Here is a 54,743-nt window from a genome sequence, read left to right as displayed (position 1 = left end):
ACATCGTCGCGGTCGCGGCGGGACGGACCCACGACCTCGCCGTCCGCGCCGACGGCAGCGTCGTCGCCGAGGGGAGCGACAGGGACGGAGAGAGCGACGTCCCCGCCGGGCTGACCGGTGTCGTCGCGGTCGCCGCCGGGTACGGGCACAGCGTGGCGCTCCGCGAGGACGGCACCGTCGCCGCCTGGGGCGACGACGGTGCCGGCCAGTCCACGGTTCCCGCAGGACTGAAGGGGGTCACCTCGATCGACGCCGGCTACGGCTTCACCCTCGCCACCGGGACCCGTCCCGTCCTCACGGCTGCCGCGCCTCCCACGGCGACGGTCGGCACTCCGTTCTCCTTCGCCTTCGGAGGGGATGCGCGCCTCGCGGACCACACCCTCGCCAGCGGGACGCTCCCGCCCGGACTGACCCTGACTCCCGAGGGGTTCGTGACGGGCACGCCCGCAGAACCCGGAACCTCCGACTTCACCGTCACCGCGACCAACTCCTTCGGAACGACCACCACCGCCTCCCGGCGGATCACCGTCGAGGCCGCCCCGCCTGCACCCGTCGCGCCGACGATCAGCGGAACCGTCGCAGCCGGCGTCGTCGGCTCGGCCTACGACTTCACCTACGCGGTCGCGGGAACTCCGGCGCCCGTCGTGACCGTGTCGTCGGGCGCCCTGCCGCCGGGTCTCACCCTCGATCCGACGGGGCGCCTCACCGGCACTCCGACCAGGACCGGCGCCTACGTCTTCACCGTGCAGGCCGCCAGCACCGCCGGAACCGCGACCGCGCAGAGCACTCTCACCGTGTCCCCTGCGTCCGCGACCGCGAAGGCCGACCTTCGCGTCGACGTCTCCGCTCCGACCACCGCGGTGAAGGGGAGGACGTTCACGTACACGCTCATCACGAGTAACGCCGGACCCTCCGCGTCGACGTCCGTCTACTCGAAGGTGATCCTCCCGCCGGGGGTGCGGTTCGTCTCCGCGACGGGGAAGCACACCCGCATCGGCAGCGTCGTGGTCTTCCAGCGCTCCAGCCTCGGCAACGGGCGGACATCCACCGAGAAGATCACCGTCACGGCCGTGAGCGCAGGCACGGGCACAGCGCTCGCAACCACCTTCTCCGTGAGGACTCCGGATCCGTCGATCCGCAGCAACGCCGACACCGCTGCCACCACCGTCCGCTGAGGAGGGTCGGGCGGGCGACGAGACCCTCCCGCCCGTCCTCGGGCATCACGCCGGGCGCAGCCAGTCCGTGATCGCGCCGACGACCTGGTCGAGGTGGGACTCGAGCAGGAAGTGCCCGCCGTCGACGAGCTCGATGCGCGCGTGAGGGGCGTCGCGGAGGAACGCCTGGGCGCCGGCGGGGGCGAAGATCTCGTCGTTCCGGCCCCAGACGGCGAGGACGGGCACTCCGGACTCACGGATCCACGCCTGCACGGCGGGGTACAGGGCGCGGTTGGTGGCGTAGTCGCGGAAGAGGGCCAGCTGCACGTCGTCCTGGCCGGGGCGGGCGAGGAGCGCGAGGTCGTGCTCCCAGGCATCCGGGTCGACGGTGCTGGAGTCGGGGACACCGTGGGTGTACTGCCACTCGACGGCCTCCCGGCCGAGAGCCGGCCGGAGGGCGTCGCGCGTCTCGTCGGTCCGCTCGGCGGCGTCGGCCCAGATCGGGTCCCAGAAGCCGGGCACGAAGCCCTCCTCGTAGGCGTTGCCGTTCTGCGAGATCACGGCGACGACCGCGGACGGATCGGCGAGGGCGAGGCGCCAGCCGACGGGGGCGCCGTAGTCCTGCACGTAGATCGTGTACCGGGTCACCCCGATGGTCTCGAGGAAGCGGCCGGTCACCGCGGTCAGGGCGGCGAACGTGTAGTCGAAGTCGTCGACGGAGGGCGCGGACGAGCGTCCGAAGCCGATGTGGTCGGGGGCGATGACGCGGTAGTGGCCGGCGAGGGCGGGGAGGAGGTGGCGGAACATGTGCGAGCTGCTCGGGTACCCGTGCAGCAGCAGGAGGACGGGCGCGTCGACGGGCCCGGCCTCCCGCCAGAAGACGTCGAGTCCGTCGACGGACACGGTGCGGTGATGGACGACGACCATGGCTAACCCCTAAAATTAGATTTACTGGTTAGCCGGACGCTAGCATGGATCGAACGGGCCGCACGGCGCGGGAGGACGGGGAGCGATGGATCGGGACGAGGAGCTGCTCCTGGCGGTGCTGAACAGCGCGCCGGTGGTGGACGGACGGCCGACGGACGACCTCGGCGACACGTCCGGTCGCGGGCTCGCCCGGCGGTGGGGCGGAGCCGGCACCGAGGACGAGCTCGAGCGGCTGCGCCGCGCCCGCGACGCGCTCCAGGCCGTCGTGCGCTCGGGCGCGCCCGCGGCCGTCGCGGAGCTCGCGGACCTGGTCGCGCACGCCGTGCGCACTCCGCGCGTCACCGGTGAGGGCGTCGTGTGGGAGCTGAGCGCTCCCGAGCCGGATCGACTCGCGGTGGAGTCGGTCCTCGCCTGGTCCGCTGTGAACGCCCGGTTCCCCGGGCGGCTCCGCGCCTGCGCGAACGACGAGTGCAACCTCTTCCTCCTCGACCGCAGCCGCCCCGGCACCGCCAAGTGGTGCTCGATGGCGACGTGCGGCAACCGGATGAAGGCCCGCGCGCACGCGAGCCGGTCGCGGGACTGAGGGCGACCGGGCGGCGGGGATCCCGCTTCAGCCTCCCGCGCGGCGTCCGGCGACGACAGCCGGCGTGCCACCGACCCCCTGAGTACGCTCGGGCCATGCAGCGCACGGCGGGCGGAGTCGTCATCGAGGTCGTCCACGCGAGGACCGGTGACGCGACCCGGACGCCCGGCGGCCCGATCCAGCTGTGGACGATCACCCTGTCCGGAGCAGGCATCGATCACACCGCGACGGTCGGCGTCGTCGGCACGTCGACGGAGCCGGACGACGACGTGTTCGCCACCGTTCTCGACGTGGCTGTAGTGGAGTACGTCCCCGCGTCAGAGGACCCGCGCGAGACTCCTGCGTTCCGCGCGTGGAAGCGGGACCACGCGGCCGGACTGCAGCAGCTCGTGGCGGCGCTTCGAGCGACGGGCAGCTGACTCCTGCCGGCCCCTCCGCCGCCGCCCCGCACTCCGCTCACGGCAGCAGGATCACCTTGCCGTCGAGCGTCCGGGACTCGGCGAGCTCCATCGCCTCGACGATCCCGGTGAGCGGGAAGCGGGCGGCGATGTTCGCCGTGAGGGAGCCGTCGGCGAGGAGTCCGAGCACGCGGCCGAGGTCCTCCTCGAGTCGCGCCCGGAAGCGCGCGGGCCGCAGCGAGTGGCCGGCCCAGAGGTCGTAGAAGACTGCGCGCCGGCCGTTGGGGGCGAGCTGGTAGGCCTGGATCCGCGCGAGCTGGCGGAGGAACGGGGGCCAGATGCTGCCGGTGCTCGCACTGACGATCGCGTACGCGACGAGGGTGCCGCCGGGCGCGAGCAGCGACCACGCCAGCCGGGTCGTCGCTCCGCCGACGTTGTCGAAGACGGCCTGCACTCCGCCGGGAGCGAGCTCGCGCACGCGAGCGGCGAGGTCGGGATCGGCGTAGTCGACGGGCTCCACTCCGGCCGCTCGGAGGGCCTCGTGGTGGCGGGGCGAGGCGGCGCCGATCACGCGGATCCCCTCGAGGCGGGCGAGGCGGTGCACGAGGCCGCCGACTCCGCCGTTCGCGCCGAACAGGAGGATCGTGTCGCCGCGGGAGACCCGGGCCGAGCGGTGCAGCATCTGCCACGCCGTCACTCCGTTGACCACGACGGCCTCGGCGTCCTCCGACGCGACCGCGTCGGGGACGAGAACGCAGTCGCGGGCGGCGACACGGGCGTGCCCGGTCCAGCCGCCGGTCTTGGTGAGCGCGGCGACGCGGCGGCCCTCGAGCGACGCGTCGCCGCCGGGGCCGACCGCGAGGACCCGGCCGACGAGGTCGTAGCCGGGCGTGAAGGGGAACGGCGGCTGGGCGAAGTAGCGGCCGCGGCGCATCGACTGCTCGGCGAACGAGATGCCGGTGGCCTCGACGGCGACGAGCAGCTCGCCGGCCGCGGGCGGCTCGACCGGCGCCTGCTCGAGGAGCAGTCCGGACGGCTCGACGATCCCGGGGAGGACGACGCGGGTGGTGGTGCGGGGAAGGGTGGTGGACATGAGGGGCTCCTGGAGGTTGTGGTGAGTGACTGGACAGTCACAATCGCGGACACGAAAGGGGAGGGTGGTGAAGAGGAGGAGAAGGAGGAGGGGAAGGAGAAGAGGGCAGACGAGAGGACCGCGGGCTCAGTCGCGGTGCCGGATGCCGTCGGAGACGATGCGGGCCCACTCGGAGTCGACGCCGCCGAGGTCGGTCTGCACGATCAGGTGGCAGAGCTGCCCGTAGGCGACGAAGCGCTGCACGGCCGGGCCGTCGGCTCCGGAGACGACGGTGACCGTTCGGACGACCGCGGAGATCCCGCGGCGCACTGCCTCGCGGATCTCGGGGACCTCGCACGCGCTCTGCGCCTGTGACTGCAGCATGATCAGGTCACGGTCGGCGATCAGGTCGATGTAGGCGACGGTCATCGCCTCGAGCCGGTCGGCCGGGTCCGAGGAGGGCGAGGCCTCCCCCGCCGCCGCGAGCGTGGACGCCACCTGCTCGTAGCAGCGGTCGACCGCGGCGACGAAGACGCCGAGCTTGCCCAGGAACAGGCGGAAGACGTAGGCGGGCGAGACGCCGGCCTCGGCCGCGACCTCGGTGATCGGAGTCGCGGCGTAGCCGGTGCGCGCGAACACGTGGAGCGCCGCCGCGGTGATCCGCTCGCGCTGCGCCTCGGCGGTGGAGCGGGAGGAGGGGGAAGGCATGTGACTGATCGAACACTTACTTCGCTCGCCTGTCAAGAGCGGCTGCCGGACGAGTCGACACGCGGGCCGGATCAGGAGCCCCGACGACTCCGTCAGCAGTACCGACGCAGGCCTGCCGGCCAGGAGGGGCGCGCGCCGCTCCGGAGCTCGAGCGCGCCTCCTCCGCCCTGCCGAAAATGGTTCGGCTACCGTCCGTGGCGGGCCGAGATCCTCGGTCCGCCACCCGAGGAGGGATCGCCCATGCACGATTCGACCGAGGCTGCCGTCGTCAAGAGGGTCCTGGAGGACGAGATCCTCGAGAACTACGCCTCCGTGGTGGACGTGGTCCGGACCTGGATCGAGAGCCCCAACAGCGTCTGCATCGTCTACCGGCGCCGTCTCGACGGCGACCATCTGATCGGTCAGCGCTTCAGCTTCCCACCGCACGCCGCGAACGACGATCCCGTCTCGACGGGAGTCGATGCGGCGCTGAACACGGCCGAGCCCCTCGGCGCGCCCCTGGAACGCGCGCGGCTCGCGGACGGGGTCTTCTGGTTCGCGATACCGCCGACCGACGCACTGCCCTCCATCCCCGACGGGCCGTCAGCACCGAGCCGGGACTGAGCGACGGCGGCGAGCTCGACCGGGCACCCCCCCCTACCCCGCACCCCCATACCGCCCCTAGGTTGGGGGGACCCGCATCGCCGACCGCGCACCACTGAGTTCCGATGGAGGAACGCCATGGCCACGACACCCGTGCTCCGCAGGATCGCGATCGCGCTGGTCGCGGTCGTCGCAGTGGGAGTGGCGGGTGCCGCACCGGCGTCCGCCCTCGACAGGCCCGTCTCCGGATACCTGAAGGACAGCGGGCTCACGCCCGAGAAGATCCGCGACTTCCTCGGCGGACCCCTCATCTCGCCCTCGACGCAGGTGGGCTACGGCGGAGCGGTCTCGAGCGTCGACGCGAACGCGAGCCGCGTGGGAATGGAGGTGCTGAAGCGCGGCGGCAACGCAGCTGACGCCGCTGTCGCCACGGCCGCCGCCCTCGGCGTGAGTGAGCCCTACAGCGCCGGCATCGGCGGAGGCGGGTACTTCGTCTACTTCGACAAGGCCTCCGGCGAGGTCAGCACCATCGACGGACGCGAGACAGCGCCGGCCGGGATCACCTCGGACGCGTTCCTCGACCCCGCGACCGGAGCCCCGTACCCGTTCACCCCGGACCTCGTCTCCTCCGGCGTCGCGGTCGGCGTGCCCGGCACGGTGGCGACCTGGGACACCGCGGTCGACCGCTTCGGCACCCTGCCGCTCCCCGTCGTGCTGGCGCCCTCGATCGCGCTCGCGGCGAAGGGCTTCCGGGTGGACGAGACCTTCCGCAACCAGACGCTCGACAACCTCGAGCGGTTCCAGGCGTTCCCCGACACGGCCGAGCTCTTCCTCCCCGGTGGGGACGCGCCGAAGGTGGGCAGCACCTTCCGCAACCTCGACCTCGCGAAGACGCTGACCTCCATCGCCGTCCACGGGCCGGACGCGTTCTACGAGGGCGCGCTGGCCGCCGAGATCGCCGACACGGTCCAGAACCCGCGGATAGCCGAGGGGTCGGACCTCCCCGCCCCGGCCGGCACGATGACCGCCGCCGACCTCGCTGCGTACTCGGTCGCCGAGCAGGCGCCGACCCGCGTCTCCTACCGAGGACTCGACGTCTACGGGATGGCGCCCTCCTCCTCCGGCGGGATCGCGGTCGGCGAGGCCCTCAACATCCTCGAGAACCACGACCTCGCGGCCGAGGACACGGGCAGCGCCCTGCACCTCTACCTCGAGGCGTCCGCCCGCGCCTTCGCCGACCGCGGCGCCTACGTCGGCGACCCGGCCTTCGTCGACGTGCCCACCGAGACGCTCCTCAGCCAGGAGTTCGCGGACTCGCGGGACTGCACGATCGACCCGGCGACCGCCTCCGTCCGCCCGGTCGCGCCCGGCGCTCTCGACGGCTCGGGATGCGCGACCGCCCCCGCCGCGGAGGAGTCGGACACCGAGAACATCTCCACCACCCACCTCTCGGTCGTCGACAAGTGGGGCAACGCCGCCTCCTACACGCTGACCATCGAGCAGACCGGCGGCTCGGCGATGACCGTCCCCGGCCGCGGCTTCCTCCTCAACAACGAGATGACCGACTTCTCCCCCACCTTCGTCGACGGGGACCCGAACCGGATCGAGCCGGGCAAGCGCCCGCGCTCGTCGATGTCGCCGACGATCGTGCTCGACGGCGGGGACGTGCGGTTCGTCGTCGGCTCGCCGGGCGGATCCACGATCATCACGACGGTCCTGCAGACCCTGGTCAATCGCATCGACCTCGGCATGACGCTCCCCGAGGCGGTGGCAGCGCCCCGCGCCTCCCAGCGCAACGGCGCGACGACCTCCGCCGAGCCCGAGTTCATCGAGGCGTACGCCGACGACCTCGCTCCCTTCGGCCAGCAGCTGGTCCCCTCGGGCGACACCTTCACCTCGGCCGCGCAGATCGGCGCGGTGGCCGCCATCGAGGTCGACCCCTCCGGCCGGATGACCGCGGTCGCCGAACCGGTGCGGCGCGGCGGCGGCGTCGGGCTGGTGGTCCGGCCCGAGAAGTGACGCCCCGGAGCCTCCGCGGCGCGCTGAGAGGGACCGCCGGCCGGCCGCTCCTCTCGCCCGGGAGCGGTCCTCCGCGGGAAGGGGGCGTCTGCGACACTGGGGAGATGTCGTCGTCGCGCCCGCTGCGCACCCTCCGGGGTGTCGTCGCGGCGACGGTGGCGACGCTCGTCGCGCTGTTCTCGCACGTGGCCGGCGGCGGCCAGATCCCGGGTCCGCTCGGTGTCGCGATGCCGCTCGTCCTGTCGGTCCTGGTGTGCGTGGCGCTCGCCGGGCGCAGGCTCTCCCTGGTCCGCCTGGCGGTCTCGGTCGGAGTCAGCCAGTTCCTGTTCCACACGCTCTTCACGATCGGGACCTTCACGGGGCCGGTCGATGCGCCGATGGTGCACGCGCACCACGGTGCCGTGATCGACGTCAGCGCGGCGATGACGCACAGCGGGATGACCGGCTCCTCGATGTGGGCGGCGCACCTCGTCGCCGCCGTCGCGACGACCGCGGCGCTCCACCGCGGCGAGTCCCTCCTCGTCAGGGTCGCCGCGACGACGAGCCACCTCGTCACCCGCCTGGTGCGGGTCCTGCCGACTCCGGTGGCCGCTCCTCGACCCGCGCGACGCTCCTCCTTCGAGCTGCGCGACGTGCTCCCCCTCGCCTCGGGCGTCTTCCCCCAGGCGGCGCTGCGGCGCGGCCCCCCTCTGCAGCCCGCCTCCTGATCATCGACGCGAGCCGCGGCGAGGACCTCCCCGGAGGTCCCCGCGGCGTCTGACCGACCCGTCTCCTCCCCCGCAGGGGTCTCCGAGGGACGCCGGCCGGTCGGCGTCTCGGCGACTCCTCCCGGACGGATCGTCCTGGCCCGGCGCTCCTGCGCGCCGGCGGAGGGGTCTGTGGAGCGTCCCCTCGGGACGCCCGTGAAGGGAGCCACGCCTGTGGCACAACCATCGACACCGGTCGACGACGACCTCCTCCCGCCTCAGCGGCCGCTCGCCGCTCCTCTCCGCGGGGCGGAGGCGTCCCTCCTGCTCGCGATACCGGCGGCGGTCGCCGTCGCCCTGCTGGGCCTGTCGTACACCGGGGCGTTCTCGGTGGCGACGCGGCTGATCGACCCCGGCGACCTGGTGACGCGGGGCCTGCCGATCGCGCGGGTCCTGCACGACTCCGCCGCGTCGCTGACCATCGGCCTGCTCACCGCGGCCACCTTCCTGCTGCCCGGGCAGCGCATCGCGCCGGGCGTCGTCTCGTACTCGCAGAACCGCGCCCTGCGCTGGGCGACCTGGTCGGCCGCGGTCTGGGTGGCGTCCGCGATCGCTGTCCTCGTGTTCACGGCGGCGAACACCATCGGGCAGCCGCTGGACGCGCCGGGCTTCCGGACGCAGCTCGTCTTCTACGCCACGCGGATCGAGCTGGGGCAGACGCTCGTGGCCTCGACGGTGTGCGCGACGGCCGTCCTCCTCCTCACCCTGTTCTCGCGGCGGCTGGCCTGGGTGGCGGCGGCGACCGCGATCGCGGTGCTGGCGCTGCTCCCCCTCTCGCTCTCCGGGCACGCCGCCGGCGCCGACGAGCACGCGAACGCGGTGAACAGCCTGGCCGTGCACCTGATCGGAGTGACGGCCTGGGCCGGCGGGCTCGCCGCGGTGATCCTGCTGCGGCGGACCGTCGGCGCCCAGCTCGGCGTGGTCGTCGCGCGCTACTCCGTGCTGGCCGGCTGGGCGTTCGGGGCCGTCGCCTTCTCGGGTCTGGTGAACGCGTCGCTCCGGATCGAGGACCTCGGCGACCTGGGCGCGCCCTACGGGCAGCTGCTGATCGTCAAGGCCGTCGCGCTGCTCGCCCTCGGCGGCGCGGGCCTCGGGCACCGGCTGCGGCTGATCCCGCGGCTGCGCGCCGACCCGGCCGACCGCCGCGCGTTCGTCGCGGTCGCGGTCGGCGAGGTGGTGGTGATGGCGCTGACCATCGGCGTCTCGGTGGCGCTCTCGAACAGCGCGCCGCCGGTCTCGCAGGACCCGATCAGCGGAGACGTGCGGCGCAGTCTGCTCGGCTTCCGCTACCCGCCCGAGGTCACACCCGAGCGGATGCTCGACCAGTGGCACCTCGACGCCGTCTGGCTCGGGATCGCGGTCGTCGGCGCCGCCCTCTACGTGTCGGCGGTCCTGAGGCTGCGACGCCGCGGCGACGCCTGGCCGCTCGGGCGCACCGCCGCCTGGGTGGCCGGCTGCGCGGCCCTCGCCTACACGACCAGCGGTGGCCCGGCCGTGTACGGGCAGGTGCACTTCAGCACCCACATGATCCAGCACATGCTGCTGATGATGGTCGTGCCGCCGCTGCTCGTGCTCGGCGGACCGGTGCTGCTCGCTCTGCGGGTGCTGCCGGTGCGCCGCGACGGCGGGCGCGGGCTGCGCGAGTGGATCCTCGCCGTCGTGCACTCCCGCTACCTCGCCGTGCTGTCGCGGGCGCCCGTCGCCGCCGTGCTCTTCGCCGGCAGCCTGGTCGTCTTCTACTACACCGGCTGGTTCGAGTGGGCGATGTTCAGCCACCAGGGCCACGTCCTGATGACCCTGCACTTCCTCGCCACGGGCTATCTCTTCTTCTGGGTCCTGATCGGCGTCGACCCCGGCCCGAACCGGCCCGGCCACGTGCTGAGGCTGCTGGTGATGCTCGCGACGCTGGCGTTCCACGCCTTCTTCGGCCTGGCGATCATGTCGCAGACCACCGTGCTGGCCGCGTCCTGGTGGACCGCGCTCGGGTACACCGACACGGAGGCGCTGCTCGCCGACCAGGGCGTCGGCGGAGGGATCGCCTGGTCGGCGGGCGAGATCCCGATGGTGCTGATCGCCCTCGTCGTGGTCGCGCAGTGGGTGCGCTCCGAGGAGCGGACCGCGAAGCGGTACGACCGGCGCGCCGACCGCGACGGCGAGGCCGAGCTCACCGCCTACAACGACCACCTGAACCGGCTCGACAGCCGGAGCACTCCCCGTCCGACCACCACGAAGGAGACCGACCGATGACCTCTCGACCCCTGCGACGGCTTCCCGCCGCGCTGGCAGCCCTCGCCCTGGCGGGCGTCCTGATCGGGACGGCCGAACCCGTCCAGGCGCACGACCAGCTGATCAGCAGCACTCCCGGCTCCGGTGAGCACTTCACGAACTCGCCCGCGGAGGTGACGCTGACGTACTCCGAGGACGTCCTCACGATCGGCGCGCTCGTCCTCGTCACCGACATGGACGGCATCGACCACGTCTCCGGCCCGGTCGAGCTGACCGACTCGACGGTCACCGCTCCGCTCGAGGCGGCGCTTCCCGGCGGCTCCTACGACCTCAAGTGGCGGGTGGTCTCCGCCGACGGCCACCCGATCGCGGGAGTCGTCCCCTTCACCGTCGGCGACGGCGCCTCGGCGCAGGCCGCGGCCGCCGCGGAATCCACCCCGACCGTCGAGCCGACCGTCGTCGCAGCCGCCTCCTCGCAGGCCCCGCCGGACGTCCTCCGACCGGTCCTCATCGGTCTGACCGGCGGGGTCCTCGCCGTCGCTGCATTCCTCCTCATCACCCGCCGCCGCGGGCGGCCCTCGACCACCACCGAAGACCGGACGTCGTCGTGACCGCCGACGTCCTCCACCCACCGCACCACCTCACAGGAAGGCGCCACACCATGCGCACTCGACACGTCACCACCCTCTCCGCCCTCTCGGCCGCAGCCCTGCTCGCCCTGACCGGCTGCAGTGCCGGAGCCTCCGGCAGCCCCTCCGCCGAGGTCGCGCCCGCCGCGACCGAGGTGACCATCACCGACGGCTGGGTGAAGGCCGCCGACTCCGGCATGTCCGCCGCGTTCGGTGAGCTGGAGAACTCCGGCACCGAGGACGTCACCGTCGTGTCCGCCACCTCCGCCGCGTCCTCCGAGCTCGAGCTGCACGAGACCGTGGCGAACGAGTCGGGCGAGATGGTGATGCGTGCCAAGGAGAGCGGCTTCACGATCCCCGCCGGCGGCAGCCTCGAGCTCGCCCCCGGTGGGAACCACATCATGCTGATGGACCTCGCCGCGCCGATCGTCGCCGGGGACGAGGTCACCGTCACCCTCACCTTCTCGGACGACTCCACGACGGAGTTCACCGTCCCGGCGCGCGACTACGCCGGCGCGAACGAGAACTACGAGGGCGGCGACATGGACATGGACATGGGCGGAGAGGGCTGATGAGCGAGGACCGCGAGACCGGCCACAGCGCCGACGAGCGCCCGCGCAGCGCCGTCAGCCGGCGACGGCTCCTCCTCGGCGGAGCAGTCGCCGGCATCGGCGCGGCGGGTGCGATCGGAGCGGACCAGCTGCTCGGCCGCGGCGGCGCTGCGCCGGCAGCGGCCGCGGCGCTGAACGGCGACGAGACGATCCCCTTCCACGGTGCGCACCAGGCGGGGATCGCCGCGACACCGCAGGCGCACGCGACCTTCGTCGCCCTCGATCTGCGCGAGAGCACCGACCGGGACGGACTGCGGCGGATGCTGCGCATCCTGTCCGACGACGCCGCGCGCCTCACCCAGGGGCAGCCGGCCCTGGCCGACTCCGAGCCCGAGCTCGGCGTGGTCCCCGCCCGCCTCACCGTGACCTTCGGGTTCGGGCCGAGGCTCGTGTCCCTCGCGGCCGGCGAGGCGGCGAAGCCGGCCTGGCTGGCACCGCTGCCCTCGTTCGGGATCGACCGGCTCGAGGAGCAGTGGAACGACGGGGACCTGCTGCTGCAGTTCCACGCCGACGACGCGTTCACGATCGCGCACGCCCTGCGGATGCTGCTGAAGAACACCCGCACCTTCGCGACCGTCCGCTGGACCCAGACCGGGTTCCGCCGGGCGCACGGCTCCGAGAAGGCCGGCACCACGATGCGGAACCTGTTCGGCCAGGTCGACGGGACCGTCAATCCGCGCCCCGAGGACGTCGACTTCGACGAGCTGGTCTGGGTCCGCGACGGCTGGCTCGTCGGCGGCACCGGGCTGGTGCTGCGCCGGATCCGGATGGACCTCGACAAGTGGGACCGCCTGGACCGCAGCGGCCGCGAGCAGTCCGTCGGGCGGACCCTCGCGAACGGCGCGCCCCTCACCGGGACGGCGGAGGCCGACGAGCCCGACTTCGAGGCGACGACGGCCATCGGCTTCCCGGTGATCCCGGAGTTCTCGCACATGAGGCGCGCCCGCTCGGAGAACACCGCCGAGCGCTTCCACCGCCGCGCCTACAACTACGACGACACCCCGACGGGCGAGGACATCTCGAACTCCGGGCTGATCTTCGCGGCGTACCAGGCCGACGTCACCGCGCAGTTCGTGCCGATCCAGAAGCGCCTGGACGAGCTGGACCTGCTCAACGAGTGGACGACGCCGATCGGCTCCGCCGTCTTCGCGATCCCGCCGGGCTGCGTCGAGGGCGGCTACATCGGCGACACCCTCCTCTGACCCTCACCGGCACCCGCCACAGCACCGAAGGACCAGAAGCATGACCACCACCGCCACGAGACCCCGCGACTCCGCCGACACCCCGCCCCCGCCGCACAGAAGCAGCGCAGGCTGGCTCGGACAGCTGCTGCTCCGCCTGCACTTCTCCGCCGCCCTGTTCGTCGGGCCGTTCATCCTCGTCGCCGCGACCAGCGGAGCGCTCTACGCACTCACCCCGCAGCTCGAGCAGGTCGTCTACGCGCAGGAGCTGCACGCCCCGGAAGCGGACACCTACCTGCCCCTGGCCGACCAGATCGACGCCGCCGACGCGTACACCGGAGGCGGGCAGAGCATCGTCGCCGTCCGCCCCGCCCCGAACCCCGGCGACACCACCCGGGTGATGTACGCGGACCCGTCGCTCGGCGCCAGCGAGACCCGCGCGGTCTTCATCGACCCGGCCACCGCCGACGTCCGCGGCGACCTCACCGCCTACGGCACCAGCGGCGCCCTGCCGTTGCGGACCTGGGTCAGCGACCTGCACCGGACGCTGCACCTCGGGGACGTGGGCCGCTACTACAGCGAGCTCGCCGCCTCCTGGCTGGGGGTCGTCGCCCTCGCCGGCCTGGGCCTCTGGATCATCCGCCTCCGCCGCGCCCGCGTGAAGAGGGACCTGCTGCGCCCCGCGCCGAGGACCACCGGCTACAAGCGCCTGTTCTCCTGGCACGCCTCCACCGGCGTCTGGCTGCTCGTCGGCGCCCTGTTCCTCTCGACCACCGGCATCACCTGGTCGCTCTACGGAGGCGGGAACTTCGAGATCCTCCGCTCCGCTGTCGGCTGGACCACGCCCTCGCTGGGGACGACGCTCGGCGACCGGACCGGCGAGGTGGCCGACGAGCACGCCGGTCACGCCGGGCACGGCGCGGCCACCGGCGACGCCGTCGAGTCGACGGCGGGCTACTCGCCGGCCGCCTACGACTCGGTGCTCTCGGTCGCCCGCGAGGTCAACGTGAACACGGGACTGGTCGAGATCCGTCCGCCCGCGGCGGAGGGCTCGGCCTGGGTCGTGCAGGAGATCCAGCGCAGCTTCCCGACCGAGGTCGACGGCGTCGCGATCGACGGGAGCACGATGCAGGTCGTCGACCGGGTCGACTTCGCCGACTTCGGCCTCGTCGCCAAGCTCTCCCGCTGGGGCATCGACACGCACATGGGCTCGATGTTCGGGCTGCCCAACCAGCTGCTGCTGTTCGTCACCGCGGCCGGCATCGCCACGATGGTCGTGCTCGGATACCTGATGTGGTGGAAGCGCCGCCCCACCCGCGACCCCCGCCGGCTCGTCGGCGCCCCGCCGGCGCGGGGAGCGCTCCGGCGCGCGCCGTGGTGGGGAGTCGCGTCCGTCCTGGTCGTCGCCGCCGCTCTCGGACTGTTCCTCCCGCTCCTGGGTGCGAGCCTCGCGGCCTTCGTGATCATCGACACGCTGCTGGGGCTCCGACCCGAGAACCGCTGAGCGCGCGGGCGTCGGCCCGGTGAGGTCCACCGGGCCGGCGTCACAGCCCCTTCGGGAACAGGACCTGTGCTGCGGGCGTGTCGAGTGGGTCGTCCAGGGGCGACGCAGGAGCGTCGACGCGACGTGCTGAGAGGTGGTTCCAGTCGAGCGCTAGGACACCGGCTACAGGCATGGCGATAGGTCAGGAACGGCGTCGCTCCCTGCGCAGGAGGGAGCGCAGAGTCTCGGCATTCGCGTAGCCGACCCGTAGCGCGATCTCGGCGGAGGTGAAGTCCGTGGTTGCTGAGAGGTGCCGAGCTCGTTCGATGCGAAGCCGTTGGACGAAGCCGAGCGGAGTGAGGTTGAGCGCCGCACGGACTCGTCGTTCGAGGGTGCGCCGGCTGGTGCCGAGCGACTGCGCGACGAAGGCGACGTTGAACGGTTCGTCCAGGCGGGCGCGCACGAAGCGTTCGAACTCGAAGACGATCGGGTCCTCGTGCCGGAGATGTTCGTAGGCGACGAAGGCCGCCTGAGACGGACGCTCGTCGATGATGAGGAGCTTGGCGACATGTTGGGCCAGGTCGGGGCTGATCGATCGCACGAGTGAGAGCGCGAGGTCGATGTGGGCGAACGCGGCGCCGGCGGTGACGAGGTTCCCGTCGACCACGACCATGGTGTCGAGATCGAGGGCGACGGTCGGATAGCGCTTCAGGAACTCCGGCCCCAGGAACCAGCTGGTCGTCGCCCTCCGATGATGCATCCGTCCGGTCTCGGCGACAGCGAACACGCCGGTGCACGCCGCGGCGATCCGGGTGGTCGCCTCGTCGAGGCGCCCGAGCGAGGCGATGACCGAACGAGCATCTCGGCTCTGGAGGACGTCGTTGGTAGCGGCGGCCGTAAGGGTTCCAAGCGCAGGGACGACGACCACGTCGAACTCTCCGGACTCCGACAGCGGGTGGTCCACCGACAGGGTCATCGATGCCGTCGTGGTCACTCGCCGTTTCGGTCCGAGGATGGCGAGTTCGATCGGGTCGATCCGCGGGTCGACATCGCCGCGGGCTCGGTCGGCCACCCGCACGATGTCGATGATCGACGCGATAGCCGAACCGAAGCAGCCGTCGATCGCGATCAGTCCGATACGCATGACGTAAACAATAGCAATACTGCCGTATACGCCACTCCCCACCGGCCCTCGCTCGTCATACGCTGAACTCGTCCCACGAAGAACCCCGACGTCAAGGAGAGTCCCTCATGTCCACACCCGCATCACTTCCGTATGCCTTCGTCGCCAAGATCGTCGCGGCCGATGGACAGCACGACGCGGTCGCCGATCTGCTCGCCGGCGCTGTCGCACTCGCCAACGAAGAAGGAGGAACGATTGTCTGGTTCGCGGTCAGGACCCACGCCGACACCTTCTGGATCTTCGATGCATTCCCCGACGAAGCCGCTCGCGACGCCCACGCCAACGGCGCCATCGTCGCAGCCCTGATGGCCAACCAGCACCTCCTCGGCGCAGCACCCGAGATCCTGGCGGCCGACGTCCTCGCGTCCAAGCTCCCGTAGTCCGCCAACGCACGAGACGATCGCGCCCCGCCGAGCCGTCGCCAGGTCGCGACGCAACGCCACGCTGCGTTGCCGAGCGGTGCGAGGCCTATCGGCACACGGACAGGATGCCGGCCGCGAGCGCTCAGCCGGCGAGGGGTCCGTCGCAGAGGAGAGCGACGTCGGTGTCGGGCAGAGCCGTGAGGCCAGCGCATCGCGCGACCACCAGAACGGTTCGCCGGAGCCGCCTGTGGGAATCGAACGGACGACCTAATCACGTCGGCTTTGCGTCTATCGCTTGATGCGCCCACTGGGCGAACGAGCCGCTGACCTGCGCAAACGCCGAGCGTGGAGGACGCCGCCATCCGGTGGTGACCGACGACGACCGACCAGTACCGACCGTTTCACCGGAGCTTGCGGCGGCGTCGAAGCCGAGCAAGCTCCATTCTTCTAGCTCACCGCGCCCTCCTCCTCGCCGGCCCCGTCGTCGGCGAAGACGTTTCAGGGGTCTTCTCAGATGACGGTGTAGGTCGGCCGGGCGCGTCGGTCCGCAGATAGACGTCGAGGTCTCCCGACGACGGAGGTTCCTACGCCATCCGTCCGAAAGACCTCGACGTGTCCGACGCTACCCCGTCGGCCGGCTTCGGCCGCCCTGACCTGACCGCCTTCGCTCGACTCGACGGCCTCGGTCTGCACACCGGCGCGGACCTGCTCACCGACAAGCAGAGCGACAGGCTACGCGCGCTGTTCGTTGATGACGCTCACGTCGAGGTCGAGGCGACCTGGGGTGTCTACCAGCGCATGATCGCCGCCTATCGCCACGAGGACCGGCAACGTGGCCGCGAGCTCATGGAGAAGCTGATCACCGACCTCAGCGCCGGCGTCCCCAAGGTGCTCACCGAGCTCACCACCCTGGGCCGGACCCTGAAGAAGCGAGCCGCTGACGTGCTCGCCTACTTCGAACGACCCGGCACCAGCAACGGGCCGACCGAGGCGCTCAACGGACGGCTCGAACACCTGCGCGGCTCCGCACTCGGGTTCCGCAACCTGACCAACTACATCGCCCGAAGCCTGCTCGAGACCGGCGGCTTCAGACCCCAACTTCTACACCCCCGATTGGGATGAGCCGCTCAGCTCCGGCGCGGCCGCCCCGTGAAGTGCTTCACCCCGTAGACCAGGAGGAGCAGGATGCCGCTCAGCTGCAGGGCGAGCGAGAAGCCGGAGGCGAACTCACCGGCCGGCCACACCAGCCTCAGCACCAGCGCGACGAACATCGCTGTGACCCCGACGACGAACAGGACTCGATTCCGCATCCATCGAGTCAACCATCCGCACGCGCATCGGGGCCGGCCGGAGGCCTCAGCTCCGCGGCCGCCGCAGTTCGGCGTCGTCGTCTCGCGGCGCTCACCTCCCGGATGCAGGAGCCGGCGTCGAGCTGTCCTCGGAAGTGGACCAGACCGCCTGCGCTCCGGTGTCGCCGATCTGGACGACGTTCGCAGTCGCTCCCACTGCGACGACGATCGCGACGGCGGCGAGGATCAGCGAGGGGACCGAGCGGGCGCTCCGTCCCCTCGTGTCGGCGGAGTTCCTCCCGCGCGTCCGGAACCAGAGCCAGTGCGCCACGCAGAGGACGAACAGTCCGGCAGCCCAGGGCAGCAGGTGATCGCCGAGCTCGGCGTGGCGTTCGAGTGCTGCGGAGGGGTCGACCTGCCGTTCGAGCGCTTCGCCGGCCTGAGTGGCGAGCGGGACTCCGAGAAGGGCGACGAGGGCGGTGATCGGAGTGATCACGCCCAGGCGTCGGCGGGCGGCCGGCCAGACGCTGCCGAGGATGAGCATCAGGGCGGCGAGGGGGAGCAGGACGACGACGACGTGGACGAGGAGGGGGTGGAGGGGGAGGCCGTTGATCTGCCAGTCGGTCATCGTGAGTCACGCTTTCGGTTGAGGAGGCGTTCCGGTGCGCAGCGCATCATGTCAGCGTCCGGCGAGGGTGGTCAGCAGGTCCTGGATGCTCGTCTTCTCTGCGACCGGGTCGGGGCTTCCGGCGCGGACGGAGGAGAGGACGGGGTCGATCTGCTGGTCGACGTAGGTCCACGTCTGGCAGTTCGCGGCGCTCAGTGCGGGCTCCGCGTCGTCCCAGGCGGTCTCGAGGTCGGTGGCGCGGGCTTTCGCGCCGGCCTGGTCGCCGCTGGTGACGAGGGCGAGGGTGTCGGCGGTGATCGTCTGGAAGTTCTGCACGTCGGCGGAGGGGAAGTCGGTCTGAACGGATGCCTTCGCGTCAGCTGCGGACAGCGTTCCCGACGCATCGCAGGCCGGGGCTGCGCCTTCGGGTGCTGGGGTGGTGTGCGGCTGGCTGTTGGTGAAGGCGAGCAGCCCGACGACGGCGACGGCGAGGACCGCGAAGGCGACGAGTGAACGGCGTTCGCGGGCGACGGGCGGGGTGTGGTGCTCGGATGCGCCTTTGTCGACATCGGCCTTGCTGAGGGAGAGGTAGACGACGGTGGCGAGGATCGCGAGCAGGAAGATGATGCTGGTGACGAAGGTGCCGAGCCCGAGGCCCTGCTCGTCGGGGGACAGGCCGAGCCAGTCGCCGATATTTGCGCCGAGGGGGCGGGTGAGGATGTAGGCGATCCAGAACGCGAGGACCGGGTTCGCGCCGTAGCGCCAGAGGCCGGTGACGATCGCGATCAGGGCGAGGGGCAGGAGGATCGAGACGCCGGGGCCCCAGCCGGTGAGCTCGAGAGTCCAGTCGCCGAGGGCGGTGCCGAGCGCGAAGGTGACCAGGACGGTGAGCCAGTAGAACGCCTCCCGCGGGGTGGTGTCGATGCTGTGGATCGAGAGGGTGCGCTCCTTCGAGTACCAGACGCCGAACACGATCACGAGCAGCACGGAGAAGACGAGGGAGCTGGCCCAGAGAGGCACGCCGAGCTGGTCGGTGAGGATGTCGGTGAGCAGGGTGCCGGTGACGCTCATCACGACGACGGTCAGCCAGTACGCGGAGGGGACGTAGCGTCGCAGCCGCATCTGGATGGCGAGCACCACCGCGGTGACCACGATGAAGATCACGGCGGTCGCGATGAGGCCGACGCCGAGGACCATGTTGATCCAGTCGGCGAAGCTCTCACCGACCGTGGTGCAGAGGATCTTGATGATCCAGAACCAGATGGTGACCTCGGGGACCTTGCTGAGCAGCCGCCGGCCCGAGGCGCGGGATGTCGTCGTTGAGATGTCCATGCCCGCAGAGTCTCAGTCGGGACGTGGGCGGCGGCTCGGGATGCGCCGTACTGCGTTGTGTGTGCTCACAACGACCCGAAGCACCGCGGTTCGACCAGGTCAGTACCGAGCCGATGGGCTGAGGTTCTGTGCTTTCACAACAGTTGCAGGAGAATCCTCTGCCGCAGGTGGACGCACGTTCGTAGCGTGGACTCCTCCGGCGCGCTCCGCGTCGAGAGACGAGGACGACACTGATGCCGAACCGGGATCCCCTATCGGACGGTGAGATCGCCTACCGGGCAGCGCGACGCTGGCCGCTGATCTCGGCCGGCCTCGCGGTGCTGCTCACCGTCCTCCTGGCCGCGCTGATCTTCTACCGCGAGCACGACAAGCCGTTCGGATTCGACACCGCCTGGATGAACGAGATCATCGAGCACCGGTCCACGTTCTGGCTCGTGCCGTCGCTGGTGATGAACAGCCTCGGAGGCGGGATCCTCGGCACGATCGTGATCCCTCTCATCGTCTTCGTGGCGCTGCTGATCCGGCGCGGACGCTGGGCGGCGACGTACTTCGCGATCGCCGCGCCGCTCGGCGGGCTGCTGGTGCAGATCCTCAAGAACGCGATCGGTCGTCCCAGGCCGCTGGAGATACTCGTGAACGCCGACTTCGGCTCGTTCCCCTCCGGCCACAGCGCGAACGCCGCCACGACCGCGGTGGTCCTCGCTGTCGTCTTCCCGCTCTGGTGGGTCCGCATCGCCGGCGCCGTGTACACGGTGGCGATGATGCTCAGCCGCACCTACCTCGGGGCGCACTGGATCTCCGACACCGTCGGCGGACTGCTCCTGGGCGCCGGCGTTGCCCTGATCGTCTGGGCGCCGCTCGCGGTCCGGCTGCACACCGAGCGCGTGGCGTCACCGCCGCCCCTCTGGCGCCGGATCGCCCGACGGCGGGCCCTCAGCTGACGCCTCGTCAGGGTCGAGGCTTCGCGACGGCGCCGCGGAGGATCGTCAGGAGGACGACGGCGACGATCGACCCGGACGCGATCAGGCCCGCGAGCACGACGATCTGGAAGACGCCCGCCGCCACAGGCGAGAGTCCGCCGAAGACGGCGCCGATGAACGCGCCGGGCAGGACGACGAGACCTGTCGTCCTGGTCTGGTCGGTCAGCGGCACCAGGCCGGTCCAGGCCGCCTCCCGCGCCAGGCCGATCGTCGCCTGCCGGGGCCGGGCGCCGAGAGCCAGCCAGCCCTCGACCTGCTCCCAGCGGTCGGCGAGCGTGATCGCCAGGGCTCGGCCGGTGACGGTCGCGACGGTCATCGCGCCGCCGAGGAGGATCCCGCCGACCGCGAGGACGTAGCGGCCGGTGAACGGGACGGCTCCGAGCCCGAAGACGATCCCGGCGCTGAGGGCGACTCCGGCCGTCATCGCCGCGGTGACCGCGAGGACCGTGCGCCGGGTGCGGCCGAGGCGGGCGGACGCCGTGAGCACCGCGGTACCGAACATGACGGCCAGGAAGAGCAGGACCCAGCGGAGGTCCGCGATGACTCCCGAGAGGATCACCGCGAGCACTCCGAGCTGAACAGCCCCACGGAGGATCGCCAGCGCCGGTCGCGCGAACGAGACGACTCCGAACGCGCGGAGTGCGGCCACGGAGACTGCCGCGCAGATCGCGACCGCCGCGGCCACGGCCGCCGGGGTCAGCTGGTCGATGGGCGTTCCTGGATGACCCAGGTGTTGCCGTCGAGGTCGGTGAAGAAGACGAACGAGTTCCACTCCCCGCCGCGGCCCTCGAGGCGGACTCCGTCCTCGAAGTGCGTCACCGGGCTGACGTCCACCCCGCGCTCGGCGAGCTCGGCGCGGGCTGAGTCGATGTCGTCGACGACGAGCTGCAGCCCTTCGAGCCGGGTGGTGCCGGTCTTGAGCTGGATGCTGCTGTGCGAGCCGGGCGGGGTGAGCTGCACGATGCGCATCTCGTCGCTGATCCGCACGTCGAGGTCGAGGTGGAACCCGACCTGGTCGGCGTAGAACGCTTTCGCCCGGTCGACGTCCTCGACGCTGACGGGGACGACTTCGAGATTCCACTGCACAGGGTGCCCCTTCGAGGAAGTGATGGACGAGCGTCGGTCGCCGTCCAGTGTGTCCGGCGGGAGGGCGCCGGGCAATCGGGTCAGCTCGCCGCGATCGTTCCGGTGAGCAGGAGCCCGGACACGACGAGGGCCAGGGCGACGCGGTAGCCGACGAAGACGCCGAAGCCGTGGCCGGCGACGTAGCGCAGCAGCCACGCGATCGATGCGTACGCGACAACGAAGGAGACGAGGGTCGCGACGAGGGTCGGAATCCAGCCGACGCTCACGCTGACATCGGACGCGGCGGTCGCCGCTTCGTAGGCACCGGCGGCGGTGAGCGCGGGGATGGAGAGGTAGAACGCGAACTTCGTCGCCGTCACCCGGTCCAGCCCCCGGAACAGCCCACCGCTGATGGTCGCTCCGGACCGGGAGACGCCGGGGATCAGTGCGATGCACTGCACGAGGCCGATGATGACCGCGTCCTTCCGGGTGATCGCGCGACGGTCCTTGGTCTGGGTGCCGACGCGTTCGGCGACGAGCATCACGATGCTCCAGCCGAGAAGGGCGGCGACGACGACCCACAGATTTCGCAGGCCTCCGCTGATGAGGTCCTTGCCGAGGAACCCGATGACCCCGATGGGGATCGATCCGAGGATGACGTACCAGGCGATCCGGTAGTTCGTCCGCGTGCGCTGCGACGGGTGGCGCAGCCCGACGAACCACGCGACGGCGAGCTCGGCGATGTCCTTCCGGAAGTAGAGGAGCACGGCGGCGATCGCGCCGATCTGGATGATCGCGGTGAACGCGGTCACCCCGGCGTCGTCGACACGGAGGCCCATCAGCTTCTCGGCGATGGTGAGGTGCCCGGTGCTGGAGACCGGGAGGAACTCGGTCAGTCCCTCGATGATGCCGAGGATGATCGCCTGGAGGATGTCCATCGGGTCCGTTCCGGTCGGAGGGGAGCCGCGGCGGATCCCGCGAGCGCTTCCGAGAGTAAGGATCGCGACGGCCCTGCTCGGCCGGAAACCGGGTCGCTGTGTGCATCTTCAACGGCCCCGGCGAAGAGCACAGGATGCGGGTCCACCCGCTGCTCGAGCATGACGGGATGACGCACCTTCTCGCCCCGCGCCGATCCTCGCTCCGCGGCGGTGTCCTCGCCGGCCACTACGCCTCCTCCACGGTCCCGGAGGCGACGGCGCTGTTCTGGATCCTCAAGGTGCTGACGACCGGGATGGGCGAGACGGCGTCGGACTTCCTCGCGACCGCGTTCGACCCCGTGATCGTGGTCGGCGCGACCGGATTCGCGTTCCTCGCCGCGCTGGCGCTGCAGTTCGCGGTGCGCCGGTACATCCCGTGGGTGTACTGGTTGGCGGTGCTGATGGTGAGCGTCTTCGGCACGATGGCCGCCGACGTGCTGCACGTGGTCGCCGGGGTCCCGTACCTCGTCTCCACGCTCGGTTTCGCGCTCGCCCTCGCCGTGGTCTTCGCCCTCTGGTGGCGGGTGGAGCGGACGCTGTCGATCCACTCGATCACGACGCCTCGCCGGGCCCTGTTCTACTGGCTGGCCGTCTCGGGGACGTTCGCGCTCGGCACGGCGGCCGGTGATCTGACCGCGTCGACTCTCGGGTTCGGCTACCTGCCCTCCGCCGTCCTGTTCGCGGTGATCATCGCGGTGCCGGCCCTCGCGCACCGGTTCACGGGGAGGAACGCGGTCCTCGCGTTCTGGTCCGCCTACGTCGTCACCCGACCGCTCGGAGCGTCCGTGTGCGACTGGCTCGCGGACCCCGTGAGCACCAGCGGCCTCGGCCTGGGCACCGGCCCGGTCACTCTCGGAGCCCTGGTGGTCTTCCTGCTGCTGGTCGCCGTGATCGCGGTCGGCCGCAGGCCGCGCGGAGCCGTCGCGGCGCCGACTCTCTGATGTCCGCGGTCAGGCGTCGCGTCGGGCGCGGTTCCTCTGCCGCCAGTAGGTCAGAGCGATGCCGGCGAGGCTGATGACGACGATGCCGACGAGGACGATGTCGATGTACTTCCCGACGAAGTCCGCGACGCCGGGGATCTGTCCCAGGAAGAAGCCGAGGAGGATGACGCCGGTGGACCAGACGGCCGCGCCGAGGGCGTTGAAGCCGACGAAGTGGGCGTAGCGCATCTTCCCGACGCCCGCGGCGACCGGGGCGAAGGTTCGCACGACCGGGACGAAGCGGGCGATCGTGACCGCCCAGCCGCCGAACCGGTCGAAGAACGACTGGGTGCGGGCGACGCTCGAGCGGCTGAACAGGCCGCTGTCCTTGCGCTCGAAGATGCGCGGGCCGGTCTCGCGGCCGATGACGAACCCGAGCTGATCGCCCAGGAACGCGGACACGGCGACCATCAGGATCACCAGCGGCACCGGGAGGCCGATCACGCCGGTGGCGACGAAGACGCCGGTGAAGAAGAGCAGGGTGTCGCCGGGGAGGAAGAACCCGATCAGCAGGCCCGTCTCGACGAACGCGATCAGGCAGACCAGGGCGATCGCCCAGGGTCCGGCGCCGTCGAGCAGGGATTGAGGGTCGATCATCGGTTCTCCTTGCGAGGGGTGAGGTCGGGGCGCGTCACGGGGAGGCGGACCTCCACGCCGAGCCCGCGCGGTACGAGGTTGCGGATCGTGAGCTCACCGCCGGCGGACCGGCTGAGCCCGGCGACGATCGCGAGCCCCAGGCCGGCGCCGCCCTCACGGGAGCGGGCGGCGTCCGGGCGGGTGAACCGGTCGGTCGCGACCGCGAGGAACGCGTCGGGGACGCCCGGGCCGTCGTCGTCCACGGAGAGGACGATCTCCTCGGCGCGCTCGACGAGGGTCGCGGTGACGCTGCCGCCGTCGGGCGTCGCGGTCACGGCGTTCGCGAGCAGGTTGTCCAGGATCCGGCCGAAGTCGGTCGGGGAGATCGGGTAGCGGGCGGCGACGGTCGAGGCGGGGGCGACGAAGTCGATGGCGAGGTCCCGGTCGCGGGCGAGCATCCTGGCGCGGTCGACGCTGTCGGCGACCTCCGCGCGCAGAGCCGTCGACGTGCCGTCGCCGACCACCGCGCCGGCGTCGATCCTCGACAGGATCAGCAGCCCGTCGGTCAGGGACTGGAGGCGATCGACCGAGCGGCGCGCGTCGACGACATCGGCGTACAGCGCTGCCGGGTCGTCGCGGACCCGCTCGGCGAGCTCGAGGCGGGTGCGCAGTGCGGCGAGCGGGGTGCGCAGCTCGTGGCTCGCGTCGGCGACGAGCCGCCGCTCCCGGTCCGCCGACTCCCGCAGGTCCTCGATCAGCGCGTTGAGCGTCGCGGCGAGGTCGGAGAGCTCGTCACGGGCCGGCCCGACGGGGAGCAGCTCCGTGGAGCGGCCGTGGCGCAGCCGGTCGGCGATGGCGCGCATCCGCCCCACGGGGCGCAGCGCGAGGCCGACCAGGGCCCATGACGTGGCGGCGAACGCGACGAACAGGATCGCCAGGGCGATCAGCAGTGTGGTGCTGACACCGCCGACGACCGCCTCAGCGGTGTCGCGGCTCTCCTCGATCAGCGCCTGCGAGGCTCCGGAGCGGACGAGCTCGATGGTGGACTCGTCGAGGATGTGATCGAGCTGCTCACGGACGATGATCGCGACGATCCCGAAGAACAGCATCGCGACGAGCAGGCTCGACACCGTGATCCGCACCCGGATCGACAGCGACCGCCACCTCACGGCTTCACCCCGAGGCGGTAGCCCGCGCCCCGCCGGGTGACGATCTCGACCGACGCGCCGCCGGCGCTGAGCTTGCGGCGGAGGTAGCTGATGTACTGCTCCGCGATGTTGTGGTCGACGAACTCCGCCGACCCCCACACCTCCAGCAGGATCTCCTCCCGCGGCATGAACTCCCCCGCACGCACCGCGAGCGCGCGCAGCACCCCGAACTCCTTCGGGCTCAGCGGCAGCATGGAGTCGTCGACGAACGCGGCGTGCGCGTACGGATCCACGCGCAGGTTCCCGAGCACGACCGGTACCCGGTTCGTGAGGTGCTCCCTGCGGATCATCGCCCGGAGGCGAGCGGACAGCTCCTCGAAGTGGAACGGCTTCGCGAGGTAGTCATCGGCGCCTGCATCGAGCCCGAAGACGCGGTCCTGCAGCGCGTCGCGGGCCGTCAGCATGATCACCGGGAGCGTGGCGCCGGTCGCGCGCAGGTGCCTGCAGATCTCGAAGCCGCTCATGCCGGGGAGCATCACGTCGAGGACGGCGGCGGCGTAGTCAGCCTCTCGCGCCGCGTTCAGCGCGTCGACCCCGTTCGAGAACAGGGCGACGTCGTAGCCGTCGCCGGTGAGACCGCGCCTGATGAGCTCGCCCATCTCGACGTCGTCCTCGACGACGATCACTGATTCACGCATCCAGGCCTCCTACGGTCATGCTCGCACCGGTGGCGCGGCGGCACCGGCCCGATCCGCCGAGATATGCGGCTTCTCAGCGGTACGCACGGCATCCGGAGGCAGCGCACGCCGGCCACCTCGACGCACGACCACAGGTCGCGCTCGACAGTGACGCCGATCGGAGCGGTGAAGGCGGGGTCCGGAGGCCGGCGCTCGTCCGCTCTCCTCCGCGGACGCCGCGCTTCCGCCGGAGGCGACCCGCTCGCTGCACCGGTCGAGGATCTCGTCCTGCATCGCACTGTCGCGCGGACGATCGACCCTGCGACGACAGGGGATCGACGAGAGCGGGCCGATCCGCCGGAGAGCTCCGACGCGCAAGGTGGGCCTGGAAGGGCCACGCTTCGGGAGGGCTCCCTCCGCGAGGATCACGGCATGGCCCCCCACACGGATCCCCGCCGATGACTCTGCAGGACCTCGCCGACGAGCTCGCCCAGGCTCTCGACCGCCCGGTGACGATCGAGGACGCCTCGAGCCGGGTGCTGGCCGCGACGCGCGCGCGCGAGGAGGCGCCTCACGACGGCGTGTTCCCCGTCCAGGATCCGCGGGGCCGGCTCGCGACCCTCCTCCTCCCCCGGGAGCGGCCCGCGCCGCTCACTCCGGCCGAGTACTCGCTCATCGACGCGGCCGTCGGAGCGATCCGCCGCCTCCTCGGCCCCTCGACGCGGGCGGGCGGCAGCTCCCGGCGCGCGGACGTCCTCGCGGCGCTCCTGGCGGCCGACGGTGGCACCCGGCGCGCCTCCTTCGCCGAGGCGGTCGAGCGCCGCTGGCTGCGCCGGGACGCCCAGACCGTGGTCCGCGCGGTGCGGCTGACCGGCCCGACCGGCTCCCTGCAGCGGACGGCGCTGGCGCGGCGGATCGACGCGAGCGCCGCCTCCGGCCTGACGTTCCTCGGCGACCAGGAGGGCGTGCTGTTCTTCGTGAGCGTGGAGGCGCCCGAGGCCGCCGCGGAGGCGGACGACGTCCTGCGGGCGGAGGCGCGCGGCCGCGGCACGGCCGTCGACGCGATCGGCTCGGCGCGCTTCGACGTCCGCGACGACGACCTCCTCCCGACCGCCGAGCGGGCCGCCCTCGCGGCGACCATCGTCGGCTCCCTGCCCGACGGCCGCGGCCGGGCCGACATCGCCGAGCTCGGGGCCTGGGTGCTCCTCGCCTCGATCGGGGCGGACAGCTCGCAGCTCGCCATGCTCTCGCCGGCCGCGGCGACGCTGCTCGAGCGGGGCGACGAGGTGCAGCGACGGACGGTCGAGGCCTACCTCGACGTGCGCGGCAGTGTGCGGGAGGCGTGCGGGCTCCTCCACATCCACCGCACCACGCTCTACTACCGCCTCGACAACCTGCCCGAGGCGGTCCGGGAGGCGCTCGACGACGGCCTCGCCCGCAGCACACTGCACCTCTGCCTCAAGCTGATGAAGTTCCGCGACGGGCTCGAGCGGCGGCGGGCCTCGTGACCGTGCCCGGGGACCTCCCGCAGGTCCGCCTCTACGGGCGGCGCGAGAGCCGCGACGCGTGGGAGATCCGCGACCTGCTCTCGCGCAGCGTCGTCTCGTTCTCGTGGACGCCGATCGACACGGACGAGCAGTGCCTCGCCGTCGCCGGGCACCCGCTCGCCACCGCGTCACTCCCCCTCGTGGTGTTCCCGGACGGCAGCCGCGCCTCCGATCCGACGCTCGCCGAGGTCGCGGCCCGGCTCGGCTGGGTCGGCTCGCCGCGGCTCGCGGAGTACGACCTCTCCATCTACGGAGCCGGTCCGGCCGGGCTCTCGGCCGCCGTGTACGCCGCCTCGGAGGGGCTGAAGGTCGTGGTCCTCGAGCGCTCGGCGATCGGCGGGCAGGCCGGCTCGAGCAGCCTGATCGAGAACTACCTCGGCTTCCCGCACGGGATCGCGGGAGCCGATCTGGCCGAGCGCGCGCGGCAGCAGGCCGTCTCGTTCGGCGCCGAGCTGCTGCGGATGCGCGAGGGGATCCGCGGGCGCTTCGCCGACGACCGGATCCACGCGCTGCTCGCCGACGGGACGACCGTCGTTGCCCGCACCAACATCTGCGCCACGGGCATCCAGTGGCGCCGGCTCGGCCTCGAGCGCGAGGACGAGCTGCTCGGCGTCGGCCTCTACTACGGCGCCGGCACGAGCGAGGCGCCGCTCTGCGAGGGCGAGGACGTCGTGGTCGTCGGAGGCGGCAACTCGGCCGGGCAGGCCGTGATGAACCTCTCGGCGCACGCGCGGCACGTGACCATGCTGGTCCGCGGCCCGGATCTGGCCGACAGCCTCTCCTCCTACCTCGCGGAGCGCGTCGTCCGGCAGCCGAACGTGACGATCCTGCTCGACTCGCGCGTCACCCGCCTGCACGGCGCCGACGCCCTCGAGTCGATCGAGGTCGAGAACTCGGCGACCGGCGCGCACGGGGCGCTGGCCACCTCCCACCTCTTCGTCTGCATCGGCGGCGAGCCGGACACCACGTGGGCGGCGGAGACCGCGATCGTCCGCGACTCCGGCGGCTACCTCGTGACGGGACCTGACCTCGTCGGCGACCACGCCGCTCCCGACTGGCCGCTCGAGCGGGCGCCGTTCTACCTCGAGACCAGCGTCCCCGGCTCCTTCGCCGCAGGGGACGTGCGCCGCAGCTCGGTCAAGCGCGTCGCCTCCGCCGTCGGCGAGGGCGCGATGGCCGTCACCTTCGCCCACCGCCACCTGCAGGAGACCTCGTGAGCCGCCGACTGCCGACGGTGCGCCACGGCGTCGGCTTCTGGATCGTCGCCGCGACCTTCCTGCTCGTGATGGCGTACTCGACGGTGCCGACACCCCTCTACCCGCTCTACCAGCAGCTCGACGGCTTCCCGCCGTTCGTGATCACCGTCGTCTTCGCCGCCTACGCGGTCGGAGTGATCGTGAGCCTGTACCTCGCCGGTCACGTCAGCGACTGGCTCGGCCGTCGCCGGGTGCTGCTGATCGCGGTGCTCGTCTCGGCGATCTCGGCCGTGCTCTTCTCGCTGACGACGGAGGTGCCGGGGCTGATCGTCGCCCGCTTCGTCAACGGCGTCAGCATCGGGATGCTCACCGCCACCGCGACCGCCCACCTCGGCGAGCTGCGCGCCCGCGCCCGGCCCGACGAGAACACGATCGTCGCCGCGTCGATCTCGGGCGCGGTGAACCTCGGCGGACTCTCGCTGGGCCCGCTGCTCGGAGGGGTCTTCGCCGAGTTCCTGCCCGATCCGCTCCTCCTGCCGCACCAGGTGTTCCTGGTCGCGCTGCTCGTGGCGGGCCTGGCGCTGCTCCTCGTGCCCGAGACGGTCGACGTGCCGGAGACGGCGCCCCCCTACCGGCCGCAGCGGCTCTCGGTGCCGGCGGACGCGCGCCGGGCGTTCCTGCTCGCGGCGTTCGGAGCGTTCTCGGCCTTCTCCGTCCTCGGCCTCTTCACCTCGCTCGCACCGACGTTCCTGGTGCAGACCTTCCAGGTGCGCGACCACCTGCTGGCCGGAGCGACGTCCTTCGCCGTGTTCGCCTCCGCGGCCCTCGGCCAGCTGCTGCTCGTGAAGGTGGGGACGCGCCTGCAGCTCTCGATCGCGGTGGCGGGCTGCGCGGTCGGGCTGGCGGCGGTCGCGGCCGGAGCGATCGCTCCGCAGCTGGGGGTGTTCCTCGCTGGCGCCGTCGTCTCGGGCTTCGGGGTGGGGCTGCTCTTCAAGGGGTCGATCGGCACAGCGGTCGCGCTCGCGGATCCGGCCCGCCGGGGCGAGACCCTGGCGGTGGTGTTCCTGGTCGCCTACACGGGGCTCGCGGTCCCCGCGCTGGCGGCGGGAGCGGCGCTGAACCTCGTCGCCGCGACGACCGTGCTGACCGTGTTCGCTGCGCTGGTGCTGGCGGCGACCGCGACGGCCGGCGTGCTGCTGCGCGCCCGCAGCGCGGCGGCCGGGCGATGAGCGGCGGAGCGGGGCGGCGCTGCGGGATGCGGGCCGGCGGCCGTCCGGGTGCCGGCCGCGTGCACCCCGGACGGCCGCCCGCCGCATCAGAAGTCCTCGCGCCGCTCCTGCTCGGCCTCGGCGGCCGGCTCGAGCGCGGCGAGATCCCCGAGCGCGAGTCGCAGCTGGCGCAGCAGCCACTCCTCGGTCAGCGCACCCGCGTCGAGCGCGTCCAGCCGGCGGAGGCGCTCGGCGGCCGACCCGGTGAGGTCGGCGGGCGTCCCGGCGCTCATGCGCCGTACCCCGCTCCGCGGAGCAGGCGGCGCAGGTCGACGAGCTGCTGCTCGTCCACGTCCTTGTGGTGCGGCCGGTGGAGGGTCTCGGTCGTCGAGCCGACCGTCACCGAGAAGGCGCCGTCGTGCTTCTCGTGGACGGTGCCGACGGCCTCGAGCAGCGTCAGCACGTCCGCCCAGAGGACGTTGTGGCTCGGCGAGTCCTCGAGCAGCCGCTCGAGGGTGTCTCGCTGGTTCGAGTGGAGGTGGCGGGTGTCGGTCATGAACGGCCCTTCGGTGTCTGCGCACGCGTCCCGGTGGCGGTGCTCGGCGTCGCGTCCGACGGTAGGCGCGCGGGTGGAGCCGGTGCGCGAGTCGGATGACTCGAAGAGCGGACGCCGCGGGGCGGCCCCGCGAGAGGTACGGTCGTGAATCCGGAGCCGGGCGACCGCCTCGACGAGGAGGACCCTCCCCGCACGCCCGCGCTGCCCGAGGCCGCCGTCTCCGCCGCGTCGCTCCCCGACCGGCCGGCCGCGTTCCTCAACGCCCTGCTGACCGAGCACTTCGTCCTGGAGTCGGCGCGCGGGATCACCGTGACGGAGTCGAGCAGCCGCGCCTCTCTCTACCTGACGATGCTCTCCAGCTCGCTCGTGGCCTTCGGCTTCCTCGCCCCGACCCGGTACGCGATGGGGTTCCTCGCGGTGATCATCCCGGTCGTCGTGCTGCTGGGGGTGTTCACCTACGAGCGGCTGGTGCAGACCTCGATGGAGGACATCGCCGCGCTGACGGCCATCCAGCGCATCCGCCGCTATTACGGGACCCTGCTGCCGGGCGCGGGCGCCTACTTCGCGGTGCCGCGCGGCCGACACGCGCCGAACGAGCTGCTCGAGATCGGCCGGCGGCAGAGCTGGCGGGGCATCTTCTTCACGATGTCCTCGGCGATCGCGGTGGTCAACTCGATCGTGGCGGGCGCCGGAGTCGCGCTCGCGCTGACGCAGAGCGGCGCGGACGAGGTCCCCGCGATCGCGTGCGGGATGGCGGCCGCGGTCGTTCTCGCGGTGCTGCACGGGGTGTACCAGTTCCACCGCTACCGGCAGATGCGGCTGCGGATCGCCGAGGCGGAAGCGCTGGACGGGGTCGAGAGGGGGTGACGGGGCGGAGTCCGGCCGGCGGGCGGCGTCCTGAGCTGACGGGCGCACTTCAGGCGCCGCGTCGGCCGCCGGCTGGTCGGTGTGCGTCGGCCTGCTCCCACGACTGCTCAAGAGTTGTCGCACTCGACGCCCAGTGCGACAACTCCTGGACTCTCGTGGCGCTCTCTCCCCGGCGGGCCGCCGCGAACATCCAGAAGTCGCCGTAGTCGGTCGCAAGTGCGACAACTCCTGGCTACTCGCCGCCTGTGGACAAGCGTTGGGTGTCGGCGGCTCCGACGGCCGCGACTGCTCGAGAGTTGTCGCACTCGACGCCCAGTGCGACAACTCCTGGACTCTCGTGGCGATCGCTCCTCGGCGGGCCGCCGCGAGCATCCAGAAGTCGCCGTGGTCGGTCGCGAGCACGGCGACTTCTGGATGCACGCCGCCTGCGGACGTGCGCAGGGAGCCGGCGGCCGGCGACTGTCCAGGAGTTGTCGCAGTCGATGCCGAGTGCGACAACTCCTGGACTCTCGCGAAAGTCCTGCGCTCTCGCGAAGGCGCGCGGCTCAACCCCGCTCGGCCCGCTCGGCGAGGAGGTACTGCCAGTCGCGCGGCACGCGGTCCTTCGGCCCCGGGGTGGTCTGGCTCGCCGGGTGGCTCTGCGGGTCGGCCAGTGCGGGGCCGTCGGCGTAGTCGTCGGTCCGGTAGTCCCAGAACCAGTCCTCGCCGGGCTCGAAGCTGCGGATGACTGCGTGGCCCGTCGAGTGGTAGTGGGCCGTCGCGTGGCGGTTAAGCGAGTCGTCGCAGCAGCCGATGTGCCCGCAGAGCGCGCAGCGGCGCAGGTGCAGCCACCACGAGCCGGACTGCTCGCACTCGACGCAGCCGGGGCCGCTCGGCGGGACGGAGGGGTCGATCATCTGCTGCGACGTCATGCGCTCAGCATGCGCCTCCCGTGGCGGCAGGCACCAGGTCGGATGACTCGATCCTGCGGCTCCGTCACGCGCTCCGGGCGTCCTCGAGGCTGAGGAGCGCGTCGCGGAGCCCGGCCCGCGAGGTCACCCCGAGCTTGGGGAAGATCCGGTACAGGTGCCCGCTGACGGTGCGGGGCGAGACGAAGAGCTGCTGGGCGATCTGCTTGTTCGACAGGCCCGCGGCGGCCAGGGAGACCACGCGCCGCTCCTGCTCGCTGAGGTCGGCGGCGACCGGCGCCTCCCCCGCTCCGCCCGCCGCCCGCAACTCGTGCTGGGCGCGGGCGAGCCAGAGCTCGGCTCCTACCGCGGCGAACCCCGCAGCGGCCTGGCGGAACCGGGTGCGCGCCTCCAGCGGGCGCATCCGGCGGCGCAGCCACTCGCCGTGGCAGAGCTGGACGCGCGCCCGCTCGAACGGCCACTCCTCGGAGGCCGGGTCGAGGGAGCGCTCGAAGAGGGCGCCCGCGCCGCCGGTCGGATCGAGGACCGCGGTCGCCGCGCGGGCGAGCATCCGCCCGCGGGGAGCGAGGGGCCGCTCGGCGAGCGCTGCCGCGGCCGCCGCCAGCTCGGCGCAGTGCTCGGGCAGGCGGAGGCGCGAGGCGGCCTCGGCGGCGTCGAGGAGCTCCAGCGGGTCGCCGCCGGCGCGGAAGGAGGAGCGGGCGTGCGCCTCCTCGAAGCGGCCTCCGCCGAGGTCGAGCGAGCACAGGGCGTGATCGGCGGTGCGCGCGACCGACGCCGCTCCGTGCCGCAGCGCCCAGGCCGTCGCGCGCTCGGCGCACTCGAGGGTGCGTGCACGGTCGCCCTGCACGGCGTGGATCCGGGCTCGAGTCGCGTCGACCAGCGCGCGCACGGCGGGCAGGTCGTCGGCGCGGGCGGCGGCGCGATCGAGGTCGGCCGAGGCGTCGTCGAGGCGACCGCGGTCGAGGGCGGTGGTGCCGCGGCGGAGGAGGGCGAGGGCGCCGGGCAGGCCGTCCGCCTCCTCCCCGCCGTCGAGGAGCCCGGCGAGGCGGTCGCGGCGCTCGTCCGAGACCTCGAGCAGCGACCAGGCGAGGTGCAGCGCGACCGTCTTCCACGGGTCGCCCGTGACCACGGAGTCCTCGGCGAGCCGCAGGCGTCCCTCCCACTCCTCGTCCGGGACCGGCCGCACGCAGGCCTCCACCAGGCGCAGGACGGGATCGAGGGGGTACTCCTCGCCGACGGCGAGCGCCTCCTGCCACCACGCGGGATCGCCGCGGAGCGTGCAGGCGAGGTGGAGGACGGTCGCCAGAAGGTCGGCGGCGTCGTCGTGAGGGGCGGCGCGGTCGGCGGAGAGGCTGCCGGCGTCGTCGCGGGAGGCGCCGGTCTCGGCGGGAGCGACACCGCCGACTGGAGAGGCACCACCGACAGGAGAGGCACCACCGACAGGAGAGGCACCACCGACAGACGAGGCACCGCCGGCGAGCGAGGCACCACCGACTCCCGAGCCCCCACGCCCCACCCGAGCGCCGAGCCCCCGGAGCGCCGCGCGGCGGACCCCGCCCACGTCCCCCGTGCGGAGCAGCGCATCGGCCGGCCGCGCCGCCTCGACGCCGGCCCCGGGAACCCCGCCGTCCTCCCGCGAGCGCTCGACCACCCGCTCGAGGGCCGCCGCGTCGCCGGTGAAGGCCGCGACGGCAGCCGCGCGCGTCTCGAGCTCGTCCCGCAGAGCAGCACCGCGCGCACTCGACCGCGCCTCGGCGAGGAGGAGCAGCGCCTCCTGCGGCCGACCCGCGCGGAGTCGCTCCTCCGCCGCGTCCCTCAGCAGCCGTGCCCGCTCCTCCGGCCCGGCGGCGTCGTCCGCCGCGAGCAGGAGGCGGAGGTGCGGGGCCGACTCCGGGCGCTCGGCGAGCCGCCTCCGTGCCGCCCCCAGCGCTCGGGACGTCGCCGTCGAGAGCACCACCGCTCGGACCACCGGGTCGCGGAACGCACGGCCGCCCGCCGTCAGGATCCCCGCCTGCACCAGGGCGCGGTCCCCGTCTCCGAGGGCCGACCCGATGCTCTCCGGGAACTCGGCGCCCGCCACCGCGGCGACCAGGAGCGCCTCCCGGCTCGGCTCCGACAGCGGAGCCAGCAGATCGAGCACCCGGGTCTCGGCCTGCTCGAGCCGTGGGTAGACCGGGAAGGGCGAGGGAGCGTCCTCGTCGGCCCAGGCCAGCCCGAGGACGTCGAGGAGCAGCGGATTCCCCTCCGCGACCCGCAGCAGGCGCGCCTCGACGGCGAGCGGCCGCCGGCCGCCGTGGGCGCGCAGGAAGCCGCGGGCCGCCTCCGCGTCGAGGGGCTCGGTGCGACGGTGCCGGAGGCCCTCCCAGCCGGCGAGGACGCGACGGTCGCCGGTGGCGAGGAGGCAGGCGGCACCGACCTCGTCCACCAGCCGGGTCACCAGGGCCTGGAGGGTCTCGCGGGCGGCGACGTCGAACCGCTCCCAGTCGTCGACGACGATCAGGAAGCCGGGATCGCAGGGCGAGGCGGAGGAGTCGCGCACCCGCTGCAGACGGCCGATCAGCGTGGCGAACAGTGCGAGCGAGGACGCGCCGATCACGGCGTCGCCCCGGTCCGGCCGCACCTCCACGACCTCGCAGCCGGCGGCGCGAGCGGTGGCCGCGGCGGAGCGCAGCATGTGCGTCCGGCCCGAGCCGATCCCGCCCTCGACCACCAGGAGCCGCTCCCGCGCGGGCGACGCCGAGCTCAGCATCCGGACCACCACGTCCTCGGGGGCGCTCGGGTGCGCGGGCGGCGAGGAGAGTGCACTGATCGTCATCGCGACTCCTGAGGGACGGGTTCCGAGGACCCCATGCTGACCGCCGGGCGCGGCCGCGCTCTCCTCCCTCTGTCGGAACCCTCCGGAGCGCACCCTCTGTCGAACCGTCCCGAGCGCCCGTCTCCCGGTCGGCGCCGGGCAGGAGGCACAGGAGGGCAGTGGGCCCCGCGGGCGCCCGACGGTACTCTGTGTCCCACCGGACGACCGGTACGGCCCCACCCCCGCACGACCGCCGCTCGACCCGGCGGGTGATCCGATGGAGTCGCACGATGAGCTCTCGCAGCCCCCTCGCGGAGTTCCTCCGCGCTCGCCGGGCGGCGCTGCGGCCGGAGCAGGTCGGCGTGCCGACCGCGGGCACCCGGCGGCGGGTGCCGGGCCTGCGCCGCGAGGAGGTCGCCGACCGCGCCCGGATCAGCCGCGACTACTACCTCCGCGTCGAGCAGGGGCACGCGGTCGCCCCGTCCGACCAGGTGCTGAACGCCCTCGCCGAGGCGCTCGCCTTCGACGAGTTCGAGCGCGCCTACCTCTTCCGGCTGGCCCGGCTGCGCCCCGGCCCGCGCGATCCCGACTCCCCTCCGCCGGGCCAGGGCGTGGAGTCGCTGCTCGCCCACTGGCCGAGGACCCCGGCGTACGCGTTCGACCGCAACCTCGACGTCCTCGGCGCGAACGACCTGATGAGCCGTCTCGCCCCCGACAAGGGCGTGCCCGGCGCCAACATGCTGCTCTCCACCTCCCGCGGCTACGTGCGCGCCGTGGCGAACGGCGACCCGCCGGACCAGCTGCAGGCGTGGGGCCAGGTCTTCCGCGAGCTGATCGCCGCGCTGCGGTTCTACAGCGACCCCGACGATCCGCGGCTGCACGAGATCGTCGGCGAGTGCTCGGTCGAGAATCCGCTGTTCCGGTCGATCTGGGCCGAGTACCAGGTCCGCCCCTTCACCCACCGGTGGATCCGCGTCCACGTCGAGCCGTTCGGCTGGCTCGACCTCGAGATGCAGACCCTGGAGCTCGCCGGCGCTCCGGGCCGGTACGTCGTGACCTACCTCGCGGCAGCGGGGACTCCGGCGGCCGCGGCCGTCGACGTCCTCGCCTCGCTGCGGCCCGCTCCGGAGGCGGGCACCGCGCTGGCCGCCCCGGCCGGCGCCTGATCAGCGGCGGCGAGCCGAGCGAGCGCGTCTCGACTCGCCGCGTCACCCGCCTCGAACAGGAGCAGGAGGCGCGCGCCGTCCCGGACCAGCCGGTAGTCCATCGGAACGGAGCCGACCGCGGTGTCGAGGAACACGACCGACCCGCGTGCGTCGGCCTCCGCCCCGGCCGCCCACGAGTCCGCGAACCGCGGGCTCCTCGCCGAGAGCTCCCCGACGACCGTCAGGAACTCCCGGTCCCCCCGGTGCCGCTCGAGCGAGTCGCGGAGCATCGCCGCGACCTGATCGGCCGCGGACCCCCAGCAGGGCAGGTCCTCGACCTCGGACGAGTCCAGGAAGGTGAAGCGGGCGATGCTCACTCCCGGGGCGAAGGCGGGCGAGAGCGCCCGCGCGAGCGGAGTCGCGGCCAGCACCCGCAGGTGCCGGTCCAGCAGCACCGCCGCCCTCCCCGCCCACGGCAGGAGCGCCGCCGCGTGATCCTCCGCCATGTCCCCGTCCCCTCCGCGCGTCCCTCCCTCAGCGCAGCGGAGTGATCCCCTGCGTCCCGGGCGGGAAGGTCGCCAGCACCTCCTCCGGGATGTTCAGGTGCTGCGCGACCAGCGACGGCGGCAGGTGGCTCAGCCACTGGGCGAGCGACACCTCCTCGTAGCGGGAGCTCTTGAAGGTCTCGATGTAGACCAGCGTGTCGTCGCCGGTGTTCTCCACGTAGTGGCCGAAGTTGCGGCGCACGACGCCCACGTCTCCGGCGTGGAAGTCGGTCGTGTTGGCGTGCGGGCCAGTGTTGAAGACGGTCATCCGAGCGGATCCGCGGAGGTAGTACTGCCACTCGTCGGCGTTGGGGTGCCAGTGCAGCTCGCGCATCGAGCCGGGCTCGACGGTCGTCAGCGCGGCCGAGACCGTGCGCGAGGCCGGGAAGTTCGTGCTGTCGGCGATCTGGATCCGGCCTCCGCTGTTCTGGTAGACGGGTTCCGAGCGGGAGAGCCGGAAGATCACCGCCTCGTCGCCGTCCTGCACCCCGGCCGCGGCCCGGTCGGCCTGGAGGTCGCCGGGCACGTCGCCCGGGAAGATCCAGAGGTCGTGCAGCGGGATGTCGCGGAAGACCTCCTGCGCGACGCCGAAGTTCTTCGCCAGCACGTCCGGCGGCGTGTGCGCGAACCAGTCGGTGAGCAGGAGCGTGTTGCTCTCGGACTGCTCGCCGTCGTCGAACGCGAGCACGAACTCCGCCCCGTCCGGGCCGAGGCCCTGCAGGGAGTGCGGCAGGCCGGGCGGGAAGTACCAGAGGTCCCCCTCCTGCACGTCGTCGACGCTGGGCCGGCCGGTGCGGCTGAGCGTGGTGATGCGGCAGTTCCCCTTGGTCATCAGCGCCCACTCGGCGCTCTGGTGCCAGTGCAGCTCGCGGATCCCGCCGGCCTCGAGGTACATGTTCACGCCGGCGATCTCGTTCGAGATCGCGAAGTCGGCCTGCGTGAGCTCGCGCGCCCAGCCTCCCCGCTGCACCCGCCGCGGCGAGATGTTGAAGGAGGACCAGAAGAACGGCTGCGTGCTGATATCCGTCGCGGGCGCGGCGATCTGGTTCGGGAACAGTCCCTCCAGGACGCGGTTCTGCGGGCCGGTCATCGTGTTCGCCGAGGGATCGCTCTCGGTGTTCACGATCCCCTCCTGGGGGAGGTCCGGGTCTCCGAAACCGGGGGTCTCGTGGTGCGGAGCGGTGCTGTCGTCGGGTTCCACGGCGTTCTCCCTGCTGATCGTCCTGCGCGCCTGCGCTGCTCCGATCCCACCGCTCCGGCCCGGGCGGCACCACGGTCATCCGACTCGATCCGCCCCCGACGACCGGCCGCGCTCAGCCGCCCAGGCCCTCGAGCACGTCCCGCGAGGGCACGAAGTAGACCCCGCCGGTCGTCGCGGTCGAGAAGTCGAGGAGGCGGTCGTGCCGGCCCGCGGGCACGCCGACGAACATCCGCGTCAGCATCGTCTCGATCACCGACAGGTCGGCGGCCAGGCCGAGGAAGTACGTGCCGAACTCGCCCCTGCCGGGCCGGCCGAAGGGCATGTTGTCGCGGAGGATGTCGTGCTCGGTCCCGCCGGCGTCGACCACGGTCGCGAGCCCCTTGTGCGAGAGCTGCGCCGGATCGTCCTCGCGCTCGACGTTGTCGGCCTTGCTCCGGCCGATGACCCGCTCCTGCTGCTCGGTGGTGAGCGCGTGCCAGGCCGTCAGGTCGTGCAGGTACTTCTGCACGACCAGGTAGCTGCCGCCCGCGAACGCCGCGTCCTCCGCGCCGATCAGCGCGACGCGGGGCAGCGCCTCCCCGGTCGGGTTCTCGGTGCCGTCGACGAAGCCCAGCAGGTCGCGGTTGTCGAAGTAGCGGAAGCCGACCACCTCGTCGCGGACGACGACGTCCTCGCCGAGCGCGTCGAGCAGGAGTCGCTCGAACTCGAAGCAGGCGTCGTCGCGCTCCGCCCGGATGTGGAACAGGGGGTCGGTCTGCGTCGAGACGGCCGTGTGCGCCGCGCCGACCACCTCCCGGAACGGGTGCAGCTGCGCGGGGCGCCCCTCCCCGCCGAAGCGGTCCCACGCGTCGCTCCCGATCCCGACCAGGCAGGAGAGGCGCAGGCCCAGGTCGCGGAAGCCGACCGCGCGGAGGATCCCGCCCACGTCGGCGACGACGTCCCGCACGCGGTCCGCGGCGTCCTGCCCGCCGACGATGTCGAGCGAGAGGAAGACGGCGGACCGGCTGAGCGGAGCGACGACCGCCTGCGGCTCGATCGGGACGCGGTCCTCGACGGTCACCGGAGCACCGCCGGCCGGAGCGTCGTCGTCAGGGGCGTCGGCAGGGCCGACGTCGTGGGCGTCGTCGTGGGCATCGCGACCTCCGATCCGCGCGCCGCGGGAGGGCGCGTCCGCCGCGATCCTGTCAGCGTCCGCGGTGCGGGTCACGAGTCATCCGACCCCACTCGGCGAGCGCGGCCGGCGGCCCCGGCACCGCCCGGGCGACCAGGTCTGGACGATCGTCGGAACATCTCCCCGCGCTCTTCAGGGAGCGCTCCCACGCCCCTATCGTGGAGCCGCTCCCCACCCTCATCCGGGGAGGCACCACCTTGGACACGACCCGGGCCGGGCTCGGGATCGACACGAGCACGGAGGTTCGAAGATGCCGTTTGTGACCACGGACGACGACGTCGAGATCTACTACAAGGACTGGGGCAGCACCGACGCGCAGCCCATCGTCTTCCACCACGGCTGGCCGCTGTCGTCCGACGACTGGGACGCGCAGATGCTGTTCTTCCACGCGCACGGCTACCGCGTCATCGCGACCGACCGCCGCGGGCACGGACGCTCGACCCAGGTCGGCACCGGACACGACATGGACCACTACGCCAGCGACGTGAACGCGGTCGTCGAGCACCTCGACCTGCGGAACGCGATCCACATCGGCCACTCCACCGGAGGCGGTCAGGTCGCGCGCTACGTCGCGAAGTACGGCGAGCCCCAGGGTCGCGTGGCCAAGGCCGTCCTCGTCTCGTCGGTCCCGCCGCTGATGGTGCAGACCGAGGCGAACCCCGAGGGCACGCCGATCTCGGTGTTCGACGGCTTCCGCGACGCTCTCGCGGCGAACCGCGCCGAGTTCTACCAGGCCGTGGCCTCCGGGCCCTTCTACGGCTTCAACCGCGAGGGCGTCGAGCTCTCGCAGCCCGTGGTCGACAACTGGTGGCGCCAGGGCATGACCGGATCCGCGCTCGCGCACTACGAGGGCATCAAGGCCTTCTCGGAGACGGACCAGACCGAGGACCTGAAGGCGATCACCGTCCCCGTCCTCGTCACCCAGGGCGACGACGACCAGGTCGTCCCCTACAAGGACGCCGCGCTCAAGCAGCACGAGCTGCTGCAGAACTCGACGCTCAAGATCTACGAGGGCTACCCGCACGGCATGCTGACCGTCCACGCCGACGTCATCAACCCCGACCTGCTGGCCTTCATCCAGGAGTAGCGCGGCACGCTCGCAGGCGCGTCCCGGCCGTTCCGGGGCGCGCCTGCGCGTCTGCGCTCGAACGGGGGCCGGGTGCCCCTGCGAGCGGAGTCCGGCCTCAGGCGTCGGCGCCCGCGTCCCTCCCGAGCACCGCGGCGAGCTCGCCCCGCCCGCCGATCCCGAGCTTGCGGTACGCCGCGTACAGGTGCGCGCCGACCGTGCGCGGCGAGAGGAACAGGTTCTGCGCGATCGCGCGGTTCGACAGCCCCGTGCTCGCGAGAGCGCAGATGCGCAGCTCCTGCGGGGTCAGCGTCGCAGCGGCCGGCGACGGCGCGTCCGCGATCCTCCCTCCGGCGGCCCGGAGCGCGTCACGGGCCCGATCGGCCCAGGCGTGGATCGGCAGCTCCTCGAGCATCGCCAGTGCCTCGCGGAGGAGGGGCCGCGCCTCCGCCGCCCGACCGGCCCGGTGCAGCCCGTCGCCCACGAGCAGCAGCGCCCGCGCCCGTACGTACGGGAGCGGCGGCGGAGTCCGGCGGAGCAGCCCGGCCGCGACGTCCGGCGCTCCGTCGGCGAGCGCCACGGCGATCTGCGCGTACCGGAGGGCCGCCTCGATCATCGGCTGGTGCCAGCGCTCGAAGAGCGATTCCAGCCTCGCGGCGTGCAGGCGCACGACTCCGACGTCCCCGATCGCGAGAGCCGCGTCGACGAGATCGGGCGTGGTCAGGATCGCGAAGCCGGGGTTCAGGGAGTCGTCGTCCGTGTCGAGGAGGGGCAGGAGCTCCGGCACGGCGTCGCCCGGTCGCGACTCGAGGACCGCCACCGCCGCTCGCGATCCGCGGAGCGTCGCCCGCATCACGCTCGAGCAGAGGACGGCCGCGCCGATCGCGCTGCCCGCGCTGATCGCCTCGGGATCGGGCGCGACGCCCTCCATCGCGTCGAACCAGGCCAGGCAGGCCCGGGACGCGGTCTCGAAGCCGACGTCCCCCAGGTCGCTCCCGAGGACGAGCGCCTCCTCGGCGAAGGAGCGGGCGCGTGAGAAGCGGCCGGCGAGCGACGTGGTCATCGAGGCCGCGAGGAGCGCCTGCGGGAGGATCCGGATGTCGCCGCGCGCGCGGAGCCCCGTGATCGCCTCCTCCAGGAGCTCCCGGGCGACCTCGACCTCGCCCGCCGTGTTCAGCGCGTAGCCGAGCCACCACGCCTCCTCCGGACCGCTCGCCCCGCCGGCCGCCGCGAGCGCCCGGCGGACGACCTCGTCGCCGCGGGCGATCGGCTCGGTGACCGCCGCGAGCAGGACGGCGCGCGGGTCGGAGTCGTCGAGGGCGAGCGCGCGCACCGCCTGGATCATCGGCTCGCCGGGCGACGCCTCGCGGTTGTGGTCCCAGGCGATGGCGGCGAGGTGCAGGAGCGCGGCGGTCGCGGCGTCGACGGCTCCGTGGCTCTGCAGCGCCGTCACTGCGGCGAGCGCGGGCGAGAGGTCGCCCCGCGAGAGGGCCGTGCGCCCGGTCGGCAGCGTCTCGCGCGTCCAGGCGGCGCGGGCGGTGAGCACCGGATCGACGGTCTCGCCCGCCGCGCGGTGCACGAGCAGCGCCGCCTCCGCGGTCCGGCCGGCGAGCCCGGAGTACTCGGCCGCGTCGATCAGGCGCGAGACGCGCAACGGCCCCGCGGGGGTCAGCTCCGCCGCCCGCTCCATCGCCTGAGCCGCCAGGACGACGTCGCCCGTCGCGAGGCCGGACGCCGCGAGACCGGCGAGCTCCTCGCCCACCGGCCCGTCCGAGCCGGTCGCGAGCTCCGACCGCCACTAGAGCGTCCGGTTCGGGTCGTCGCGGTGCTCCTGGACGAGCGTGCGGAGCACGGCCGCGCGCTCGGAGGGGCGGCTCACGCTCGTCACCGCGGACTGCACGAGAGGGTGCCGGAAGCGGAGTCCGCTCCCCGGCGTCCAGCTGAGCAGCGACGCGGCGACGGCCCGGTCGATCCAGGAGGGGTCGGGGTGGCGGCCGATCGCCAGGTTCGCCAGCCGGCTCGCCTCCTCCGCCGTCGCGACGTCGCCCAGCGCCACGGCCAGCACGGCGAGCCGCGAGGGCTGGTCGAGCTCCGCGAAGCGCTCGGCGAAGGCCGACTCGAGGCGTCCGGTCACCGCGCGGTCCTCCGCCTCGTCTACCGACGGGTCGCGCCCGGTCAGCTCCACCAGGGCGAGCGGATTTCCGCGGGCGAGGTCGAGCAGAGCGCGCCGGGCGGCGCCGCGAGGAGGATGCGGGAGCGTGTCGAGGAGAGCGGCCGAGTCGGCGGCCGACAGCGGCCCGAGGTGGAGGTGCTCGAGGCCGGAGTCCTCCTCGGGCCGGTCCCTCGTGGTCATCACGACGACGACGCGGTCCTCGCCGATGCGCCGGGCGAGCATCCGCAGCGCCCACGCCGACTCCGGGTCGATCCGGTGCAGGTCCTCCACGACGACCAGCAGGGGCCGATCGGCGGCGGCGTCGCTCAGGAGGGTCAGGGCCGAGAGGCCGGCCAGGAGCGGCGTCGGCTGCACTCCCTCGGCCAGATGGAAGGCCACGCGGAGCGCGTCCCGCTGCGGCAGGGGCAGGCCGTCGAGGCCCGGGCGGAGCGGGTGCAGGAGGAGCTGCAGCGCCGCGTACTGGTCGCCCGACTCCGCTGCGGAGCCCGCGGTCCGCAGCACCCGCACGTCGAGTGCGCGGGCGTAGGCGACGACCTCCTCGACCAGGGTGGTCTTGCCGACCCCGGCGTCCCCGTCGATGACGAGCGCCGACCCGTGGGCGGCGATGCCGTCGACCATCAGCCGGAGCCGCGCGAGCTCCGATCCCCGACCGACGACGAGCGCGTCCCGCTTCACGCGTCGAGTATCGCACCCTCGCGCAGACACTCCTCGACCCGGTGACGGGCCCGGATGAAATCGATCGCGGCGGCCGCGGCGCTGCCGGGGGCGCCGAAGAAGGAGGTCAGGAAGTGGTCGCCTCCGTGCACCTCCAGGGTCTGCCAGCGGAAGGCGATGAAGCCGAAGGGGTCGACGCGCACCGGGGACGAGCCCTCGCGGAGCGGGTACGCCTCCTGGCTCGCCCAGACGCGGCGGAACACCCGCGAGCGGCCGCCGAGCGAGGCGACCAGGACCCGCAGACGCGGGTCCACCGGGTCGGAGTGGAAGCGGAGGGCGGCGGTCATCACGGCGATCGTGCGGTCCCAGTCCTCGTGCCGCTCGGCGTCGGTCTCGAGCGCCGCGGCGTCGACGACGGCCTCGATCATGTTGGTCCCCTGCTCGCAGGCCAGGGGGAGGAACAGGCGGCCGAGCTCGTTCACGGCGACGAGGTCCTGGTAGCGGTCGACCACGTAGGCGGGCGTCGTGGTCCAGGACGAGACCATGCTCGTCAGGCTGCCGACCTGCGCCGGGGTCGGCCCGGCCTGCGCCCAGCCCGGTGAGCGGCGCGGCGCGGCGTGTCCGCCGAGCCGGAAGAGGTAGTCGCGCCCGTCCGCGTCGAGACGGAACGCGCGGGCCAGAGCGTCCAGGACCTGCGCCGAGGGGCGGCGGTCCTTGCCCTGCTCGAGCCGCAGGTAGTAGTCCGGGCTGATCCCCGCGAGCACGGCGACCTCCTGGCGGCGCAGCCCGCTGACGCGGCGCCTGCCGTCGGCGCCCAGGCCGACCTCGTCGGGGCGCAGCCGGTCGCGGTGCCCCCGGAGGTAGGCGCCGAGCCGCGCGGTGTCCGTGTCCACGATCCCGCCCTTCTCTCCCTTCGAGGCTAGGGAGGCGGCGGGCCCGACTCCACGCGACGCCGACCTAGATCCGCGGCGGGAGTACCTAGATCGGCGGGGCGTGCTTCCGGGTGGGGGCGGTGCGCGGCGGGGTGCGGAGGAGCGCACCGGCACTCGGCGCACCCCTCCGCGGTCAGGCGACTCCGCGGTCAGCTCAGCTCCGCCGCAGCGTCGGCGATGACCCGCGCGACCTCCTCCGGGTGCGAGCGCATCACCAGGTGCGGCGCGTCGAGCTCGACGACCGAGCGCACGCCCGCCCGCCGGTAGCCGAACCGCTCGACGTCCGGATTGATCGTCCGGTCCGCGGCCGCGACGACGCCCCAGCTCGGCCGGGTCCGCCAGGCGGCGACGGGAGCGGCCTCACCGAAGGCCAGAGCGGCGAGCGGGCGCTGGCCGACCGCGAGCACGGCCGCCTCGGCCGGGTCGATCCCGGCCGCGAACACCTCCGGGAACGCCGACACCGCGACCGACACGTCCGTGCCCGGCTCCGCTCCGTCGATCGGGAACGGGGTGTAGACGAGGTTCGCCGGCAGGTCGGAGTCGGGGAAGGCTCCCTGCAGCTGCCCGAGGCTCTCCCCCTCCTCGAGCACGTAGGCCGCGAGGTAGACGAGGCCGACCACGTTCTCGGCGGCGCCCGCCACCGTGATCACGGCGCCGCCGTAGGAGTGGCCCGCCAGCAGGACCGGCCCGTCGAGCTGCTCCACGAAGGAGCGGAGGTACTCCGCGTCGCCCAGCAGGCTGCGGTTCGGCACTGCAGGGACGCGCACGGCGTGGCCGGCGTCGAGCAGGATCCGCGTGACCGGGGCGAAGCTCGCGGCGTCGGCGAACGCTCCGTGGACGAGGACGATGGTGGGTGCGGGCATGGGGCGTCCTTCCGGTCGGGCTGCGGTCCGGCAGCCGGCTGCGCAGCCGATCCGGACCCGGGCCGAACCTAGGACGGCGGACGGCGCGCGTCGTGACCCCGCGACTCCCCTGCCGACCGGGCGGCCGCCTGTCGCCCGCCCGAGGACACGCTCCAGCGCTCGTCCCGCCCGCTCACGGCGGGCCCGGCCCGCTGCAGCGTCCGCGTCCTGGTCCCGGCGGGGTCACCCTTCGACGGCTGGACCGCCCGGGATCGCGGCGCGGTCGGCCGACGGGCTCTCCGGCCGGATCGCCGGCGACAGCGGCGGATCGGCACGCGGACTCCTGCGGCCCGAGACCCGGGCCGCGGCGCGTCAGCTCGCGAACTCCTCCGGCCAGCCCAGCGCGGCCAGCGACCGGCGCACGCGCTCGATGTCCTCCTCCGAGGGCAGCTCCGAGGTCACTCCGGCGATCGCGGTGCCGACGTCCGCGCGGGAGGCGGGCGCGTCGGCGGCGAGACCGGCGGCCACCTCGGCCACCTCCTCGTCGCTCAGACGGCGGCGGAGGAGCGCCAGCAGCGGCACGAAGTCCTGCTCGGGCAGCCCGGCCGGATAGCCGGCGCGCAGCCAGCGGACGATGCGCGCGACCAGGCCCTCGCGAGTGTCCGGCTCGGCCAGCGACTCCGGGCCCGCCAGCGGCCAGCCCGCGCTCGCGAGCCGCGAGGAGACGCGGGCGACGTCCTCGGGCATCGCCGGTCCGAGCAGCAGCTGCTCGATCCGCTCGCGCACTACGGCCCGTGAGACGACCGTCTCGGCCCGCTCCGACTCCGACAGGAGCCGCGCGACGACCTGCTCGACCTCGTCCGTCGTGAGGCTGCGGCGCAGCAGGCCCAGCAGCGGCAGGTAGTCCTGCTCCGGCACGCCGGACGGGTAGCCCGCGCGCAGCCAGCCGACCACGCGGGCGACGATCCCCTCCCGCGCCGCAATCGGATCGGTCGAGGCCATGCTCAGCCCTTGGGCACGAAGGTCGGGATCACGTGCTCGAAGCTCACCGACTGGCCGAGGCCCGTCGCGATGATGACGCTCAGGCCGATCACCACGGAGCCGACGACGAGGGCGAAGCAGAGCACGCCGATCCCGCGCAGCACCGGGGCGGGCAGACCGCTCCGGACCGCGGGGGCGTCGGACCCGCCCGAGGCGGGAGCACCTGCGGCGACGGCGAAGGAGCGGACGCCGACGGCGAAGAGCACGGGCAGGCCCGCTCCGAGGAGCACGGCGACGAGGGCCACCTGGCCGGCGGCGGAGAGGAAGAGGGAGAGCACGGTGCGGATCCTTTCGCTCAGACGCCGGCGGTCTCGGGCGCGGGGCGTGCCGCCGCGTCCTGCCACTCGTCGTTGACGTTGTGCGCGCCGATGCTGTCGCGGCGCGAGCGGATGTAGATGAGGGAGGCGACGGCGACGAGGATCGCGGCCATCAGGAGGCCGCCGGCCGCGCCTCCGACGAGGTGGCCGATCCACCACATCACGGCGCCGACGAGAGCGGCGGCCGGGAGCGTGATGACCCACGCGATCACCATGCGCAGCGCCACGCGCCAGCGCACCTGCGCTCCGGGTCGGCCGACTCCGGAGCCGAGGATCGAGCCGGTCGCGACGTGGGTGGTCGAGAGGGCGAAGCCGAGGTGGCTGGAGGCGAGGATGACCGCGGCGGAGGCGCTCTCGGCGGCCATGCCCTGCGGGGTGTCGATCTCGACGAGGCCCTTGCCGACGGTGCGGATGATCCGCCAGCCGCCGATGTAGGTGCCGAGCGAGATGGCCAGCGCGCAGCTGAGCTTGACCCAGAAGGGGACCGACTCGGTGTCGCTCCAGCCGCCGGCCGCGATCAGCGCGAGCGTGATCACTCCCATGGTCTTCTGCGCGTCGTTGGTGCCGTGCGCGAGCGAGACGAGGGAGGCGCTGCCGATCTGGCCGAAGCGGAAGCCGCGGTGGAGGCTCTTCTCGGCGAGGTTGCCGATCACCCGGAAGACGAGCCAGGTGCCGATCGCCGCGACCGCGCCGGCGAGCACGGGCGACATCAGCGCCGGGAGGATCACCTTGCCGACGACGCCGTCGAGCTTCGTGCCGTCGCCGGCCCAGTTGACGCCGTTGAGGCCGAGCCCCGCGAGAGCGGAGCCGATCAGGCCGCCGAAGAGGGCGTGCGACGAGCTCGAGGGAAGGCCGAGCAGCCAGGTCAGCAGGTTCCAGACGATGCCGCCGATGAGGCCGGCCAGCACGATCAGCAGCAGAGCGGATCCGCCGTCCTCGAGCAGCGCCGGATCGGGTGCGCCCGAGGAGTCCTGGATCTTCACGACCGCGTTGGTGACGGTCAGCGCCACCTCGATGCTGAGGAACGCACCGACGAGGTTCAGCGACGCCGAGAGGGCGACGGCGGTGCGGGGCTTCAGGGCACCGGTCGCGATGGACGTGGCCATCGCGTTCGCCGTGTCATGGAAGCCGTTGGTGAAGTCGAAGGCGAGGGCCGTGACGACGACGAGCGCGAGCAGGATGAAGGGATCCACGCAGACATGATGCTCCCGCGGCGGGAGGCGTTCCGGCGTGGTCGCGAGGCTTCACCTGCTGTTCACCTCGCGGGGCACGCCCGCCCGAGTAGTCTGTGCGGATTCTCAGGCGGGCGGCGCCTCTGCGGGTGCGATCCACCTGAGCCCGCACTGGCGTGCGGCGCTCAGACGAGCGCGGTCAGGAGGCCGAGCGCGGCAGCGGCGGGGTGAGGTCCGGGGTGTGCGCGGGGTCGGAGTCGGGGGCCGGCTCCTGCTGGGCGGCGGGCTCGGCCGCGGCGCCGGCGTCCTCGGCGGACTCCTGATCCTCGGCGGGCTCCTGCGAGCCGGGCAGCGGCGGGGTGAGGTCGAGGGCGCCGACCGCCGGCTCGGCGGCGTGCTTCGGCGTGGTCGGGCGGTTCTCGGCCGCGGCCGCCTTCTTCGCCGCCTTCTCCTGGGTCCGCTTGAGCTTCTCGGTCTGCTCGGCCAGCTTGCGGGCCTTCTTGCGCAGCTTCTTGCTGGAGTCGCGGACCGCCTCGTGCGCCGCGCGCACCGACTTCTCGGCCTTCTTCAGCGCCTTCTTCGCGCGCTTCTGCGCCGCCTTGTCGCGTGCGTCCTTGTCCTTGCCGGTCCCGGCCATGTCCGCTCCTCCGCTCGTCGACCGCTCCGGCCGACTCCCCCACGCTACCGAGCGGCACCCGCCCCGCGAACCCGCTGGCGAGCGCGCCCGGGCCGCGCTAGGCGCGCGGGCGGCGGCAGTCGTGCGGCCGTGCCGTCCTTGCTCCTCTCCCCCTCGGCCGCCGCCTCTCCCCCTTCTCCTCGGCTCTCGCTTCAGCCCTGCGGTGCCGTTCGCGGCTGGGAGTCGCGGGCGAGTCGACCCCGCGACGGGCGCGGGTTCGGCAGGCTGGGGGCATGGTCTTCCAGCACGATCCCGGCGGCTACCAGGGCCGCGCCGGCCTCCGGCGTCCCGTGCGCGGGCCCAGGCGCGACAAGTGGATGTGGTGGCGCCTGGGCTCCGGAGTCGCGGCGACGGTCGCCGGTGTGATCGCCCTGCTCGTCTTCACCGCCGACCGCTGAGCACGCCCGCCGGCGACCCGGCGCACCCCCGCCACCCCGGATCGAGAGCCGATCGATGCGCTCAACCGCTTGACTCCGGAGGTTTCTCTCAGGTCGGATCCGGCGGAACGCGGGTAGTTTGGAGGGTCGCATCGGCTCAGCCGTGCGATCAGCCCCACTGCCCCACCCGGCGCTCGCCTCCCCCCTCGAGCGTCGGCAGACCTGGAACCTCCTCTGCATGCACCGTTCGTCACGCGCCTCGACTCCCACCCCCGCAGGAGCCGAGACCGGCAGTCCGTCCGCCCTCCCGACCCGTCGCTCGCTCCGTGAGCAGGAGTCCCGCAGCCGTCGCCCCTCCCGCGGCCCGTCGCGCCCCCGCGTCTCCGCCGTCGCCGCGATGACCCTCGTGGCCGGCATCGCGATCACCTCGACGATGCCCGCGTTCGCCGTGGGCGGCACCGCCGACTCCGAGCTGACCCGCGACACGGCCACCGCCGTCGCCGCGGCCCGCCCGCAGAGCTTCGTGGCGGCCGGAGTCGTGCAGCAGAGCGTCACCCGCGACGCCTTCGCGGCCGAGGCCAAGCCCGAGGTCCTCGTGCCCACCGCGTCCCTCGACGCGATCACGGCCACCTCCGGCGAGTCGACCGCGGCCGCCGCCGGAGCGTCCGGAGCCTGGGTCGTCCCGATCTCCGGTCACATCAGCAGCAGCTACGGCCCCCGCCCCGACGCGCCGGTCGCCGGCGTGAACCTGTTCCACAAGGGCACCGATCTCGCCGGCGCCTGCGGCACGCCCGTCCTCGCGGCCTCCAGCGGCACCGTCGAGGAGGCGTCGTACCAGGGCAGCTACGGCAACTGGATCCTGCTCGACAACGGCGGCGGCATCGAGACCGGCTACGCCCACAACAGCGAGCTGATGGTGTCGGTCGGCGAGACCGTCACCGTCGGCCAGGTCATCGCGCTGCGCGGCTCGACCGGCGCCTCCACCGGCTGCCACCTGCACTTCGAGACGCGGGTCGACGGCGAGGCGGTCGACGCCGTGCCGTTCATGGCCGAGCTCGGCGTCCCGATCGGCTGACGCCCCGGGCGACTCGAGAACCCGGACGTCGCGGTGGCCGCTCTCGACCACCGCGACTTATCTGTTCTCGTGAGCGCGCATGCCGGCGTCAGGGCCCGGGGACCGTCCGCGCCCCGGTCGAGACGGCGGCCGACCAGTGCGCGTCGTCCGGCACCGTCGTCACCCTGATCTCGGCGTCCTGCTCGACGGCGATCTGCATGGTGCCCGTGTTGCCGCCTCCGGTGCCGGTGCGGGTCGTGCTCGGGCTGTAGACGCACGACGATCCGCTCGTCATCAGGCCGACGACCTCGATCGTCACCTCGGCGTCCGCGGTGTCGCAGGCGACCGAGACGGTGATGTGCAGCGGGTCGCCGCTGAGGTACACGGTCTGCGGATCGACGGGGCCGACCTGGTCGGTCCACCGAACGGCGGCGGTCGCTCCCTCGGGCAGCGTCACGGGCCCGAGCGGAGCGTCGGTGGGCGTCGCGGTCGGAGCGGCTGTCGGAGCAGCGGCGCCCGGGGCGGCGGGTGTCGCCTCCTCCGCCTGGTCGGCGCCGCTCGTGCAGCCGCTCAGAGCGAGCGCCGCGAGCAGTGCCGAGGCGCCCAGCGCGGTCGCGCGCCGTCCGGCCCGGAGCCCCGTCGCCCGGCGCGGAGCGGTCGTTCTCGTGGTGTCCATGGTGGTTCCCCCTGTCCACTGGCGTCCCTCCGGTCTACCCGAGCCCGCGCGGCCGCGGATCGCACTCTGCGGCGGTTGCCAGGGTCGGGGGCCGTGCTGCGGATCGATGGGGAGCTCCTCCGTACCGGCGCGGCGGCCCGTCGATCCGCTCGGGTGCCGCGGATGATCGGCACCGGGCGGATCCGACGCCCGCCGCTCCCGGCGCACCCCGCCGAGCCGCCCCTCTGCACCCGGAAGGCACCGCCATGATCGCCTCGAACACCTACCCCTTCGCCGGACGCACCGTCCTGATCACCGGAGCCGGCTCCGGCATCGGCCGCTCCATCGCACGCGCCTTCCTCGAGCAGGGCGCGAGCGTCGCGGTCGCCGGGCGCACCCCCGCCACGCTCGAGGAGACAGTCGCCGGCTTCCCGGCCGAGCGCGTCCTGGTCGTGCCCACCGACGTCTCGGTCCGAGCCGAGGTCGACGCGCTCGTCGAGGGCACCGTCGCGAGGTTCGGCGGGATCGACGTCCTCGTGAACAACGCGGCCGGCCACCTCGGCGGCCCGATCGAGGAGGTGGAGGACGACGCCTGGCGCTCGCTCTTCGCCACGAACGTCGACGCCCTCTTCTACGCGGTGAAGGCGGCGCTCCCGCACCTCAAGGCGAGCCGCGGCAACATCGTCGTCGTCTCCTCCGTGTCGGGCATCCGCGGCGACTGGGGCCAGGCCGCCTACAACGCGACCAAGGGCGCGATCACGACCTTCGTGCAGTCGCTGGCCCTCGACTTCGGCGCGCACGGTGTGCGGGTCAACGCCGTCGCGCCCGCCTTCACGCAGACGCCGCTGACCGAGTCGATGGCCTCGACCCCCGAGGAGCTCGCGCCCTTCATCGACCGCATCGCCCTCGGGCGCCCCGGGCAGCCGGACGACATCGCCCCGCCGGTGCTGTTCCTCGCCAGCGCGGACGCGGCGTACATCACCGGCGCGATCCTCGCCGTGGACGGCGGGACGAGCGCCTCGACGGGGCAGCCGCACCTGTAGGCGGGCGTGCGGCGGATCGGCCGCGGCCAGGCGACTCGCCTGCTCGGCCGGGACGGCTCGGTCGCCCGGAAGCGGCGGCCAGGCGAATCGGGGTCGGGGGGGGCGGCGGCTCTGCCCGGAACCCGAGTGCTCGCGTCGGATCCTGCGGCCCCGCTCGCGAGGGTCCACGGGCTCGACTGCGGGCGCCCACGGCCCGGATCGCTCCCTCCCTGACCGCGCACTCAGACTCAACCGACACCTGTGGAGTATCGTGGAGCCAATTGCATGCAGACGCATGGATACGGACTCGCCGACCGCACGGCCTCCGAGCCCATCCCTCTTCGAGCAGGAGTCGTCATGACCACCACCAGCACCCGCTTCACCGACCGCGTCGTCCTCATCACCGGAGGTGGATCCGGCCTGGGCCGCGCCGCCGCCGTCCGCCTCGCCCAGGAGGGCGCGAAGCTCGCCCTCGTCGACATCTCCGAGCAGGGCCTCGCCGCCACGGTCGACGTCCTGCCCGAGGGCACCGAGTCGATCACCGTCCTCGCCGACGTGTCGAAGGAGGCGGACGTGGACGCCTACGTCGCGCGCACCCTCGAGGCGTTCGGCCGGATCGACGGCTTCTTCAACAACGCCGGCATCGAGGGCCGCCAGAACCTCACCGAGGACTTCACGGCCGACGAGTTCGACAAGGTCGTCGCGATCAACCTCCGGGGCGTGTTCCTCGGCCTCGAGAAGGTGCTGAAGGTGATGCGCGAGCAGGGCTCGGGCATGGTCGTCAACACCGCGAGCGTCGGCGGCATCACCGCGATCGGCAACCAGTCCGGCTACGCGGCCGCCAAGCACGGCGTCGTCGGCCTCACCCGCAACTCCGCGATCGAGTACGGCGCGTTCGGCATCCGCATCAACGCGATCGCGCCCGGGGCCATCTGGACCCCGATGGTCGAGAACTCGATGAAGCAGCTCGACCCGCAGAACCCGCGCAAGGCGGCCGAGGAGTTCATCCAGGTCAACCCGACCAAGCGCTACGGCGAGGCCGACGAGATCGCCTCGGTCGTCGCCTTCCTCCTCTCGGACGACGCCTCCTACGTGAACGCGACCGTCCTCCCGATCGACGGCGGTCAGTCCATCAAGTACTGAGGTCCCGCGGAGGGAGCGGAGGGAGCGCCTGCTGCGGCCGGCGGGCCCTCCGCTCTCCCGCTGACGCCGTGTCGTTCGTGGGACGGACTCGGCCGCTCCTCCACAGGTGCTCCCTCCGACGTGCGTCCCCACCGGGCCTCCGTCGCGCAGCACCCGGCACCGCGGCGGGAGCAGAATGGGGTCGGTCCCGCCAGCGGCCGGACCTCGACCGCTACGGAGACATGCATGAACCCCACCGGGAGCTTCCGCGCCGCCCGCGACACCCTCCTGCAGCACCGCACCGATGCGGTCGCCGCGAACGAGGCCTTCCAGTGGCCGGACGTCGGGCCCCGCTTCAACTGGGCGGTGGACTGGTTCGACGCGATCGCCATCGGCAACGAGCGCCCCGCCCTCTGGATCGTGGAGGAGGACGGCTCCGAGGAGACGTACTCCTTCGACCGGATGCGCTGGCGCTCCGACGAGGTCGCCGCCTGGCTCCACTCGATCGGCGTCGAGCAGGGCGATCACGTCATGCTCATGCTCGGCAACCGCCTCGAGCTGTGGGAGTCGATGCTCGCGATCATGAAGCTCGGCGCGGTCATCCTCCCCACGACGACCCTGCTCTCACCCGCCGACCTGGCCGACCGCCTCGAGCGCGGCGAGGTCGCGCACGTCATCGCGGACGCCTCCGAGACCGCCAAGTTCGACGAGATGGAGGGCGGCTTCGGCCGTATCGCGGTCGGCGGCGCCGTCGAGGGCTGGCTCGACTACGCCGACTCGCTCGAGCCCTTCGGCATCAGCCCGACCGTGGTCGTCCAGAGCTCCGATCCGTGCCTGATCTACTTCACCTCCGGCACCACCTCGAAGCCCAAGATGGTCGTGCACACGCACGAGTCGTACCCCGTGGGGCACCTCAGCACGATGTACTGGCTCGGCGTGCAGCCGGGCGACGTGCACATGGCGATCAGCTCGCCGGGCTGGGGCAAGCACGCGTGGAGCTGCTTCTTCGCGCCGTGGAACGCCGAGGCGACGGTGTTCGTCTACAACTACAGCCGCTTCTCCCCCACCGCTCTGCACCAGCAGCTCGACCGGGCCGAGGTCACCACGTTCTGCGCGCCGCCGACCGTGTGGCGGATGCTGATCCAGTCGGCGCTGGGAGCGAAGCCGCGCGCGCTGACCGAGATCCTCTCGGCGGGCGAGCCGCTCAACCCCGAGGTCATCGCGACCGTCGAGCGGGAGTGGGGACTCACGATCCGCGACGGCTACGGCCAGACCGAGACCACCGCGATCATCGCGAACCCGCCCGGCGCCCCCGTGGTCCCCGGAGCGATGGGCCGCGCGCTGCCCGGCGTCGCGATCGCCCTCGTCGATCCGCTGACCGGCGAGCCCGCCTCCACCGGCGAGATCTGCCTCGACCTGTCCGTCGAACCCGTCAACCTGATGTCCGGCTACCTCGGCGACGAGGACCGCACCGAGCGCGCCCGCGCCGACGGCTACTTCCACACCGGCGACGTGGCGGTCCGCGCGGTCGACGGCACGATCACCTTCGTGGGCCGCACCGACGACATCTTCAAGTCCTCCGACTTCAAGATCTCGCCGTTCGAGGTCGAGAGCGTGCTGCTGCAGCACCCCGCCGTCGCCGAGTCCGCGGTGGTGCCGGCTCCGGACGAGGTGCGCCACAGCGTGGTGAAGGCGTACGTCGCCCTCGCCGAGGGCTGGGAGCCGACCGCCGAGACGGCGAGCGCGATCTTCGCCCATACCCGGGAGCTGCTCTCCTCCTTCGAGCGGGTGCGGCGCCTCGAGTTCCACCCCCTGCCCAAGACGATCTCGGGCAAGATCCGCCGCGTCGAGCTGCGCGAGCGCGAGGAGGAGGCGTTCCGCCGCGGCGAGGAGATCCCCACGGAGTGGCGCGCCGACCGCCTCTAGGCGCGGGGGCCCTCGTCCGCCGGGACACCGCCGAGACCGCCGCGGCACCGCTGAGACGGCGGCGTCCCGGCGGGGCGGTGGTGTCTCGAGGGGATGCGGTGGGCCGGGACGTCGGCCGCCGGTGACCAGCGGGAGCGGGTGCCGTCAGCACGGAACCAGCGCGGCGTCGGCGGCGTCCGGATCACAGGTCGGCGATCAGCTCGGCGTCAGCGTGGGCGGACAGCGATCAGCTCGCCGTGGTCGCGGACGCCGGGGGCGCTGCGGCGGAGCGAGTGGGTCACCTCGAGGCCGGCCTGCTCGGCGAGGGCGCGCATCTCGGCGAGCGGATGGAACCACGCCGGTGCGACTGCGTGCGCGAACGCCTCCGTGCGCGGCCCTTCGAAGAAGCCGATCAGCAGGCTTCCGCCCGGTCGGAGGTGCGCGGCGAGCGCCGTGACCGCGCCGGACAGCTCCGCCGGCGGGAGGTGGATGAGCGAGTACCACGCGAGAACACCCCCGAGGCCGTCGACGTCGAGCTCGAGCGCCGAGCCGAGCCGGAACGGGACGTCCGGGAACCGCGCCCGCGCCAGAGCGACGAACTCCGGCACCGGGTCGACGCCGATAGCGGCGGCTCCGCGGCGCTGGAGGAACTCCGTCCAGTGCCCGGGCCCGCAGCCCACGTCGGCGACCGTGCCCTCCAGCCCGTCGGCCCACGACCCGATCAGCTCGCGATCGGCCGCGGGCCCCGCGTCGACCGATCCGAGCAGCGCCGCGTACTCCTCCGCCCGCGCGCCGTACGCGTCCCGCACCTCGTCCATCCGGTGAGCGTAGGCCGTCTCGAAACGGCGCGCAGCGGGCACGCGGAGGCGCGTGGCACGTTCCGCGGTGCCGTTGGCACAGCTCGGCGGCACGGTCCACTGGCGCGTTCTGACGTTCTGGCGCGCCTGCCTCGTGAGCGTTCGCGCCCGGCCTCCCGAGGCGCTCCGCGAGGACGGATCATCGAGGTGCCGCGCCCCGTCCCCGCCCCGAAGGAGACCCGATGACCCCTGCCGACGCCGACGAGCAGGGGGAAGACGAGGGCGGCGGCGGGCAGGGCGGGGGC

General features: G+C 73.0%; 55 protein-coding genes and 1 pseudogene (1 of these 56 running past the window's edge). 26 read left to right on the top strand and 30 right to left on the bottom strand.

Features of this window, described 5'->3' with window-relative positions; translation table 11 throughout:
* Window positions 1-1,175: the 3' portion of a putative Ig domain-containing protein gene (locus C5C39_RS10110; protein WP_104353301.1), read on the top strand. The gene continues 652 nt to the left of window position 1, outside the view; the window shows 1,175 of its 1,827 coding nt (coding positions 653-1,827); its start codon lies beyond the left edge, outside the window; the stop codon is at window positions 1,173-1,175.
* A gap of 45 nt (window positions 1,176-1,220) precedes the next feature.
* Here the strand turns inward: C5C39_RS10110 and C5C39_RS10105 are convergent, their stop codons facing one another.
* Window positions 1,221-2,081, bottom strand: coding sequence for an alpha/beta fold hydrolase (locus C5C39_RS10105; protein WP_104353300.1), 861 nt, complete (start codon window positions 2,079-2,081; stop codon window positions 1,221-1,223).
* Between the two features lie 85 nt (window positions 2,082-2,166).
* On the opposite strand from C5C39_RS10105, the gene C5C39_RS10100 reads away from it, so the two are divergent.
* The gene (locus tag C5C39_RS10100; RefSeq protein WP_104269812.1) at window positions 2,167-2,664 is read left to right on the top strand and encodes a CGNR zinc finger domain-containing protein; all 498 of its coding nucleotides are present in this window, start codon (window positions 2,167-2,169) and stop codon (window positions 2,662-2,664) included.
* 95 nt (window positions 2,665-2,759) lie between these two features.
* Window positions 2,760-3,083 (top strand): hypothetical protein, encoded by a 324-nt coding sequence (locus C5C39_RS10095; protein WP_104353299.1) that lies wholly within the window; start codon window positions 2,760-2,762, stop codon window positions 3,081-3,083.
* Between the two features lie 37 nt (window positions 3,084-3,120).
* Here C5C39_RS10095 and C5C39_RS10090 read toward each other — a convergent pair whose 3' ends face one another.
* On the bottom strand, window positions 3,121-4,155 hold the full coding sequence (locus tag C5C39_RS10090; protein WP_104308490.1) for a medium chain dehydrogenase/reductase family protein: 1,035 nt from the start codon (window positions 4,153-4,155) through the stop codon (window positions 3,121-3,123).
* Window positions 4,156-4,281: 126 nt separating this feature from the next.
* On the bottom strand, window positions 4,282-4,842 hold the full coding sequence (locus tag C5C39_RS10085; protein WP_104353298.1) for a TetR/AcrR family transcriptional regulator: 561 nt from the start codon (window positions 4,840-4,842) through the stop codon (window positions 4,282-4,284).
* 240 nt (window positions 4,843-5,082) lie between these two features.
* Here C5C39_RS10085 and C5C39_RS10080 point away from each other — a divergent pair, with 240 nt between their 5' ends.
* From C5C39_RS10080 to C5C39_RS10045, 8 genes are all read left to right on the top strand, one after another.
* Window positions 5,083-5,445, top strand: coding sequence for a hypothetical protein (locus C5C39_RS10080; RefSeq protein WP_104353297.1), 363 nt, complete (start codon window positions 5,083-5,085; stop codon window positions 5,443-5,445).
* A gap of 117 nt (window positions 5,446-5,562) precedes the next feature.
* Window positions 5,563-7,443, top strand: a complete 1,881-nt coding sequence (gene ggt, locus C5C39_RS10075) for a gamma-glutamyltransferase (RefSeq protein WP_104250437.1) — start codon at window positions 5,563-5,565, stop codon at window positions 7,441-7,443.
* 104 nt (window positions 7,444-7,547) lie between these two features.
* Entirely contained in the window at window positions 7,548-8,150 is a 603-nt protein-coding gene (locus tag C5C39_RS10070; protein WP_104353296.1) for a hypothetical protein, read from the top strand.
* A 213-nt stretch (window positions 8,151-8,363) separates the two neighbouring features.
* Window positions 8,364-10,436 (top strand): cytochrome c oxidase assembly protein, encoded by a 2,073-nt coding sequence (locus C5C39_RS10065; RefSeq protein ID WP_258075815.1) that lies wholly within the window; start codon window positions 8,364-8,366, stop codon window positions 10,434-10,436.
* Window positions 10,433-11,026, top strand: coding sequence for a copper resistance protein CopC (locus tag C5C39_RS10060; RefSeq protein ID WP_104353294.1), 594 nt, complete (start codon window positions 10,433-10,435; stop codon window positions 11,024-11,026). Before C5C39_RS10065 ends, C5C39_RS10060 begins: the two co-directional genes overlap by 4 nt.
* Before the next feature lie 50 nt (window positions 11,027-11,076).
* Entirely contained in the window at window positions 11,077-11,616 is a 540-nt protein-coding gene (locus C5C39_RS10055; RefSeq protein ID WP_104274074.1) for a copper chaperone PCu(A)C, read from the top strand.
* Entirely contained in the window at window positions 11,616-12,857 is a 1,242-nt protein-coding gene (locus tag C5C39_RS10050) for a Dyp-type peroxidase (protein WP_104346550.1), read from the top strand. Before C5C39_RS10055 ends, C5C39_RS10050 begins: the two co-directional genes overlap by 1 nt.
* 40 nt (window positions 12,858-12,897) lie before the next feature.
* Window positions 12,898-14,340, top strand: a complete 1,443-nt coding sequence (locus tag C5C39_RS10045; protein WP_104353293.1) for a PepSY domain-containing protein — start codon at window positions 12,898-12,900, stop codon at window positions 14,338-14,340.
* A 181-nt stretch (window positions 14,341-14,521) separates the two neighbouring features.
* Here the strand turns inward: C5C39_RS10045 and C5C39_RS10040 are convergent, their stop codons facing one another.
* Window positions 14,522-15,463, bottom strand: coding sequence for a GlxA family transcriptional regulator (locus C5C39_RS10040; protein ID WP_104353292.1), 942 nt, complete (start codon window positions 15,461-15,463; stop codon window positions 14,522-14,524).
* 107 nt (window positions 15,464-15,570) lie between these two features.
* Between C5C39_RS10040 and C5C39_RS10035 the strand changes: the two genes are divergently transcribed.
* Window positions 15,571-15,882, top strand: coding sequence for a putative quinol monooxygenase (locus C5C39_RS10035; protein WP_104234129.1), 312 nt, complete (start codon window positions 15,571-15,573; stop codon window positions 15,880-15,882).
* A 669-nt stretch (window positions 15,883-16,551) separates the two neighbouring features.
* Window positions 16,552-16,986 (top strand): annotated as a pseudogene (locus C5C39_RS10025) (transposase); the annotation flags it as partial.
* Window positions 16,987-16,991: 5 nt separating this feature from the next.
* On the opposite strand, the gene C5C39_RS10020 reads toward C5C39_RS10025, so the two are convergent.
* From C5C39_RS10020 to C5C39_RS10010, 3 genes are all read right to left on the bottom strand, one after another.
* On the bottom strand, window positions 16,992-17,174 hold the full coding sequence (locus C5C39_RS10020; RefSeq protein WP_104224784.1) for a hypothetical protein: 183 nt from the start codon (window positions 17,172-17,174) through the stop codon (window positions 16,992-16,994).
* A gap of 91 nt (window positions 17,175-17,265) precedes the next feature.
* Entirely contained in the window at window positions 17,266-17,781 is a 516-nt protein-coding gene (locus C5C39_RS10015; protein WP_104314232.1) for a DUF2231 domain-containing protein, read from the bottom strand.
* Between the two features lie 51 nt (window positions 17,782-17,832).
* On the bottom strand, window positions 17,833-19,092 hold the full coding sequence (locus C5C39_RS10010; RefSeq protein WP_104353291.1) for a hypothetical protein: 1,260 nt from the start codon (window positions 19,090-19,092) through the stop codon (window positions 17,833-17,835).
* 233 nt (window positions 19,093-19,325) lie between these two features.
* On the opposite strand from C5C39_RS10010, the gene C5C39_RS10005 reads away from it, so the two are divergent.
* The gene (locus tag C5C39_RS10005; RefSeq protein ID WP_181067909.1) at window positions 19,326-20,033 is read left to right on the top strand and encodes a phosphatase PAP2 family protein; all 708 of its coding nucleotides are present in this window, start codon (window positions 19,326-19,328) and stop codon (window positions 20,031-20,033) included.
* A gap of 7 nt (window positions 20,034-20,040) precedes the next feature.
* On the opposite strand, the gene C5C39_RS10000 is transcribed toward C5C39_RS10005, so the two are convergent.
* From C5C39_RS10000 to C5C39_RS09990, 3 genes are all read right to left on the bottom strand, one after another.
* Complete coding sequence (locus C5C39_RS10000; protein ID WP_258060598.1) at window positions 20,041-20,757, bottom strand: ABC transporter permease; 717 nt, start codon at window positions 20,755-20,757, stop codon at window positions 20,041-20,043.
* An 11-nt stretch (window positions 20,758-20,768) separates the two neighbouring features.
* Entirely contained in the window at window positions 20,769-21,158 is a 390-nt protein-coding gene (locus C5C39_RS09995) for a VOC family protein (protein ID WP_104274080.1), read from the bottom strand.
* Between the two features lie 80 nt (window positions 21,159-21,238).
* Complete coding sequence (locus C5C39_RS09990) at window positions 21,239-22,075, bottom strand: undecaprenyl-diphosphate phosphatase (RefSeq protein WP_104353290.1); 837 nt, start codon at window positions 22,073-22,075, stop codon at window positions 21,239-21,241.
* A gap of 167 nt (window positions 22,076-22,242) precedes the next feature.
* Here C5C39_RS09990 and C5C39_RS09985 point away from each other — a divergent pair, with 167 nt between their 5' ends.
* Window positions 22,243-23,055, top strand: coding sequence for a hypothetical protein (locus C5C39_RS09985; protein WP_104255757.1), 813 nt, complete (start codon window positions 22,243-22,245; stop codon window positions 23,053-23,055).
* Between the two features lie 9 nt (window positions 23,056-23,064).
* Here C5C39_RS09985 and C5C39_RS09980 read toward each other — a convergent pair whose 3' ends face one another.
* From C5C39_RS09980 to C5C39_RS09970, 3 genes are read right to left on the bottom strand one after another with little or no spacing between them, the layout of a single operon-like run.
* Complete coding sequence (locus C5C39_RS09980) at window positions 23,065-23,691, bottom strand: DedA family protein (RefSeq protein ID WP_104353289.1); 627 nt, start codon at window positions 23,689-23,691, stop codon at window positions 23,065-23,067.
* Entirely contained in the window at window positions 23,688-24,839 is a 1,152-nt protein-coding gene (locus tag C5C39_RS09975; RefSeq protein ID WP_146079265.1) for a cell wall metabolism sensor histidine kinase WalK, read from the bottom strand. Before C5C39_RS09975 ends, C5C39_RS09980 begins: the two co-directional genes overlap by 4 nt.
* The gene (locus C5C39_RS09970) at window positions 24,836-25,516 is read right to left on the bottom strand and encodes a response regulator transcription factor (protein ID WP_104255755.1); all 681 of its coding nucleotides are present in this window, start codon (window positions 25,514-25,516) and stop codon (window positions 24,836-24,838) included. The genes C5C39_RS09975 and C5C39_RS09970 overlap by 4 nt, the downstream gene beginning before the upstream one ends.
* A gap of 437 nt (window positions 25,517-25,953) precedes the next feature.
* Between C5C39_RS09970 and C5C39_RS09965 the strand changes: the two genes are divergently transcribed.
* The 3 genes from C5C39_RS09965 to C5C39_RS09955 are packed head-to-tail and all read left to right on the top strand — an operon-like array spanning window position 25,954 to window position 29,467.
* A complete protein-coding gene (locus C5C39_RS09965) occupies window positions 25,954-27,003 on the top strand; it encodes a helix-turn-helix domain-containing protein (RefSeq protein ID WP_104274082.1) in 1,050 nt (349 codons plus the stop codon).
* Entirely contained in the window at window positions 27,000-28,259 is a 1,260-nt protein-coding gene (locus C5C39_RS09960; protein WP_104353288.1) for an NAD(P)/FAD-dependent oxidoreductase, read from the top strand. Before C5C39_RS09965 ends, C5C39_RS09960 begins: the two co-directional genes overlap by 4 nt.
* A complete protein-coding gene (locus tag C5C39_RS09955; RefSeq protein WP_258068753.1) occupies window positions 28,256-29,467 on the top strand; it encodes an MFS transporter in 1,212 nt (403 codons plus the stop codon). Before C5C39_RS09960 ends, C5C39_RS09955 begins: the two co-directional genes overlap by 4 nt.
* A gap of 86 nt (window positions 29,468-29,553) precedes the next feature.
* Here the strand turns inward: C5C39_RS09955 and C5C39_RS09950 are convergent, their stop codons facing one another.
* Both C5C39_RS09950 and C5C39_RS09945 read right to left on the bottom strand, forming a co-directional pair.
* The gene (locus tag C5C39_RS09950; protein ID WP_104224778.1) at window positions 29,554-29,739 is read right to left on the bottom strand and encodes a hypothetical protein; all 186 of its coding nucleotides are present in this window, start codon (window positions 29,737-29,739) and stop codon (window positions 29,554-29,556) included.
* Window positions 29,736-30,002, bottom strand: coding sequence for a hypothetical protein (locus tag C5C39_RS09945; protein ID WP_104257441.1), 267 nt, complete (start codon window positions 30,000-30,002; stop codon window positions 29,736-29,738). Before C5C39_RS09945 ends, C5C39_RS09950 begins: the two co-directional genes overlap by 4 nt.
* A gap of 144 nt (window positions 30,003-30,146) precedes the next feature.
* On the opposite strand from C5C39_RS09945, the gene C5C39_RS09940 reads away from it, so the two are divergent.
* Entirely contained in the window at window positions 30,147-30,869 is a 723-nt protein-coding gene (locus tag C5C39_RS09940) for a hypothetical protein (protein WP_104250450.1), read from the top strand.
* A gap of 545 nt (window positions 30,870-31,414) precedes the next feature.
* On the opposite strand, the gene C5C39_RS09935 is transcribed toward C5C39_RS09940, so the two are convergent.
* Together C5C39_RS09935 and C5C39_RS09930 are read right to left on the bottom strand one after the other, a co-directional pair.
* Window positions 31,415-31,780 (bottom strand): UBP-type zinc finger domain-containing protein, encoded by a 366-nt coding sequence (locus tag C5C39_RS09935; protein WP_104227372.1) that lies wholly within the window; start codon window positions 31,778-31,780, stop codon window positions 31,415-31,417.
* 64 nt (window positions 31,781-31,844) lie between these two features.
* Entirely contained in the window at window positions 31,845-34,592 is a 2,748-nt protein-coding gene (locus C5C39_RS09930) for a LuxR C-terminal-related transcriptional regulator (RefSeq protein WP_104353287.1), read from the bottom strand.
* Between the two features lie 269 nt (window positions 34,593-34,861).
* On the opposite strand from C5C39_RS09930, the gene C5C39_RS09925 reads away from it, so the two are divergent.
* Window positions 34,862-35,737 (top strand): helix-turn-helix transcriptional regulator, encoded by an 876-nt coding sequence (locus C5C39_RS09925; protein ID WP_104353286.1) that lies wholly within the window; start codon window positions 34,862-34,864, stop codon window positions 35,735-35,737.
* Here C5C39_RS09925 and C5C39_RS09920 read toward each other — a convergent pair.
* From C5C39_RS09920 to C5C39_RS09910, 3 genes are all read right to left on the bottom strand, one after another.
* On the bottom strand, window positions 35,629-36,222 hold the full coding sequence (locus tag C5C39_RS09920; RefSeq protein ID WP_104353285.1) for a hypothetical protein: 594 nt from the start codon (window positions 36,220-36,222) through the stop codon (window positions 35,629-35,631). The genes C5C39_RS09925 and C5C39_RS09920 overlap by 109 nt on opposite strands.
* A gap of 28 nt (window positions 36,223-36,250) precedes the next feature.
* A complete protein-coding gene (locus C5C39_RS09915; RefSeq protein ID WP_258075814.1) occupies window positions 36,251-37,462 on the bottom strand; it encodes a cupin domain-containing protein in 1,212 nt (403 codons plus the stop codon).
* A gap of 112 nt (window positions 37,463-37,574) precedes the next feature.
* Window positions 37,575-38,669, bottom strand: a complete 1,095-nt coding sequence (locus C5C39_RS09910) for a Dyp-type peroxidase (protein WP_308471210.1) — start codon at window positions 38,667-38,669, stop codon at window positions 37,575-37,577.
* A 214-nt stretch (window positions 38,670-38,883) separates the two neighbouring features.
* On the opposite strand from C5C39_RS09910, the gene C5C39_RS09905 reads away from it, so the two are divergent.
* Complete coding sequence (locus tag C5C39_RS09905) at window positions 38,884-39,720, top strand: alpha/beta fold hydrolase (protein WP_104224006.1); 837 nt, start codon at window positions 38,884-38,886, stop codon at window positions 39,718-39,720.
* A 97-nt stretch (window positions 39,721-39,817) separates the two neighbouring features.
* Here the strand turns inward: C5C39_RS09905 and C5C39_RS09900 are convergent, their stop codons facing one another.
* The 8 genes from C5C39_RS09900 to C5C39_RS09865 form a co-directional block, all read right to left on the bottom strand.
* Window positions 39,818-41,461 carry a LuxR C-terminal-related transcriptional regulator gene (locus C5C39_RS09900; protein ID WP_104353284.1) on the bottom strand — a complete coding sequence of 548 codons (1,644 nt, stop codon included), beginning with the start codon at window positions 41,459-41,461 and terminating at the stop codon, window positions 39,818-39,820.
* 36 nt (window positions 41,462-41,497) lie between these two features.
* Window positions 41,498-42,547, bottom strand: coding sequence for an AAA family ATPase (locus tag C5C39_RS09895; RefSeq protein WP_104353283.1), 1,050 nt, complete (start codon window positions 42,545-42,547; stop codon window positions 41,498-41,500).
* Window positions 42,544-43,419, bottom strand: coding sequence for a helix-turn-helix domain-containing protein (locus C5C39_RS09890; RefSeq protein WP_146079268.1), 876 nt, complete (start codon window positions 43,417-43,419; stop codon window positions 42,544-42,546). Before C5C39_RS09890 ends, C5C39_RS09895 begins: the two co-directional genes overlap by 4 nt.
* A gap of 188 nt (window positions 43,420-43,607) precedes the next feature.
* Window positions 43,608-44,321 (bottom strand): alpha/beta fold hydrolase, encoded by a 714-nt coding sequence (locus C5C39_RS09885; protein ID WP_104353282.1) that lies wholly within the window; start codon window positions 44,319-44,321, stop codon window positions 43,608-43,610.
* Window positions 44,322-44,672: 351 nt separating this feature from the next.
* Entirely contained in the window at window positions 44,673-45,302 is a 630-nt protein-coding gene (locus C5C39_RS09880; RefSeq protein ID WP_104224010.1) for a DUF3349 domain-containing protein, read from the bottom strand.
* 2 nt (window positions 45,303-45,304) lie between these two features.
* On the bottom strand, window positions 45,305-45,619 hold the full coding sequence (locus tag C5C39_RS09875; protein ID WP_104227380.1) for a hypothetical protein: 315 nt from the start codon (window positions 45,617-45,619) through the stop codon (window positions 45,305-45,307).
* Between the two features lie 17 nt (window positions 45,620-45,636).
* On the bottom strand, window positions 45,637-46,851 hold the full coding sequence (locus C5C39_RS09870; RefSeq protein WP_104224012.1) for an inorganic phosphate transporter: 1,215 nt from the start codon (window positions 46,849-46,851) through the stop codon (window positions 45,637-45,639).
* Window positions 46,852-47,029: 178 nt separating this feature from the next.
* Window positions 47,030-47,467, bottom strand: coding sequence for a hypothetical protein (locus C5C39_RS09865; protein WP_104353281.1), 438 nt, complete (start codon window positions 47,465-47,467; stop codon window positions 47,030-47,032).
* 272 nt (window positions 47,468-47,739) lie between these two features.
* Between C5C39_RS09865 and C5C39_RS17495 the strand changes: the two genes are divergently transcribed.
* Together C5C39_RS17495 and C5C39_RS09860 are read left to right on the top strand one after the other, a co-directional pair.
* Window positions 47,740-47,904 carry a hypothetical protein gene (locus tag C5C39_RS17495; RefSeq protein ID WP_159940529.1) on the top strand — a complete coding sequence of 55 codons (165 nt, stop codon included), beginning with the start codon at window positions 47,740-47,742 and terminating at the stop codon, window positions 47,902-47,904.
* Window positions 47,905-48,121: 217 nt separating this feature from the next.
* Complete coding sequence (locus tag C5C39_RS09860; protein ID WP_104239337.1) at window positions 48,122-48,958, top strand: M23 family metallopeptidase; 837 nt, start codon at window positions 48,122-48,124, stop codon at window positions 48,956-48,958.
* An 88-nt stretch (window positions 48,959-49,046) separates the two neighbouring features.
* Here C5C39_RS09860 and C5C39_RS09855 read toward each other — a convergent pair whose 3' ends face one another.
* Window positions 49,047-49,613 (bottom strand): hypothetical protein, encoded by a 567-nt coding sequence (locus C5C39_RS09855; RefSeq protein ID WP_104291860.1) that lies wholly within the window; start codon window positions 49,611-49,613, stop codon window positions 49,047-49,049.
* Window positions 49,614-49,858: 245 nt separating this feature from the next.
* Here C5C39_RS09855 and C5C39_RS09850 point away from each other — a divergent pair, with 245 nt between their 5' ends.
* From C5C39_RS09850 to C5C39_RS09840, 3 genes are all read left to right on the top strand, one after another.
* A complete protein-coding gene (locus tag C5C39_RS09850) occupies window positions 49,859-50,635 on the top strand; it encodes an SDR family NAD(P)-dependent oxidoreductase (RefSeq protein WP_244229515.1) in 777 nt (258 codons plus the stop codon).
* 336 nt (window positions 50,636-50,971) lie between these two features.
* Window positions 50,972-51,757: a glucose 1-dehydrogenase gene (locus C5C39_RS09845; protein ID WP_258075813.1), complete on the top strand. Its 786-nt coding sequence runs from the start codon at window positions 50,972-50,974 to the stop codon at window positions 51,755-51,757.
* A 225-nt stretch (window positions 51,758-51,982) separates the two neighbouring features.
* The gene (locus C5C39_RS09840) at window positions 51,983-53,662 is read left to right on the top strand and encodes an AMP-binding protein (RefSeq protein ID WP_104353279.1); all 1,680 of its coding nucleotides are present in this window, start codon (window positions 51,983-51,985) and stop codon (window positions 53,660-53,662) included.
* A gap of 206 nt (window positions 53,663-53,868) precedes the next feature.
* On the opposite strand, the gene C5C39_RS09835 is transcribed toward C5C39_RS09840, so the two are convergent.
* Entirely contained in the window at window positions 53,869-54,459 is a 591-nt protein-coding gene (locus C5C39_RS09835) for a trans-aconitate 2-methyltransferase (protein WP_104353278.1), read from the bottom strand.
* Between the last annotated feature and the right edge of the window lie 284 nt (window positions 54,460-54,743).

The sequence above is a fragment of the Rathayibacter sp. AY1F3 genome (assembly GCF_002931975.1).
Taxonomy (GTDB): Bacteria; Actinomycetota; Actinomycetes; order Actinomycetales; family Microbacteriaceae; genus Rathayibacter.
Note: the sequence above shows the minus strand (reverse complement) of the source record. Positions and strands in the feature narration are given on the sequence as shown.

Bases quoted from the DNA above. Each gene is read 5' to 3' on its own strand.
- C5C39_RS10050 (WP_104346550.1), top strand. From the start codon at position 11,616: ATGAGCGAGGACCGCGAGACCGGCCACAGCGCCGACGAGCGCCCGCGC.
- C5C39_RS09970 (WP_104255755.1), bottom strand. From the start codon at position 25,516: ATGCGTGAATCAGTGATCGTCGTCGAGGACGACGTCGAGATGGGCGAG.
- C5C39_RS10095 (WP_104353299.1), top strand. From the start codon at position 2,760: ATGCAGCGCACGGCGGGCGGAGTCGTCATCGAGGTCGTCCACGCGAGG.
- C5C39_RS10090 (WP_104308490.1), bottom strand. From the start codon at position 4,155: ATGTCCACCACCCTTCCCCGCACCACCACCCGCGTCGTCCTCCCCGGG.
- C5C39_RS09985 (WP_104255757.1), top strand. From the start codon at position 22,243: ATGACGCACCTTCTCGCCCCGCGCCGATCCTCGCTCCGCGGCGGTGTC.
- C5C39_RS10070 (WP_104353296.1), top strand. From the start codon at position 7,548: ATGTCGTCGTCGCGCCCGCTGCGCACCCTCCGGGGTGTCGTCGCGGCG.
- C5C39_RS10080 (WP_104353297.1), top strand. From the start codon at position 5,083: ATGCACGATTCGACCGAGGCTGCCGTCGTCAAGAGGGTCCTGGAGGAC.
- C5C39_RS09930 (WP_104353287.1), bottom strand. From the start codon at position 34,592: ATGACGATCAGTGCACTCTCCTCGCCGCCCGCGCACCCGAGCGCCCCC.
- C5C39_RS10060 (WP_104353294.1), top strand. From the start codon at position 10,433: ATGACCTCTCGACCCCTGCGACGGCTTCCCGCCGCGCTGGCAGCCCTC.
- C5C39_RS10045 (WP_104353293.1), top strand. From the start codon at position 12,898: ATGACCACCACCGCCACGAGACCCCGCGACTCCGCCGACACCCCGCCC.
- C5C39_RS09980 (WP_104353289.1), bottom strand. From the start codon at position 23,691: ATGATCGACCCTCAATCCCTGCTCGACGGCGCCGGACCCTGGGCGATC.
- C5C39_RS10005 (WP_181067909.1), top strand. From the start codon at position 19,326: ATGCCGAACCGGGATCCCCTATCGGACGGTGAGATCGCCTACCGGGCA.
- C5C39_RS10020 (WP_104224784.1), bottom strand. From the start codon at position 17,174: ATGCGGAATCGAGTCCTGTTCGTCGTCGGGGTCACAGCGATGTTCGTC.
- C5C39_RS09835 (WP_104353278.1), bottom strand. From the start codon at position 54,459: ATGGACGAGGTGCGGGACGCGTACGGCGCGCGGGCGGAGGAGTACGCG.
- C5C39_RS09965 (WP_104274082.1), top strand. From the start codon at position 25,954: ATGACTCTGCAGGACCTCGCCGACGAGCTCGCCCAGGCTCTCGACCGC.
- C5C39_RS10010 (WP_104353291.1), bottom strand. From the start codon at position 19,092: ATGGACATCTCAACGACGACATCCCGCGCCTCGGGCCGGCGGCTGCTC.
- C5C39_RS10055 (WP_104274074.1), top strand. From the start codon at position 11,077: ATGCGCACTCGACACGTCACCACCCTCTCCGCCCTCTCGGCCGCAGCC.
- C5C39_RS09925 (WP_104353286.1), top strand. From the start codon at position 34,862: ATGAGCTCTCGCAGCCCCCTCGCGGAGTTCCTCCGCGCTCGCCGGGCG.
- C5C39_RS09905 (WP_104224006.1), top strand. From the start codon at position 38,884: ATGCCGTTTGTGACCACGGACGACGACGTCGAGATCTACTACAAGGAC.
- C5C39_RS17495 (WP_159940529.1), top strand. From the start codon at position 47,740: ATGGTCTTCCAGCACGATCCCGGCGGCTACCAGGGCCGCGCCGGCCTC.
- C5C39_RS09920 (WP_104353285.1), bottom strand. From the start codon at position 36,222: ATGGCGGAGGATCACGCGGCGGCGCTCCTGCCGTGGGCGGGGAGGGCG.
- C5C39_RS09945 (WP_104257441.1), bottom strand. From the start codon at position 30,002: ATGACCGACACCCGCCACCTCCACTCGAACCAGCGAGACACCCTCGAG.
- C5C39_RS10015 (WP_104314232.1), bottom strand. From the start codon at position 17,781: ATGACCGACTGGCAGATCAACGGCCTCCCCCTCCACCCCCTCCTCGTC.
- ggt (WP_104250437.1), top strand. From the start codon at position 5,563: ATGGCCACGACACCCGTGCTCCGCAGGATCGCGATCGCGCTGGTCGCG.
- C5C39_RS10035 (WP_104234129.1), top strand. From the start codon at position 15,571: ATGTCCACACCCGCATCACTTCCGTATGCCTTCGTCGCCAAGATCGTC.
- C5C39_RS09865 (WP_104353281.1), bottom strand. From the start codon at position 47,467: ATGGCCGGGACCGGCAAGGACAAGGACGCACGCGACAAGGCGGCGCAG.
- C5C39_RS09850 (WP_244229515.1), top strand. From the start codon at position 49,859: ATGATCGCCTCGAACACCTACCCCTTCGCCGGACGCACCGTCCTGATC.
- C5C39_RS09840 (WP_104353279.1), top strand. From the start codon at position 51,983: ATGAACCCCACCGGGAGCTTCCGCGCCGCCCGCGACACCCTCCTGCAG.
- C5C39_RS09935 (WP_104227372.1), bottom strand. From the start codon at position 31,780: ATGACGTCGCAGCAGATGATCGACCCCTCCGTCCCGCCGAGCGGCCCC.
- C5C39_RS09950 (WP_104224778.1), bottom strand. From the start codon at position 29,739: ATGAGCGCCGGGACGCCCGCCGACCTCACCGGGTCGGCCGCCGAGCGC.
- C5C39_RS09885 (WP_104353282.1), bottom strand. From the start codon at position 44,321: ATGCCCGCACCCACCATCGTCCTCGTCCACGGAGCGTTCGCCGACGCC.
- C5C39_RS09845 (WP_258075813.1), top strand. From the start codon at position 50,972: ATGACCACCACCAGCACCCGCTTCACCGACCGCGTCGTCCTCATCACC.
- C5C39_RS09855 (WP_104291860.1), bottom strand. From the start codon at position 49,613: ATGGACACCACGAGAACGACCGCTCCGCGCCGGGCGACGGGGCTCCGG.
- C5C39_RS10040 (WP_104353292.1), bottom strand. From the start codon at position 15,463: ATGCGTATCGGACTGATCGCGATCGACGGCTGCTTCGGTTCGGCTATC.
- C5C39_RS10100 (WP_104269812.1), top strand. From the start codon at position 2,167: ATGGATCGGGACGAGGAGCTGCTCCTGGCGGTGCTGAACAGCGCGCCG.
- C5C39_RS10085 (WP_104353298.1), bottom strand. From the start codon at position 4,842: ATGCCTTCCCCCTCCTCCCGCTCCACCGCCGAGGCGCAGCGCGAGCGG.
- C5C39_RS10105 (WP_104353300.1), bottom strand. From the start codon at position 2,081: ATGGTCGTCGTCCATCACCGCACCGTGTCCGTCGACGGACTCGACGTC.
- C5C39_RS09860 (WP_104239337.1), top strand. From the start codon at position 48,122: ATGCACCGTTCGTCACGCGCCTCGACTCCCACCCCCGCAGGAGCCGAG.
- C5C39_RS09990 (WP_104353290.1), bottom strand. From the start codon at position 22,075: ATGGACATCCTCCAGGCGATCATCCTCGGCATCATCGAGGGACTGACC.
- C5C39_RS09880 (WP_104224010.1), bottom strand. From the start codon at position 45,302: ATGGCCTCGACCGATCCGATTGCGGCGCGGGAGGGGATCGTCGCCCGC.